General features: G+C 65.3%; 58 protein-coding genes (2 of these 58 running past the window's edge). 16 read left to right on the top strand and 42 right to left on the bottom strand.

From position 1 onward, the window contains the following. Positions 1-204, bottom strand: partial view of a DUF808 domain-containing protein gene (locus ACFOMH_RS11195; RefSeq protein WP_377744539.1) — the 5' portion only. It extends 765 nt beyond the left edge of the window; the window shows 204 of its 969 coding nt (coding positions 1-204); it begins with the start codon at positions 202-204; its stop codon lies off the left edge, out of view. 132 nt (positions 205-336) lie between these two features. Between ACFOMH_RS11195 and cobS the strand changes: the two genes are divergently transcribed. The 5 genes from cobS (at position 337) to ACFOMH_RS11170 (ending at position 7,044) form a co-directional block, all read left to right on the top strand. Beyond that, positions 337-1,308 (top strand): cobaltochelatase subunit CobS, encoded by a 972-nt coding sequence (gene cobS / locus ACFOMH_RS11190; RefSeq protein WP_374422979.1) that lies wholly within the window; start codon positions 337-339, stop codon positions 1,306-1,308. Positions 1,309-1,427: 119 nt separating this feature from the next. Continuing rightward, positions 1,428-1,955 carry a hypothetical protein gene (locus ACFOMH_RS11185; protein WP_377744538.1) on the top strand — a complete coding sequence of 176 codons (528 nt, stop codon included), beginning with the start codon at positions 1,428-1,430 and terminating at the stop codon, positions 1,953-1,955. 15 nt (positions 1,956-1,970) lie between these two features. Beyond that, positions 1,971-3,833, top strand: a complete 1,863-nt coding sequence (gene cobT / locus ACFOMH_RS11180) for a cobaltochelatase subunit CobT (protein WP_377744536.1) — start codon at positions 1,971-1,973, stop codon at positions 3,831-3,833. Between the two features lie 97 nt (positions 3,834-3,930). Beyond that, the gene (epsE, locus tag ACFOMH_RS11175) at positions 3,931-5,193 is read left to right on the top strand and encodes an exopolysaccharide biosynthesis GT4 family glycosyltransferase EpsE (RefSeq protein WP_377744534.1); all 1,263 of its coding nucleotides are present in this window, start codon (positions 3,931-3,933) and stop codon (positions 5,191-5,193) included. Between the two features lie 33 nt (positions 5,194-5,226). After that, positions 5,227-7,044, top strand: a complete 1,818-nt coding sequence (locus ACFOMH_RS11170) for an aminopeptidase P family protein (protein ID WP_377744533.1) — start codon at positions 5,227-5,229, stop codon at positions 7,042-7,044. Positions 7,045-7,119: 75 nt separating this feature from the next. On the opposite strand, the gene ACFOMH_RS11165 is transcribed toward ACFOMH_RS11170, so the two are convergent. Beyond that, positions 7,120-8,169: a DUF475 domain-containing protein gene (locus tag ACFOMH_RS11165; protein ID WP_377744531.1), complete on the bottom strand. Its 1,050-nt coding sequence runs from the start codon at positions 8,167-8,169 to the stop codon at positions 7,120-7,122. Between the two features lie 103 nt (positions 8,170-8,272). Between ACFOMH_RS11165 and ACFOMH_RS11160 the strand changes: the two genes are divergently transcribed. Then, positions 8,273-8,947, top strand: a complete 675-nt coding sequence (locus ACFOMH_RS11160) for a DUF1045 domain-containing protein (RefSeq protein ID WP_377744529.1) — start codon at positions 8,273-8,275, stop codon at positions 8,945-8,947. On the opposite strand, the gene ACFOMH_RS11155 is transcribed toward ACFOMH_RS11160, so the two are convergent. The 7 genes from ACFOMH_RS11155 to ACFOMH_RS11125 form a co-directional block, all read right to left on the bottom strand. Beyond that, positions 8,944-9,903, bottom strand: coding sequence for a CorA family divalent cation transporter (locus ACFOMH_RS11155; RefSeq protein WP_377744528.1), 960 nt, complete (start codon positions 9,901-9,903; stop codon positions 8,944-8,946). The genes ACFOMH_RS11160 and ACFOMH_RS11155 overlap by 4 nt on opposite strands. 135 nt (positions 9,904-10,038) lie before the next feature. Continuing rightward, the gene (locus ACFOMH_RS11150; RefSeq protein WP_377744526.1) at positions 10,039-11,265 is read right to left on the bottom strand and encodes a glycerate kinase type-2 family protein; all 1,227 of its coding nucleotides are present in this window, start codon (positions 11,263-11,265) and stop codon (positions 10,039-10,041) included. Next, positions 11,265-12,215, bottom strand: a complete 951-nt coding sequence (locus ACFOMH_RS11145; protein WP_377744525.1) for a 2-hydroxyacid dehydrogenase — start codon at positions 12,213-12,215, stop codon at positions 11,265-11,267. The genes ACFOMH_RS11150 and ACFOMH_RS11145 overlap by 1 nt, the downstream gene beginning before the upstream one ends. Continuing rightward, the gene (locus ACFOMH_RS11140; protein ID WP_377744523.1) at positions 12,215-12,577 is read right to left on the bottom strand and encodes a tRNA-binding protein; all 363 of its coding nucleotides are present in this window, start codon (positions 12,575-12,577) and stop codon (positions 12,215-12,217) included. Before ACFOMH_RS11140 ends, ACFOMH_RS11145 begins: the two co-directional genes overlap by 1 nt. Continuing rightward, positions 12,574-13,380 (bottom strand): pyrroline-5-carboxylate reductase, encoded by an 807-nt coding sequence (gene proC / locus ACFOMH_RS11135; protein WP_377744521.1) that lies wholly within the window; start codon positions 13,378-13,380, stop codon positions 12,574-12,576. The genes ACFOMH_RS11140 and proC overlap by 4 nt, the downstream gene beginning before the upstream one ends. Next, positions 13,377-13,532, bottom strand: coding sequence for a hypothetical protein (locus ACFOMH_RS11130; RefSeq protein ID WP_377744519.1), 156 nt, complete (start codon positions 13,530-13,532; stop codon positions 13,377-13,379). The genes proC and ACFOMH_RS11130 overlap by 4 nt, the downstream gene beginning before the upstream one ends. A gap of 120 nt (positions 13,533-13,652) precedes the next feature. Then, positions 13,653-14,156, bottom strand: coding sequence for a type III secretion system chaperone family protein (locus ACFOMH_RS11125; RefSeq protein ID WP_377744517.1), 504 nt, complete (start codon positions 14,154-14,156; stop codon positions 13,653-13,655). Between the two features lie 264 nt (positions 14,157-14,420). Here ACFOMH_RS11125 and cobD point away from each other — a divergent pair, with 264 nt between their 5' ends. Continuing rightward, entirely contained in the window at positions 14,421-15,386 is a 966-nt protein-coding gene (gene cobD / locus ACFOMH_RS11120; protein ID WP_377744516.1) for a threonine-phosphate decarboxylase CobD, read from the top strand. Here cobD and ACFOMH_RS11115 read toward each other — a convergent pair. The 3 genes from ACFOMH_RS11115 to ACFOMH_RS11105 form a co-directional block, all read right to left on the bottom strand. Beyond that, positions 15,370-16,413, bottom strand: a complete 1,044-nt coding sequence (locus ACFOMH_RS11115; RefSeq protein WP_377744515.1) for a 5-(carboxyamino)imidazole ribonucleotide synthase — start codon at positions 16,411-16,413, stop codon at positions 15,370-15,372. The genes cobD and ACFOMH_RS11115 overlap by 17 nt on opposite strands. Next, on the bottom strand, positions 16,406-16,891 hold the full coding sequence (gene purE / locus ACFOMH_RS11110; RefSeq protein WP_374422951.1) for a 5-(carboxyamino)imidazole ribonucleotide mutase: 486 nt from the start codon (positions 16,889-16,891) through the stop codon (positions 16,406-16,408). The genes ACFOMH_RS11115 and purE overlap by 8 nt, the downstream gene beginning before the upstream one ends. A gap of 66 nt (positions 16,892-16,957) precedes the next feature. After that, complete coding sequence (locus ACFOMH_RS11105) at positions 16,958-17,176, bottom strand: YdcH family protein (RefSeq protein WP_374422949.1); 219 nt, start codon at positions 17,174-17,176, stop codon at positions 16,958-16,960. 188 nt (positions 17,177-17,364) lie between these two features. Here ACFOMH_RS11105 and ACFOMH_RS11100 point away from each other — a divergent pair, with 188 nt between their 5' ends. Continuing rightward, entirely contained in the window at positions 17,365-17,775 is a 411-nt protein-coding gene (locus tag ACFOMH_RS11100; protein WP_377744513.1) for an Hsp20 family protein, read from the top strand. 13 nt (positions 17,776-17,788) lie between these two features. Then, positions 17,789-18,013 (top strand): DUF1150 family protein, encoded by a 225-nt coding sequence (locus ACFOMH_RS11095; protein ID WP_377744512.1) that lies wholly within the window; start codon positions 17,789-17,791, stop codon positions 18,011-18,013. 229 nt (positions 18,014-18,242) lie between these two features. Here ACFOMH_RS11095 and ACFOMH_RS11090 read toward each other — a convergent pair whose 3' ends face one another. The 5 genes from ACFOMH_RS11090 to trxB all read right to left on the bottom strand — a co-directional run bounded on the left by ACFOMH_RS11090 (position 18,243) and on the right by trxB (position 23,630). Then, positions 18,243-18,749, bottom strand: a complete 507-nt coding sequence (locus tag ACFOMH_RS11090; protein WP_377744510.1) for a hypothetical protein — start codon at positions 18,747-18,749, stop codon at positions 18,243-18,245. 180 nt (positions 18,750-18,929) lie between these two features. Continuing rightward, entirely contained in the window at positions 18,930-19,739 is an 810-nt protein-coding gene (locus ACFOMH_RS11085) for a glycosyltransferase family 2 protein (protein WP_377744509.1), read from the bottom strand. Continuing rightward, complete coding sequence (locus ACFOMH_RS11080; RefSeq protein WP_377744508.1) at positions 19,736-20,518, bottom strand: hypothetical protein; 783 nt, start codon at positions 20,516-20,518, stop codon at positions 19,736-19,738. The genes ACFOMH_RS11085 and ACFOMH_RS11080 overlap by 4 nt, the downstream gene beginning before the upstream one ends. 90 nt (positions 20,519-20,608) lie before the next feature. Next, complete coding sequence (locus ACFOMH_RS11075) at positions 20,609-22,318, bottom strand: bifunctional sulfate adenylyltransferase/adenylylsulfate kinase (RefSeq protein WP_377744506.1); 1,710 nt, start codon at positions 22,316-22,318, stop codon at positions 20,609-20,611. Positions 22,319-22,604: 286 nt separating this feature from the next. Beyond that, the gene (trxB, locus tag ACFOMH_RS11070) at positions 22,605-23,630 is read right to left on the bottom strand and encodes a thioredoxin-disulfide reductase (RefSeq protein WP_374422937.1); all 1,026 of its coding nucleotides are present in this window, start codon (positions 23,628-23,630) and stop codon (positions 22,605-22,607) included. A gap of 163 nt (positions 23,631-23,793) precedes the next feature. On the opposite strand from trxB, the gene ACFOMH_RS11065 reads away from it, so the two are divergent. Then, positions 23,794-24,294, top strand: coding sequence for an Lrp/AsnC family transcriptional regulator (locus tag ACFOMH_RS11065; RefSeq protein WP_374422935.1), 501 nt, complete (start codon positions 23,794-23,796; stop codon positions 24,292-24,294). On the opposite strand, the gene ACFOMH_RS11060 is transcribed toward ACFOMH_RS11065, so the two are convergent. The 4 genes from ACFOMH_RS11060 to lgt are packed head-to-tail and all read right to left on the bottom strand — an operon-like array spanning position 24,291 to position 27,469. Next, entirely contained in the window at positions 24,291-24,764 is a 474-nt protein-coding gene (locus ACFOMH_RS11060; protein ID WP_377744504.1) for a DUF6314 family protein, read from the bottom strand. The genes ACFOMH_RS11065 and ACFOMH_RS11060 overlap by 4 nt on opposite strands. 2 nt (positions 24,765-24,766) lie before the next feature. After that, positions 24,767-25,531: a peptidoglycan editing factor PgeF gene (gene pgeF, locus ACFOMH_RS11055; RefSeq protein WP_377744502.1), complete on the bottom strand. Its 765-nt coding sequence runs from the start codon at positions 25,529-25,531 to the stop codon at positions 24,767-24,769. Then, positions 25,515-26,585 carry a class I SAM-dependent methyltransferase gene (locus tag ACFOMH_RS11050; protein ID WP_377744500.1) on the bottom strand — a complete coding sequence of 357 codons (1,071 nt, stop codon included), beginning with the start codon at positions 26,583-26,585 and terminating at the stop codon, positions 25,515-25,517. Before ACFOMH_RS11050 ends, pgeF begins: the two co-directional genes overlap by 17 nt. Next, complete coding sequence (gene lgt / locus ACFOMH_RS11045) at positions 26,582-27,469, bottom strand: prolipoprotein diacylglyceryl transferase (RefSeq protein ID WP_377744498.1); 888 nt, start codon at positions 27,467-27,469, stop codon at positions 26,582-26,584. Before lgt ends, ACFOMH_RS11050 begins: the two co-directional genes overlap by 4 nt. A 122-nt stretch (positions 27,470-27,591) precedes the next feature. Here lgt and ACFOMH_RS11040 point away from each other — a divergent pair, with 122 nt between their 5' ends. Beyond that, positions 27,592-27,849: an accessory factor UbiK family protein gene (locus ACFOMH_RS11040; protein ID WP_377744497.1), complete on the top strand. Its 258-nt coding sequence runs from the start codon at positions 27,592-27,594 to the stop codon at positions 27,847-27,849. Here the strand turns inward: ACFOMH_RS11040 and ACFOMH_RS11035 are convergent. After that, positions 27,840-28,145 carry a DUF6476 family protein gene (locus tag ACFOMH_RS11035; protein WP_374422926.1) on the bottom strand — a complete coding sequence of 102 codons (306 nt, stop codon included), beginning with the start codon at positions 28,143-28,145 and terminating at the stop codon, positions 27,840-27,842. The genes ACFOMH_RS11040 and ACFOMH_RS11035 overlap by 10 nt on opposite strands. Between ACFOMH_RS11035 and ACFOMH_RS11030 the strand changes: the two genes are divergently transcribed. The 3 genes from ACFOMH_RS11030 to ACFOMH_RS11020 all read left to right on the top strand — a co-directional run bounded on the left by ACFOMH_RS11030 (position 28,144) and on the right by ACFOMH_RS11020 (position 31,444). Next, positions 28,144-29,181, top strand: a complete 1,038-nt coding sequence (locus ACFOMH_RS11030; protein WP_377744495.1) for an RluA family pseudouridine synthase — start codon at positions 28,144-28,146, stop codon at positions 29,179-29,181. The genes ACFOMH_RS11035 and ACFOMH_RS11030 overlap by 2 nt on opposite strands. A 58-nt stretch (positions 29,182-29,239) precedes the next feature. Continuing rightward, positions 29,240-30,145 carry an RNA polymerase sigma factor RpoH gene (rpoH, locus tag ACFOMH_RS11025; RefSeq protein WP_374422922.1) on the top strand — a complete coding sequence of 302 codons (906 nt, stop codon included), beginning with the start codon at positions 29,240-29,242 and terminating at the stop codon, positions 30,143-30,145. A 279-nt stretch (positions 30,146-30,424) separates the two neighbouring features. Further along, positions 30,425-31,444, top strand: a complete 1,020-nt coding sequence (locus ACFOMH_RS11020) for a hypothetical protein (protein ID WP_377744492.1) — start codon at positions 30,425-30,427, stop codon at positions 31,442-31,444. 452 nt (positions 31,445-31,896) lie between these two features. Here ACFOMH_RS11020 and ACFOMH_RS11015 read toward each other — a convergent pair whose 3' ends face one another. From ACFOMH_RS11015 to ACFOMH_RS10990, 6 genes are all read right to left on the bottom strand, one after another. Further along, positions 31,897-33,147 carry an SPOR domain-containing protein gene (locus tag ACFOMH_RS11015; RefSeq protein ID WP_377744491.1) on the bottom strand — a complete coding sequence of 417 codons (1,251 nt, stop codon included), beginning with the start codon at positions 33,145-33,147 and terminating at the stop codon, positions 31,897-31,899. 71 nt (positions 33,148-33,218) lie between these two features. Beyond that, on the bottom strand, positions 33,219-33,854 hold the full coding sequence (gene upp / locus ACFOMH_RS11010) for a uracil phosphoribosyltransferase (protein WP_374422918.1): 636 nt from the start codon (positions 33,852-33,854) through the stop codon (positions 33,219-33,221). Next, entirely contained in the window at positions 33,851-34,819 is a 969-nt protein-coding gene (locus ACFOMH_RS11005; protein ID WP_377744489.1) for an adenosine deaminase, read from the bottom strand. Before ACFOMH_RS11005 ends, upp begins: the two co-directional genes overlap by 4 nt. Continuing rightward, entirely contained in the window at positions 34,816-36,045 is a 1,230-nt protein-coding gene (locus ACFOMH_RS11000; RefSeq protein ID WP_377744487.1) for a phosphopentomutase, read from the bottom strand. The genes ACFOMH_RS11005 and ACFOMH_RS11000 overlap by 4 nt, the downstream gene beginning before the upstream one ends. Continuing rightward, entirely contained in the window at positions 36,035-37,327 is a 1,293-nt protein-coding gene (locus tag ACFOMH_RS10995; RefSeq protein ID WP_374422913.1) for a thymidine phosphorylase, read from the bottom strand. The genes ACFOMH_RS11000 and ACFOMH_RS10995 overlap by 11 nt, the downstream gene beginning before the upstream one ends. Continuing rightward, positions 37,324-37,719: a cytidine deaminase gene (locus ACFOMH_RS10990; RefSeq protein WP_374422911.1), complete on the bottom strand. Its 396-nt coding sequence runs from the start codon at positions 37,717-37,719 to the stop codon at positions 37,324-37,326. Before ACFOMH_RS10990 ends, ACFOMH_RS10995 begins: the two co-directional genes overlap by 4 nt. Positions 37,720-37,904: 185 nt before the next feature. Between ACFOMH_RS10990 and ACFOMH_RS10985 the strand changes: the two genes are divergently transcribed. Continuing rightward, a complete protein-coding gene (locus ACFOMH_RS10985) occupies positions 37,905-40,184 on the top strand; it encodes an NADP-dependent malic enzyme (RefSeq protein ID WP_374422909.1) in 2,280 nt (759 codons plus the stop codon). A gap of 249 nt (positions 40,185-40,433) precedes the next feature. Next, positions 40,434-42,329, top strand: a complete 1,896-nt coding sequence (locus ACFOMH_RS10980) for a propionyl-CoA synthetase (protein ID WP_374422907.1) — start codon at positions 40,434-40,436, stop codon at positions 42,327-42,329. Positions 42,330-42,445: 116 nt separating this feature from the next. Here the strand turns inward: ACFOMH_RS10980 and aroA are convergent, their stop codons facing one another. From aroA to ACFOMH_RS10910, 14 genes are all read right to left on the bottom strand, one after another. After that, positions 42,446-43,780, bottom strand: a complete 1,335-nt coding sequence (gene aroA / locus ACFOMH_RS10975; RefSeq protein ID WP_377744485.1) for a 3-phosphoshikimate 1-carboxyvinyltransferase — start codon at positions 43,778-43,780, stop codon at positions 42,446-42,448. Positions 43,781-43,846: 66 nt separating this feature from the next. Further along, a complete protein-coding gene (gene trmB / locus ACFOMH_RS10970; protein ID WP_377744483.1) occupies positions 43,847-44,548 on the bottom strand; it encodes a tRNA (guanosine(46)-N7)-methyltransferase TrmB in 702 nt (233 codons plus the stop codon). A gap of 38 nt (positions 44,549-44,586) precedes the next feature. Continuing rightward, positions 44,587-46,263: a ribonuclease J gene (locus ACFOMH_RS10965; RefSeq protein WP_374422902.1), complete on the bottom strand. Its 1,677-nt coding sequence runs from the start codon at positions 46,261-46,263 to the stop codon at positions 44,587-44,589. Then, positions 46,256-47,038 (bottom strand): type III pantothenate kinase, encoded by a 783-nt coding sequence (locus tag ACFOMH_RS10960; RefSeq protein ID WP_374422901.1) that lies wholly within the window; start codon positions 47,036-47,038, stop codon positions 46,256-46,258. Before ACFOMH_RS10960 ends, ACFOMH_RS10965 begins: the two co-directional genes overlap by 8 nt. Positions 47,039-47,043: 5 nt before the next feature. Continuing rightward, entirely contained in the window at positions 47,044-47,802 is a 759-nt protein-coding gene (locus ACFOMH_RS10955; RefSeq protein WP_377744481.1) for a biotin--[acetyl-CoA-carboxylase] ligase, read from the bottom strand. Continuing rightward, positions 47,795-49,297, bottom strand: a complete 1,503-nt coding sequence (gene nuoN, locus ACFOMH_RS10950; protein WP_377744479.1) for an NADH-quinone oxidoreductase subunit NuoN — start codon at positions 49,295-49,297, stop codon at positions 47,795-47,797. The genes ACFOMH_RS10955 and nuoN overlap by 8 nt, the downstream gene beginning before the upstream one ends. Positions 49,298-49,306: 9 nt before the next feature. Further along, the gene (locus ACFOMH_RS10945; RefSeq protein ID WP_374422895.1) at positions 49,307-50,857 is read right to left on the bottom strand and encodes an NADH-quinone oxidoreductase subunit M; all 1,551 of its coding nucleotides are present in this window, start codon (positions 50,855-50,857) and stop codon (positions 49,307-49,309) included. Between the two features lies 1 nt (position 50,858). Beyond that, positions 50,859-53,018 (bottom strand): NADH-quinone oxidoreductase subunit L, encoded by a 2,160-nt coding sequence (gene nuoL / locus ACFOMH_RS10940; RefSeq protein ID WP_377744477.1) that lies wholly within the window; start codon positions 53,016-53,018, stop codon positions 50,859-50,861. Positions 53,019-53,024: 6 nt separating this feature from the next. Beyond that, positions 53,025-53,330 (bottom strand): NADH-quinone oxidoreductase subunit NuoK, encoded by a 306-nt coding sequence (gene nuoK / locus ACFOMH_RS10935; RefSeq protein WP_374422890.1) that lies wholly within the window; start codon positions 53,328-53,330, stop codon positions 53,025-53,027. A gap of 62 nt (positions 53,331-53,392) precedes the next feature. Next, the gene (locus ACFOMH_RS10930) at positions 53,393-53,902 is read right to left on the bottom strand and encodes a hypothetical protein (RefSeq protein WP_377744476.1); all 510 of its coding nucleotides are present in this window, start codon (positions 53,900-53,902) and stop codon (positions 53,393-53,395) included. Next, a complete protein-coding gene (locus tag ACFOMH_RS10925; protein ID WP_374423391.1) occupies positions 53,899-54,501 on the bottom strand; it encodes an NADH-quinone oxidoreductase subunit J in 603 nt (200 codons plus the stop codon). The genes ACFOMH_RS10930 and ACFOMH_RS10925 overlap by 4 nt, the downstream gene beginning before the upstream one ends. Continuing rightward, positions 54,498-54,902 (bottom strand): carboxymuconolactone decarboxylase family protein, encoded by a 405-nt coding sequence (locus tag ACFOMH_RS10920; RefSeq protein ID WP_374422884.1) that lies wholly within the window; start codon positions 54,900-54,902, stop codon positions 54,498-54,500. Before ACFOMH_RS10920 ends, ACFOMH_RS10925 begins: the two co-directional genes overlap by 4 nt. Continuing rightward, positions 54,899-55,390, bottom strand: a complete 492-nt coding sequence (nuoI, locus tag ACFOMH_RS10915; protein WP_374422883.1) for an NADH-quinone oxidoreductase subunit NuoI — start codon at positions 55,388-55,390, stop codon at positions 54,899-54,901. The genes ACFOMH_RS10920 and nuoI overlap by 4 nt, the downstream gene beginning before the upstream one ends. Then, a protein-coding gene (locus tag ACFOMH_RS10910) for a hypothetical protein (RefSeq protein ID WP_374422882.1) crosses the window boundary here: on the bottom strand, positions 55,390-55,516 show its 3' portion. 56 nt of this gene lie beyond the right edge of the window; 127 of the gene's 183 nt are visible here — the last part of the coding sequence; the start codon falls outside the window, past its right edge; it ends in the stop codon at positions 55,390-55,392. The genes nuoI and ACFOMH_RS10910 overlap by 1 nt, the downstream gene beginning before the upstream one ends.

The following is a 55,516-nucleotide window of genomic DNA, read 5'->3' as shown; positions in this document are numbered from 1 at the left end:
GCGCGCGATCTTCATCACGATGGGCACTTCGCGCGCCGCCGAAAAGCCGTGGACATATTTCGGCGTCACCGCCGCGTCGTCGATCACCGCGCCGGCGGCCTTGGCGCTGGCCTTGACCGCCTGTCCGGCCACATCGTCGACCGAGGCGGCCGCCACCTTGGCAATCCCCGCCACGTCGTCCAGCAGCGCCAGCAATCCGCTCATCTCATCGTCCCTTACCGTTTCGCAATCCTCGTTGCCTCAATTCCCTTTCCCGGACAAGGGTTCCCGCGCCCCGCGCTTGCACCCGGCCCCCGAATCATCCATCAAGCACAGGACAATCGAAAGGGCCGCCCGATGCTGGATCAGAACGCGAAACCGACCGAGGAAATCGACCTGCGCGAGGTCTTTGGCCTAGACAGCGACATGAAGGTCAAGGGCTTTGCCGAAAAGACCGACCGCGTGCCGGAAATCGACAGCACCTACAAGTTCGATCCCGACACCACGATGGCGATCCTTGCGGGCTTTGCATATAACCGCCGGGTGATGATCCAGGGCTATCACGGCACCGGCAAATCGACCCATATCGAGCAGATCGCGGCGCGGCTGAACTGGCCCTGCGTGCGGGTCAACCTCGACAGCCACGTTTCGCGGATCGACCTGATCGGCAAGGACGCGATCAAGCTGGTCGATGGCAAGCAGGTCACGGTCTTTCACGAAGGCATCCTGCCCTGGGCGCTGCGCAACCCGACCGCCATCGTCTTCGACGAATATGACGCCGGCCGCGCCGACGTGATGTTCGTGATCCAGCGCGTGCTTGAGGCCGACGGCAAGCTGACGCTTCTGGACCAGAACGAGGTGATCACCCCGAACCCCTATTTCCGGCTGTTCGCGACCGCCAACACCGTGGGTCTGGGCGACACAACCGGGCTTTACCACGGCACCCAACAGATCAACCAGGGCCAGATGGACCGCTGGTCGCTGGTCGCCACGCTGAACTATCTGTCGCATGACGCCGAAACCAATATCGTGCTGGCGAAGAACCCGACCTATAACACCGAAAAGGGCCGCAAGATCATCAGCCAGATGGTGACGCTGGCCGACCTGACCCGCACCGCCTTCATGCAGGGCGATCTGTCCACGGTGATGAGCCCGCGCACGGTGATCAGCTGGGCCCAGAACGCGCGCATCTTCGACAATGTCGGCTATGCGTTCCGCCTGACCTTCCTGAACAAATGCGACGAGCTGGAGCGCCAGACCGTCGCCGAGTTCTATCAGCGCCTGTTCGACGAGGAACTGCCCGAAAGCGCGGCGGTCAAGGCGGGGTGATGGACGCAGCCATCGCGAGATGGCGGACTGAATTTCAATTGCTTATGGCGTTCATCTAAAGGAAACCTCTTACAATGTCTCGTTTCAGACACGTTCTGGCCGGTCTTGTGGCGGCCCATATGGCGCTGGTGGGCTTTGAAGCGGCCGCAGCGCCGGCCGACTGTCGCCTGCCGAAAGCGCAGTATCGTGCAAAGCTGCCCGGGGGTGAAACCGTCTCGATAGTTGCGCTGGCAGGGCAACAGATGCTTGGGCTTCTGGCTGCCGAGAAAATCGGCGCGACGGGCAAGAGTGGCTACAGCATGAAGATGTTGCCGCTGCTGCCGAATGGTGGAATCCGGGGCGAGCACATCTGCGACAAGACATTGGTCCTGGGTTCGGATTTGGCGGATGTGGTTGTGGCGCTTCAACTTGCGCCGTCGCTCGATATCAAGAAATCCTATCCTGCGGCTTTCAAGGCCGCATCAAGACGGGATCAGCTTATTTTCCTTCCTGCGGGAAGTTATGCCGTCTTTTCGGTGCCCAAGGGTGGCGACGCCCGCAAGGTTCTGGCCGATCATTGGGACGACAAGGTCATGAGCCGCGACGTGCCCGCCTTTGAAATCGGGGGACGCCTCTATGTCCATCTGCGGATCAAGCCTGTGTCATGATAATCTAGCCTCGCCATGAAACCCTCCGACAACCCCGCCGATCCCTTCAAAAAGGCCCTGACCGAGGCCACCCGCGCGCTGGCCGAGGATCACGAGCTGAACGTGACCTTCACCGCCGACCCTTCGGGGGTTTCGGGCGACACCATGCGCCTGCCGCAGGTCAGCCGGCGCATGACCCGCGACGAGGTGCTTTTGGCGCGGGGCACGGCGGATGCTTTGGCGATGAAGCTGCGGCATCACGATGCCGGGACGCATGCGAAATACGCCCCCGCCGGCCCCATGGCCCGCGACCTTTACGAGGCGATGGAGACCGCGCGCTGCGAGGCGCTGGGCGCGCGCGACATGCCCGGGGCACTGTCGAATATCGACGTCAAGATCGGCCACGAGGCCGAGCGCAAGGGCTATGGCCAGATCAAATCCCCCGCCGACGCCCCCTTGGCGGTCGCGGCCGGCTATATCATGCGGCAGATGGCCACCGGCCGCGCCCTGCCCCCCGCGGCGCAGCATGTCGCCGATCTGTGGCGCCCCTTTGTCGAGGAACAGGCCGGTTCCGACCTTGAACGGGTGAACGAGGTTCTGGCCGATCAGGCCGCCTTTGCGCGGCTGGCGCGCCGGGTCATCGCCGATCTGGGTTACGGCGACCAGCTGGGCGAAGACCCCGACGAGCCGCAGGAAGACGAGGCCGAAGAGAACGCCGAACAGGACGAAGAGGCCGGCGACAACCAGTCCCGCGATCAGGAACAGGACGAGGATGCCGAGGCATCCCCCGAGCGCAGCCAGGACCAGACCCAGGAAGAACGTCAGGCCCAGGTCAGCATGGACGACCAGTCCGACGAGGAACTGGCCGACGAGGCCGAGATGACCGAGGCGGAATCCCCGCCCGACCTGCCGCCCCCGGTCAGCGATGCCAGCGCCGATTACAAGGTCTATACCCAGGAATTCGACGAGGAAATCCGCGCCGAGGATCTGGCCGATATCGCCGAACTGGAACGGCTGCGCGCCTATCTGGACAAACAGCTTGAGCCGCTGCGCGGCGCCGTAAGCCGGCTGGCCAACAAATTGCAGCGCCGGCTTCAGGCGCAACAGAACCGCAGCTGGGAATTCGACAAGGAAGAGGGGGTGCTGGACGCCGGGCGGCTGGCCCGCGTGGTGGCGAACCCGACGACGCCGCTCAGCTTCAAGGTCGAAAAGGACACCGAATTCCGCGACACCGTGGTGACGCTGCTTCTGGACAATTCGGGATCCATGCGTGGCCGCCCGATTTCCATCGCCGCGATCTGCGCCGATGTGCTGGCGCGCACGCTGGAACGCTCGCAGGTCAAGGTCGAGATCCTGGGCTTTACCACCCGCGCATGGAAGGGCGGGCAGGCACGCGAGAAATGGCTGGCCAATGGCCGCCCCGCCACCCCCGGCCGCCTGAACGACCTGCGACACATCATCTATAAGGGGGCGGATGCGCCCTGGCGGCGGGTGCGCCCGAACCTTGGCCTGATGATGAAAGAGGGCCTGCTCAAGGAAAATATCGACGGTGAGGCGCTGGAATGGGCGCATCGGCGTCTGACGCGGCGCCCCGAGGCGCGGCGCATCCTGATGGTGATTTCGGACGGGGCGCCGGTCGATGACAGCACGCTGTCGGTCAATCCGGCGAACTTTCTGGAAAAGCATCTGCGCGACGTGATCGCCATGATCGAACGCAAGAAACAGGTCGAGCTGCTGGCCATCGGCATCGGCCATGACGTGACCCGCTATTACCAGCGCGCGGTGACGATCACCGATGCCGAACAGCTGGCCGGCGCGATCACCGAACAACTGGCGGCGCTGTTCGAATCCGATCCCCGCAAACGCGCCCGCGCCATGCAGATACGGCGCATGGCTTAAGGCATTTCGCTCGGGATCGCTTGATTTCCGGCCCCGGTCCATGCGACCAGTTTGCGCGCGGGCCGGGGTCACGGACACCCCGCGAAAAGGGGGCATCTTGCTGCGTATCGGTTTTTTCATCCCCGAATTTCCGGGCCAGACCCATATCTTTCTGTGGCGCGAGCGACAGGCGCTGGCCGAGCTTGGGGTCGAGGCCGATCTGATTTCGACCCGGCCGCCACCCCGGGCCGTCGCCTCGCACAGCTGGGCGGCCGAGGCACAGGCCCAGACCCGCTATCTGTTGCCCCTGCGCGGCGAGGGACTGGGCATGGTCACCGAATTTCTGCGCGCCGGTCCGACCGGCTGGGCGCGGGGTCTGGGCGCGGCCTTCAGCGCGGAAACCTCGGGCGGGTTGCGCGGGCGGGCGCGGATGCTGGCGCTTCTGGGCATGGGGGCGCGGCTGAAACGCATCGCGCGCGAACAGGGGTGGCACCATGTCCATGTCCATTCCTGCGCCGACAGCGCCAATATCGCCATGTTCGCCGAGCGGCTGGGCGGACCCGGTTACAGCCTGACCCTGCATGGCCCGACGCTGGAAGGTTATGGCCCGAACCAGCCGCAGAAATGGCGCCATGCGCGGTTCGCCACCATCATCTCGCGGCTGTTGGCGGGGGTGGTCGATCGCGAACTGGCCGGCAGCAAGCCCCGGATCATCAACATTGCCCCGATGGGGGTCGATCTGGACCAGATCCGCCGCGCCGCGCCCTGGCAGCCGCCGGCCCCCGGCGCGCCCCTGCGCATCTTTTCCTGTGGCCGGCTGAACGCGGTCAAGGGCCATGACCATCTGATCGAAACCGTTCGCCTGCTGCGCGAACAAGGCATCGACGCCCGGCTTGAGATCGCCGGCGAGGACGAACAGGGCGGCTCGGGCTATCACCGCTATCTGGCGGCGCTGATCGCCGAAAAGGGGCTGGGCGATGCGGTCACCCTTTTGGGCGCGGTCAGCGAGGATCGCGTCCGCGAGGGGCTGGAACACGCCCATGTCTTTGCCCTGGCCAGCCTGAACGAAGGCATTTCCGTCGCCATCATGGAAGCCATGGCCATGGAAATGCCGGTGGTCGTGACCGATGTCGGCGGCAATCACGAGCTAATCACCTCGGGGCGGGACGCCATTCTGGTGCCGCCGGAAGCGCCCGGGGTGATGGCCGATGAGATCGCCCGCCTCGTCGCCGATCCCGATCACGCGCGGGCATTGGCCCAGGCGTCGCGCGCGCGTGTCGCGGCCGATTTCCACCACCGCCGCAGCGCCGAGGCCGTGGCCGACGGGCTTGCGCAAAGCGTGCCCGGCGCCGCCGAGGCCCTTGGCCGCGCCCCCGTCTGAAGCATTTTCCATTCCCAAGCCGGTGATCCGACCATGTATCAAAGCTATGACAGCAAATCCGATCCTGCCCGCCATCCGCCCCGGCTGGCGGCGCTGCGCAAGGTGCTGGCGGCGCGCGATCTGGACGGGTTCATCGTGCCGCGCGCCGATGCCCATCAGGGCGAATATGTCGCCGCCCGCGACGCCCGGCTGGCCTGGCTGACCGGCTTTACCGGCAGTGCCGGGTTCTGCATCGTCACCCCGGATCAGGCCGGGGTGTTTGTCGATGGCCGCTATCGGGTGCAGGTGAAATCCGAGGTCGATCCCTCGGCCTTTGCCCCGGTTCCGTGGCCGGAAACCAAGCCCGCCGAATGGCTGGCCCGCGCCCTGCCCGAGGGGGGGCGCATCGGCTATGACCCCTGGCTGCACAGCCGCCGCGAGATCCGCGAGCTTGAGGCCGCGCTGAGCGGATCGGGGATCGCGCTAATCGCCGAGGCCACGAACCCGGTCGATGCGATCTGGACCGACCAGCCCGAGGCACCGGCCGGTCAGGTCCGGCTTTGGCCCGGCGAGACGGCCGGCGAAAGCGCCGCCGACAAGCGCGCGCGCATCGCCGGGGAATTGCACAAGACCGGCCAGCATGCCGCCGTGCTGACCCTGCCGGATTCGATTTCATGGCTTTTGAACATCCGCGGCGCCGATGTGCCCCGCAACCCGGTCGTGCAAGCCTTTGCCATCATCGAGGGGAACGGCCATGTCGCCGTTTTTACCAATCCGGCCAAATTCCCCGATGAGATCCGCGCCGCACTTGGCAATGCGGTGCAGATCCTGCCGGTGGATGCGCTGACCCCGGCGCTGACGAATCTGTCGGGACCGGTGCGTGTCGATCCCGCCAGCGCGCCCGAGCAGATATTTGCCCTGATCGAAAGCATGGGCACCGATATCGCCGAGGCGCCCGATCCGGTGATCATGCCCAAGGCCTGCAAGAACCCGGCCGAGATCGCCGGCATGCGCGCCGCCCATCGTCGCGACGGCGCCGCGATCAGCGAGCTTTTGTGCTGGCTGGACGCGCAGGCCGGTCAGCTGGCCGAACGCCCCCTGACCGAGATCGCGATTTCGCGCAAGCTCGAGGAATTGCGCGCCGCGCGCGGCATCGTCGATATCAGCTTTGACACCATTCTGGGGTCGGGTCCGAATGGCGCCATCGTGCATTATCGCGTGACCGAGGCCACCGACCGCCGCGTGCTGCCCGGCGATATCCTGTTGGTCGATTCCGGCGGGCAATACCCCGACGGCACCACCGACATCACCCGCACCCTGCCCATGGGCCGCTTTGATCCGGCGGTACGGCGCCCCTATACCCGGGTCCTGCAAGGCATGATCGCGCTGTCGAGGGTCGAGTTTCCGCGCGGGGTCGCGGGCGCGCATCTGGACGCGCTGGCGCGCGCGCCGCTGTGGTCCGAGGGCATGGATTACGATCACGGCACCGGCCACGGCGTCGGCGCGGGCCTGTCGGTCCATGAGGGGCCGGTGCGCATCTCGCGCATTTCGGACATCCCGTTGCGGCCGGGGATGATCCTGTCGAACGAACCGGGCTATTACCGTGAGGGCGCCTTTGGCATCCGCATCGAGAACCTGATCGTGGTCCATGAGGTCGAAAGCCGCGATGGCCGCGACATGCTGGGATTCGAGACGCTGACGCTGGCGCCGATCGACCGCCGGCTGATCGATCCGGCCTTGATGTCGGCGGCCGAAATCGCATGGCTCGACGATTATCACGCCCGGGTCTGGCACGAGATTTCGCCGCTGGTCGACGATCGGGTGCGCGAATGGCTGTTTCTGGCGACGCGGCCTTTGGACAGCCAGGGCTGACATCCGCGCCCGCGCCGCCTGTGGCGCGGGAGGCATGGATATTTGGATGAAGAAGAAAGCGGCGACGCGCCCGGCCTAATCCGCCGCGTCGCCGTTTTTGCGCCGCCATGTCAGCGAGTTCAGAAAAGCCACGCCAATGAAGCCCGCGCCCAGAAGCCCGGTGACCACTTCCGGGATCGGGCGCAGGGTCTGGGCGAACATCAGCAGGGAGAGGATCAGGATCGACCAGAAGGCGCCGTTTTCGAGATAGCGGAATTCGGCCAGCGTGCCGCGTTCCACAAGCATCACCGTCATGGCGCGCACATACATCGCCCCGATGCCCAGCCCGATGGCGATCAGAAACAGGTTCTGGGTCAGCGCAAAGGCGCCGATCACCCCGTCAAAGCTGAATGAGGCATCGAGCACCTCGAGATAGAGAAATGCCCCAAGGCCGCCCCGCGCCAGATCGGCATGGCCGGGCCCGGCATTCCAGTTGTCCAGCACATGGCCCAGCATATCGACCGCAAGATAGGTCAGCACCCCCCAGGTCGCCGCGATGATGAAGGCATGTTCGCTTTCATCCGGCAGCTGACCCACGATCACCAGCATGCAGATCAGCACAAGGCCGATTTCCATCCCGCGGATTTCCCCAAGCCGGCGCAGAAAGCGTTCGATGCCGGCGATCCAGTCGACATCCTTGCTTTGATCGAAAAAGTAGTTCAGCGCCACCAGCATCAGAAAGCTGCCGCCAAAGGCCGCGATGGGCAGATGCGCGTCATGGATGATGCTGGCATATTCCTGGGGCTGGGTGGCGGCGAGGCGCAGCGCCTCCCACGGGGCGAGGCGGGCGGCCACGACCACGATCAAAAGCGGAAACACCACCCGCATCCCGAAAACGGCGATGATGATGCCCCAGGTCAGGAACCGCCTTTGCCAAAGCGGCGTCATCTGTTTGAGCTTGTTGGCATTCACGATCGCATTGTCGAAGCTGAGCGAGATTTCCAGCACCGCCAGCACCCCCGCGATCAGAAAGAAGGACAGCGCCCCCGCGCTGCCGCCATAGCGCCATCCGATCAGCGCCGCCAGGATCAGGCCAAGCCCCGTGACGATAAAGGGCCATGTCATGTAGCGGATTGTCTGACGCATGGGCTTTTCCCTGTTATGCGGCTGTCGGTCCTGCATAGGCTTTGCTATGGAATGGAACAAGGCAATGCGACGCAAGCCCGCCTTGCGGTGAATGGGGGTCCAGATGCAGTTCCGACGCTTTGCGGTCTATCACCTTCCCGATGGGGAGTTGGGCGATTTCGGGGCCGCGTGGCTGGGCTGGGATCTGCGCAGCGGCACGGCCGTCGCCCATCCCGATGGGTTGGACGAGGCGGCCCGCGACGCGACCGCGACGCCGCGGCGCTATGGATTTCACGCCACGCTCAAGGCGCCCTTCCGGCTCGCGCAGGGGCGCGAGCTGTCAGAGCTGGCGCTGGCGCTGCGCATGATCTGTGACCGGCTGGCGCCCTTTGCGCTGGATCTGGTGCCTAGCCGGGACTGGGGTTTCGCCGCCCTGCGCCCCGGCCAGCAGCCGCCCGAACTGGTGGCGCTGGAATCCTCGGTGGTGACGCGGCTGGACGAATTTCGCGCCCCCCTGACACCACAGGAATATGATCGCCGCCGGCCCGAGGCCCTGCCTGCGCAGGCGCGCAAGCATCTGGATCATTGGGGTTATCCCTTTGTGCTGGACCTGTTCAGCTATCACCTGACGCTGAGCGACGGGATGGATGCGCGCGCCGCCGGGGCCGTGCTGGATCTGTTGTCGCCCCGGCTGTCGCCGTTGATCGCCCCCCCCATGCGGGTCAACGCGGCGGCGCTTGTCGGCGAGGATGAGGCCGGGTTTTTCCATCTGATCGAGGAATTTCCGCTGCGCGGCTAATACCACTTCATCCATTTCAGGACGAGGAAGGTCGCGACCACCGACACCACCATCATCCCCAGCGCCATGTGAAAGCCCCATTCCAGTTCCAGCACCGGCATGTTTCGGAAATTCATGCCATAGATGCTGGCGATCAGCGTCGGCGGCAGGAACAGCGCCGCCACCACCGACAGGCTGCGCACACGGTCGTTCTGCAACAGCCCGATCATGCCCATGGTGGCGTCGACGGTCATGCCGATGCGCGAGCCCTGAAAATCGGCATGCACCTCAAGCGCCTGGATATCGCGCTGCAGGGCGGCGTGAAACGGCCGCAGCCTGGCGCTGTCGGGGCCATGGACGGAATTGGCGGCGTGATAGACCAGAATGCGGTCCAGCCACAAAAGCCCCATGCGCACGCGGTTGATCAGCTCGGATTGCCGGCCCACCGTCACCAACGCGTCCTGCAACTTGGCGGCATCGCGCGCCGAGCCCATTTGCAGGACATGCGTAACCTCGATGTCGAGCACCTTCGAGACCCCTTCGGACAGATCCGCCATCCGGCCGATGATTTCCTCGATCAGGCCCAGAAAGATCCGCTCGGGCGAGGTGGCCCCACAGCTTGAGCGGCCGGCGCGGGTCGGAAAGGTCTCGAACGGGCGCGGGGCGTGGTGGCGCACGGTGACCAGCCGCTTGTCGTCCAGAATGAAGGTCACCGGCATCGCGACATTGGCGCCATCGGGCAGCTGGCCGGGCAGCACCCCGGTCATGTAGGTGACGCAGTTTTCGGTATAGAGACGGTTCGAGACCTCGATCTCTTCCATATCGGCAAGGGTCGGGATGTCATATCCCAGCGCCGCGACGGCGCTGACCTGTTCGGGCATCGGGCGATAAAGGTCGATCCAGATGGCCTTGGCCAGATCCGTGTCCTTTGGCAGCGGTGCGATACCCTGTCCCGCGTTGATATAGCTGTAAAGCATGCAATCCCGCCTGCGCTGGTCCGCCGACAACCTGCGCGGGCCGCAAGGGGCGGTCAAGCCCCGTCTTTGGCCCCGTCTTTGGCCCCCATCCCGCCACGTCCGGGCGCGGCCCCGCGCCCGCGATGCCGCCCGCGATCAGGCGCGCAGCAGCACCGCCAGATCGGCGACATTGGTGCCGGTGGCGCCGGTCATGACCAGCGCGCCCCCCGCCGCCAGCGCCGGGGTGGAATCGTTGCGCGACAGCGCCTCGGCCGGATCGATGCCGCCCGCGCGGATCGCCGCGACGGTGCCCGGACCGACCAGCCCGCCCGCCGCCTCGCCCGGGCCATCGCGCCCGTCGCTGCCGACCGAGGCGAAGGCCCAGTCGAAACCGACCGGCTGCGTTTCGGCCAGCATGGCCAGCCGCAGCGCCAGTTCCTGATTGCGCCCGCCCATGCCGTCGCCGACCAGCCTGACGGTGGTTTCGCCGCCAAAGACCAGCGCCTCACCGGGGGCGAGAGCCGGGGCCAGCGCCCAGATCGCCCGGGCGCAATCCTCGACATCGCCGTCCAGCGGGATCGGCCCCGCCGCGGCACCCGCATCGACCATGGCCTGAACCGATATCGCGTTCGAGCCGACAAGGATATTGCGGCCCGGCGGCAAGGCGCGGCGATCCTCGGGGCGGCTGAGCGCCGCGCGCGCAGCCTCGGGCATCCGGTCCCAGATGCCGAGTTCCCGCGCCAGATCGGCGGCCTGCGCGCGGCTGCCCACCGGCGCCACCGTCGGCCCCGAGGCGATCACCCGCAGGTCATCGCCCGGCACATCCGACAGGATCAACGCCGTTACCGGCGCCCGCGACAGCCGCAGCCAGCCGCCGCCCTTTAGCCGCGACAGGCCCTGACGGATCAGGTTGACCTGCGAAATATCCGCCCCCGAGGCCAGCAGCAGCCGGTTCACCGCCTGCTTGTCGGCAAGCGTCATCCCCTCGGCCGGGGCGGGCAGCATGGCCGAGCCGCCGCCCGAAATCAGCGCAAGGACCCGATCCTGTGGTCCGGTGGCGGTGAGCCGGGCGATGACCTCGGCGGCGGCAAGCGCGCCATCGTCATCGGGTTGGGGATGGCCCGCGCGCATGACCCGCGCGCCGGCAAGCGGCGTGTCATTGCCGGCATTAGTGACCACCAGCGCCTGCGCATCCGGCAGCGCCTGCAAGGCCGCCTCGGCCATGGCGCGCGCGGCCTTGCCCAAGGCAATGACCTGCCAGTGGCCGCCCGGACCCGGCGGATTTTCCAGCACCGCCGCCATGCCGCGCCGAACAGCCGCGCCCGGATCGGCGGCGGCAATACCGGCACGGATCAGTGCCATCGCGCGTTCCGGCGCTGTCATCAATTCACCCGATCCGGCAGGGGCCGGCCCTCGTCAAAAGCCAGCAGGTTGTTCATCGCCCGCATCGCCATGGCGGTGCGCACCTCTTCGGCGGCGGTGCCCAGATGCGGCAACAGCGTGACGTTTTCCATCGCCATCAGTTCCGGCGCGACGCGGGGTTCGTGTTCATAGACATCAAGCCCCGCCCCGGCGATGCGCCCCCGCGCCAAGGCGTCGATCAGGGCCGCTTCCTGAACGATGTCGCCGCGCGCGATATTGATCAGAAAGGATCGCGGCCCCAGCCGGTCCAGCTCGGCCGCGCCGATCAGGTGCCGGGTGCCCGCGCCGCCGGGCACCGCGACCACGGCGAAATCCGACTGGGTCAGCAATTCGTCCAGCCCCGCGACCTGACGCGCCGGAAAATCCAGCGACGACACCGTCGAGCGGTTGTGAAACAGCACATCCATGCCAAAGCCGAAATGACAGCGCCGGGCGATGGCCTTGCCGATCCGGCCCATGCCGATGATGCCCACGGTGGCGCCGCTGACATGGCGACCCAGAAGCTGCGTCGGCTGCCAGCCGGTCCATTCGCCCCGGCGCAGCACACGCTCGCCCTCGCCGGCGCGGCGCGCGGTCATCAGGATCAGCGTCAGCGCGATATCGGCGGTGGCCTCGGTCACGGCATCGGGGGTATTGGTCACCGCGACCCCGGCATTCGCGGCGGCGGCGATATCGATGTGATTAAAGCCGGCGCCGAAATTGGCCAGAAGCCGGCAGCGCAGATCGCCGCCAAAGGCCCCGGCCGAAAAGCGGTCGCCCAGGGTCGGCATCACCGCGTCATATTCGGCCATGGCGCGGGCGGCCTCGGCCTCGGAAAAGCCGTCCTCGCGGTCCAGAAACTCGGCCTCGAAGCGCGCGGCCAATGCGTGTTCCGCGGCCGGCGTCATGCGACGCGTCACCAGAAGCTTCATCAAAACATCCTCCCTCCGAGGGGCACGGGTTTGTCCGGGCCGATCAGCACGACCTGATTGTCCTCATCCGGCAGGCCAAGCACAAGCACCTCGGACCTGACCGGACCAATCTGGCGCGGCGGGAAATTCACCACCGCCAGCACCTGCTTGCCGATCAGCTCTTCGGGCCGGTAATGGCGGGTGATCTGGGCCGAGGACTTGCGCTCGCCGATTTCGGGGCCGAAATCCAGCCACAGCTTGATCGCGGGCTTTTTCGCCTCGGGGAAAGGTTCGGCGCGGATGATGCGGCCGACGCGGATATCGACGGCGGCGAAATCGTCCCAGCCGATCTGTGGCGCGGGGGCCGTGCCGTCACCGCTCATTTCCCCAGCTCCCGCCCGCGCGCGGCGGCAGCGGCAATAGTGCGCCGCATCAGGGGTGGCAGCCCGGTTTCGGGATCCATCAGCTGCGCCAACCCCGCCGCCGTGGTGCCGCCCGGCGAGGTCACGTTCTCGCGCAGCTTTGCCGGATCCTCGTCTGCAGCCACGGCCAGCGCGCCGGCCCCGGCCACGGTCGCCCGCGCCAGTTCCAGCGCCAGCGCCGGGGACAGCCCCTCGGCCTCGCCCGCCGCCGCCATCGCCTCGATCAGGTGAAAGACATAGGCGGGGCCGGATCCCGAAAGCGCGGTCACGGCGTCCATCTGTCCCTCGTCCTGCAAGCGCACGGTGCGCCCAACGGCGGACATGAGCGCGCCGGCAAGCGCCAGTTCCCCTTCGCCCGCGCGCGCATTCCCGACAATGGCGGTGATCCCCTGCCCGATCGCGGCCGGGGTATTGGGCATGGTGCGCACGATGGCCGCGCCCGGAAACGCCGCCTCATAGGCCGCGATGGTCACCCCCGCCGCGACCGAGATGACCAGCGTATCGGCCCCCACATTCAGCCGGGGCAGCACATCCGCCATCATCTGCGGCTTGACCGCGATGACCAGAACCGCCGGACTTGGCGGCAATGCGCCATTGACCGCCACCCCCAAAGCCGAAAGATCGGGGCGCGGATTGGGGTCGACGACATGCACCGCCCCCGGCCGCAGCCCGTTTTTCAGCCAGCCATCCAGCAGCGCGCCGCCCATCCGGCCGCAGCCGATAAGCACCAGCCCGCGCCCGTTCAGTTCCGAAATATCCGTCATTGCCAGCCGTCGCCTTCCCTGTCCCTTTGCGCACGGTCTTCGGGCGTCAGGCCATCGCGGTCAATCCCTCCGGCCCACGCCCAGAGTTTTATAAACAGATAGACCGCGGCGAAATGCACCGGAAAGCCGAAAATCCAGCGCCAGTCCTGCATGAAGGCGCGGCATAGCATGAAGAATGTCACAATGAGCGCGACCGCGACCCAGAGCAAACTGTGCTGAGACTGATCCCTCATAACCACAGAGAGGTGAAACGGGTCTCTCTTCATACCGGCTCAGGCGCGACCATAGGCCTCGGACATCGCGATATTCATCGCAGCCTCGGGGGTGGTATCGCCCCAGCAGGTCAGCTGGAAACAGGGGTAAAAGCGTTCCGCCGCCATGATCGCATTGCCGATCATCTGGTCGATCTGTTCGGGGCTGGCCATGGCATCGCCCGACAGCACCAGCCCATAGCGCCACACCATAAGCTTTTGCGGCGCCCAGAAGGTGAAGCCGCCATCCCAGACCTGATCATTGGCCAGGTTCAGCACCTCATAAAGCTGGGGCAGGCGGTCGCGGGGCGGATCCATGTCAAAGGTACAGATCAGGCGCAGCACCTCGTCGCGCGGCGACCAGGCCAGGGTGATGGAATAGGTTCGCCATTGCCCCTCGACCGCCATGGCGATCTGATCCTCGGCCAGCCGGTCGAAATCCCATTCGTGATGGGTCGCCACGGTCTCGACAATGTCGATGGGATGGATGTCATCGCTGTGGATGAAGTCACCGATCTGCGTCATGTCCTGCCCCTGCCTGTTTGGCCCCTGCCCGGTGCAGTCCTGCCCGTCCCGAATGGGTCAAGGTTGCCTCAACCCTTGGCCCTGCGGACTACACCCGGCGTAGTTCCCGAAATGTGCCTACAACATATCGTGGTGCGGTTCGATAGGGGTGTAAAGTGAAAATTGGGTTACCAGAGGTTTTTCGCCATTGGAGCGCGGGCTTGACCCAAGCCGCGCAAGACCAGAGAAGACGGGGGCATGACAGGCCGCAACAGGGGGAAACCGATGCGCGATCACGGCGGCGATATCGACAGCGCGGCGCGGCGTTTCGGGCGCGGTGACTGGATCGACCTGTCGACCGGGATCAACCGCCGCCCCTATCCGGCCGCGGCACCCGGCCCGCATGCGATGACGGCATTGCCGACCGGGGCGGATATGGCGCGGCTGCTCGCCGCCGCCAGCGACCGATTCGGCTGTCCCCGCCACGATCTGCTGGCGCTGGCCGGGGCGTCGGCCGCGATCCAGATCCTGCCGCGCGTGTTGAACGGGCAAAGGGCGGCAGTACTGTCGCCCAGCTATAACGAACATGCCGCCAGCCTGCGCGCCGCCGGCTGGCAGGTCGCCGAGCCGCATGATCCAGACGCCCTGAGCGGCGCCGATCTGGCGGTGATCGTGAACCCCAACAACCCCGATGGCCGCGAATACGCCCCCGCGCAGATCGCCCGCATCGCGGCCGGTGTCGGCCATCTTCTGGTCGATGAAAGCTTTGCCGATCCGCGTCCCGATCTGTCGGTGGCACGCGCGCGGCCCGCCAATGTCACGGTGCTGCGCAGTTTCGGCAAGTTCTGGGGGCTGGCCGGGTTGCGGCTGGGCTTTGCCATCGCCGCGCCCGATCTGCTGGCGCGCATGGCCGAACATGCCGGCCCCTGGGCGGTCAGCGGGCCGGCGCTGGAAATCGGGGCGGCGGCGCTGGCCGATGGCGCCTGGGCCGCGAATACCGTCATCTGGCTGGCCGAGGCCGCGCTGCATCTGGATCAGATCGTCACCGCGCAAGGTTGGCGGCTAGAGGGCGGCACGCATCTGTTCCGCCTCTATCATACCCCGGATGCCGGGGCGGCCCAGGACATGCTGGCCCGCGCCGGCATCTGGAGCCGGCGCTTTCCATGGCATCCGCATTGGCTGCGCCTTGGCATTCCCGGCAACCGCGACGAATTCCAGCGCGTCGAGGCCGCCTTTACAGCAGCCGGTTGACATGGCCCATCTTGCGGCCGGGGCGGGCCTCGCCCTTGCCGTAAAGATGGATCTGGGCGCGCGGCTGGCGCAGCAATTCGGGCAGCCGGGCCATATCCTCGCCGATCAGGTTTTCCATCTCGACATCGGCATAGCGCTGACCATCGCCCAAAGGCAGGCCGGCCACGGCGCGGATATGCTGTTCGAACTGGTCGACGGCGCATCCGGCCTGTGTCCAATGCCCGGAATTATGGACGCGGGGGGCGATTTCATTGACCACCAGCCCCTGCGGGGTCACGAAAAGCTCGACCCCCATGACGCCGACATAATCCAGCGCATTCACGATCCGCGCCGCGATCAGCACCGCATCGGTCAACAGCGACTGCGGCAACCCGCAGGGCACGGTCGTGCGCCGCAAAATGCCGTCGCGATGCAGGTTCAGGCCCGGATCATAGGCCGCGACCTGTCCATCCGCGCCCCGCGCGACGATGACACTGATCTCGGCCGAGAAATCGACGAACCCCTCAAGCACCGAAGGGGCGCCGGTCCAGTCGCGCCCGCCCGCATCGTTGAAACGGATCTGGCCCTTGCCGTCATAGCCCATGCGCCGCGTCTTGAGGATCGCGGGCACGCCCAGATCGGCCAGCGCGGCGGGCAGGTCGGCCTCGGTTTCCACGTTGCGATAGGGCGCGGTCCGCAGCCCGATCCCGGCCAGAAAATCCTTTTCCGTCAGCCGGTCCTGCGACACGGCCAGCGTGCGCCGGTTGGGCCGGATCGGACGGATCGATTCCAGCAGATCCAGCGCCGAGGTCGGCACATTCTCGAATTCATAGGTGATGACATCGACCGATTCGGCGAAAGCGCGCAACGCGGCCGCGTCCTCATAGGGGGCGTTCGTCACCGCATAGGCCACATCGCCGGCCGGCGCCGCGGCCGGTTCATAGATATGGCTGCGATAGCCCAGCCGGCTGGCGGCAACCGCCAGCATCCGGCCCAGCTGGCCGCCGCCCAGAATGCCGATGGTCGATCCGGGGGGTAGTTCAGTCATCCTTGGGCTCCTGCGGGATGGAATCGGACAGCGCCTGACGCCAGGCATCCAGCCGCTGGGCCAGCGCGGGATCCCCGATCGCCAGAATGCCCGCCGCCATCAGCCCGGCATTGGCCGCGCCGGCCGCGCCGATGGCCATGGTGGCGACCGGATAGCCCTTGGGCATCTGAACGATGGAATAAAGCGAATCGACCCCCGACAGCGCCTTGGTCTGGACCGGCACCCCGATCACCGGCACCCGCGTCTTGGAAGCCATCATGCCGGGCAGATGCGCCGCGCCGCCGGCACCGGCGATGATCACCCGCAGGCCCCGCGCCACCGCCGTCTTGCCATAATCCCACAGCCGGTCCGGCGTGCGATGGGCGCTGACGATCCGCGCCTCATAGCCCACGCCCAACTCATCAAGGATCGCGGCGGCCTCGCGCATGGTGGGCCAGTCCGACTGACTGCCCATGATGATTCCGACGGGTTTTTCCATGGCAAAGCCCCCTTTTTGTCCCGCCCTAGCGCGCGACGGCCCGTCTTGCAATCGCGGGATCGGCAATCAGGCGATGATGTCGGGGGTCAATTCGTCCTCAAGCCGGGCGATGCGGTCCTTAAGCGCAAGCTTTTGCTTTTTCAGCCGCTGCAAGGTCAGCGAATGGGTCAGGCTTTGGCTGACCAGTGCCTCGATGGCCTCGTCCAGGTCCCGGTGTTCGCGGCGCAGCACCTCCAGCCGGGTGCGGGCGATTTCCTCATGGGACATTTCGTGATGGGCGTTCATGTCGGGCCTCGGGCTGGACTTGCATGCTTATACATGACCACCCCGGCGCTGTTAATGGCTTTGCGCAAATGGGTTAACGATGTTGCCGCATCTTGCGCAATCATCCCGGCGTTCACATATTGTCCCTGTCGGGTCGCCATTCCGGGGTCCGGCCGACAGTCGCTTTGCTGAAAAAGGGCTTGGGAAGAATGACCAAGATCAGTCTGGCCACACATCCGTTCCTTCTGGGCTTTGACCAGCTGGAGCGGCTGGCCGAAAGGGCCGCCAAAGGGGCCGAGGGCTATCCGCCCTATAATATTGAGCATCAGGGCCAGAACGGGTTCCGCATCACCCTGGCCGTGGCCGGGTTTTCCGATGACGATCTGTCGATCACGCTTGAGGATCGCCAACTGGTGATTCGCGGCCGTCAGACCGAACCGGACGAGGACCGCGTGTTCCTGCATCGCGGCATCGCGGCCCGCGCATTCCAGCGCAGTTTCGTGCTGGCCGATGGCGTCGAGGTGGTCAATGCCGGGCTTGAGAATGGGCTTTTGAACATTGATCTGCGCCGCTCGGTGCCCAACTGCATCGTGCAAACCATACCGATCAGCCGCAAATGAAAGGGGATCGAACATGAACGAGAGATTCGAATTCGGCCCGGAAACGGGCAATACCGTCTATATCCGTCGCGTGGCGCTGGACAGCCTGCCCGACGAGATCCGCCAGCAAGTGCCTGATGTGGACGCGCTTTACGCCGTCCATGGCATCGACGGCGAACGTCTGGCGCTGGTCAAGGACCGCAGCCTGGCTTTCATGCTGGCGCGCCAGAACGAGTTGACCCCGGTCAGCGTACACTAAGGCCCCAAGGCTGGCGCTGGCAAAGACCAGCGTTCACACGGGCCTGCGCCGCAGATCGCCCCGCTTTTCGGGACGAGATCACCACGCGGACAGCATGGATGCACCGCCCTTCCCCAGTGGAATGGCGGTGCTGTTTTTTTTCGCGAGGGGCTTTGCGGATCTGCCCTGGGGCGCAATCCTGTCCGGATCGGGCGTCAGGTCGGACCGGACGGCCCGGCCCGGAGCGGGGTCACGGCGCCCAGTCGGAATAGCTGGTCAGGGCATTCAGCAGGCAATGCCGACAGACCTTGCCGCCATACCATTCCGCGAACAGGTCGCGCCGCGCGGGGGGCTTTTCCCCCGGCGCCGTCAGCAGGCCGCCATCGCGGTACGGCACCTCTTTGCCGGTCACCTTATGCCCGCACATCGTCAGATCGCTTTCGGGCAATCGCAGATGCAGCTTGCCCCTTTGCGAGATCAGCGCCAGCCGGCGCTGCATGTCGCCGATGACCATGCCGTTCAAAGGCCCGATCAGCTGGTTCTGCGACGGGCAAAACAGCGCACCCCAGTTTTCACCATCCGGATCGACGTCGATCCGCACCGGCAACAGGTCGTTCACATCCGACAGTTCCCTGTCGGGATAGCGCGGCTCTGCCAGCCCCGCGACCCCCGCCTTGCGGACAACGACGCCATCGGGATCAGCCTCGCTGATGGTGGTGCAGTGATCGTAAAGATCGTCCAGCACACTGCAAAGCACAGCGCAATAAGTTGCATATTGTATATGACCATCCGGAAACCGGACATTTGCCATCCAGGTTGACTCAACCGCCTCCTTTCGACGGAAACGCTACCACGACAGCAATTTAAGACCGCCATCGGGGCCGCACAACGGAATGACTAAAAAGCGAAATTTCCAGGCGCCCGCGCCCGGGTACGATCAGCCGGGCCAGCCGTAACGGGCCAGCATGGCCCTGACCGCCTGATCGTTGCCATCGCCCGCCAGATTGGTCGCGCGCAGGTTCTGCGCCTGCGTTCCCGGCCATTCGGTGATGCGAAAACGGCCGCCGATCTTTTCGGGGCGCGACCCGGCCAGCCGGTGCATCCAGTATAGCCAGACGTCATCGGCCATGGGCGCCAGCGCGCCAAACAGCGCCGCATCGGTCACATCGGGATGGAACACGCCCGGCGCATACAGCACGCCGCCAACCCCAGTCGGAAAGATCAGCGGGCCGGCATCGGGCGCGTCGATATTGCGCTGCCAGTCGTCATAGCGGCGCGGCCGCCCGCCGCCGTCCAGCGTGACGCGATGGGCCCGATGCGCGACGACACCGGCCCCAGCACGGGCGACCAGCGCCGCCAGCCAGTCGGGGCGGTAATAGACGTCGTCATCGGCGGTGGCGATATAGGCATCGGGCGCCTCAAGCAGCGCGGGCACGATCTTTTTATAGCTGCGCCAGTCCGGGCAGGTGCGGATCTCGAGCCCCCGCAGGCGCGCGGCCATGGGCAGCGCGTCCTCATCCCCCTTGGCCAGCCACAGGATCACCCGATCGGCCGCGACCGTTTGCGACATGAGCGCGCGCAGCACCAGATGCAGGCTGCCAAACCGCGCCGGATAGCTGGTCAGGCTGACGATCAGCGGCGCGGGCAGGCCGTGGGGCTGCGACCGGATGTCGCGGGCCATGATCTCGGCCTCGGCGGCGCGGATGCGGCGGGCCTGCTTCCAGCGCCGGAAAGCATCGGCGATCATCCCGCCCAGGCCTTGCGCAGCCAGTCGATATTGCCGATGCGGCGATACCATTTGCTGCCCCGCCCGGCAAAGACGTCCTCCATCTTGGGGGCGCCGGCGAACAGCACGATCCTTGCCCCTTGGGGCAAGACCGGCTCGGAAAGATAGCTCAGCAGATTGCGCGGCACGCAGTCGTTCTTGAAGCTGACGCACCAGCCGCGCGGCCAGTAATGCAGATGTCCGTGCGCGGCCAGCTGCGCCGACTGGAACTGCTGGCTGATCTCGTAATTCGCGGTGGCGGCAGCCGGATCGGCCAGATAGGCGTCCAGAATATAGCTGTGCGCGCCCACCACATAGCGAAAGACCGAGGAATTGCCGACCGAATGCAGGAAACGGTCGCGTTCGGGATTGATCCGGCGCAGGGGCTTGGGCCGGAACAGGTCGTCGTCGCGGATGATGAAATAATCGCCCGGCAGGTCGAAGAACGGCGACAGGTCGTCCACGACCACCAGATCCAGATCCAGAAACAGCGCCGTCATGCCGGCAAACCCGCCCAGATCGGGCCGGAACAGCGCCAGCTTGCGCCAGCGGGTATCGCCATGACCCTTGGGCAGGCCCAGTTCGGGCAGCGGCAGCGCCTCGACCCCCGGATCGATGCCGGCGGTGTCGTCGGTAAAGCAGATGAAGCGATGCGGCCGCGCCAGATGGCGGCCGACCTGCCGGTAAAGGCGGTTCACATCCTCGGCGCCGTAAAGCGCGCCCCATTTCATGGTCAGGATCAGAACGGGCTCGTCGGTCATCGGGCCTCCTTGGGCGTGCATCTTCCGCGATATGCCAAGGGGCCGCGCCGGTCAACGCCGGCGCGGCCCCCTGTTTTCCGTTCGACCGGCTTATTTCAGGCCGATCAGCCCCATCTGCTCCAGCTTGAGCAGCACCTGATGGGCGCAGTGATCGACATCGACGCTTTCGGTGTCGACGCGCAGTTCGGGGTTCTGCGGCTCTTCATAGGGGTCCGAAATGCCGGTGAATTCCTTGATCTTGCCTTCGCGCGCCAGTTTGTACAGGCCCTTGCGGTCGCGGCGTTCGCATTCCTCAAGGCTGGTGGCGACATGCACCTCGATAAAGGCACCGCCGGCCTCGACCATCTCGCGCACGGCGCGGCGGGTTGCGGTATAGGGCGCGATCGGGGCGCAGATGGCGATGCCGCCGTTCTTGGTGATCTCGGACGCGACATAGCCGATGCGCTTGATGTTGATGTCGCGGTGCTCTTTGGAAAAGCCCAGCTCGCTGGACAGATGCTTGCGCACCACATCGCCGTCCAGCAGCGTGACCGGACGCCCGCCCATTTCCATCAGCTTGACCATCAGCGCGTTGGCGATGGTGGACTTGCCCGAACCCGACAGGCCGGTGAAGAACACGGTAAAGCCCTGACGGTTGCGCGGCGGCGAGGTGCGGCGCAGCTGCGTCACCACCTCGGGGAAGCTGAACCATTCCGGAATTTCCAGACCTTCGCGCAGACGGCGGCGCAGTTCGGTGCCGGAAATGTCAAGGATGGTCGCGCCCTCTTCGACTTCGTCGCGGGGCTCATATTGCGCGCGTTCCTGGACATAGACCATCTGTTTGAAATCGACCATTTCGATGCCGATTTCGGACTGGTATTTGCGGAACAGTTCCTGCGCGGCATAGGGATCGTAGAAATCCTGCCCCTGGCTGTTCTTGCCCGGGCCGGCATGGTCGCGGCCGACGATCATATGGGTCAGGCCGTGGTTGCGGCGGATGATGCCGTGCCAGACCGCCTCGCGCGGGCCGCCCATGCGCATGGCAAGGTTCAGCAGCGACAGATGCGTGGTCGCGGCCGGATATTTGTCCAGAACAGCCTCATAGCAGCGCACGCGGGTGAAGTGATCGACATCGCCGGGCTTGGTCATGCCGACGACCGGATGGATCAGCAGGTTCGCCTCGGCCTCGCGCGCGGCGCGGAAGGTCAGTTCCTGATGCGCGCGGTGCAGCGGGTTGCGGGTCTGGAAGGCGACGATGCGGCGCCAGCCCAGCTTGCGGAAATGGGCGCGCAACTCGTTCGGGGTGTCGCGGCGGCCGCGGAAATCGTAATGCGTCGGCTGCTGGATGCCGGTGATCGGGCCGCCCAGATAGACGGGGCCGGCGGTGTTGTGCAGATAGTTCACGGCCGGGTGGGCCACGTCATCGGCGCCGAACACCTTTTCGGCCTCGTTCGATTTGTTCGGGGTCCACTTGTCGGTGACCGACAGAATGGCAAGGATGACGCCTTCCTGATCGCGCAGCGCGATGTCCTGGCCCGGCTCGACCTTGTCGGCGAAGTCCTGGCTGACATCCAGGTTGACCGGCATCGGCCAGATATCGCCGGTGGTCAGATGCATGTCATCCAGCACCGAATTGTAATCGGCTTCGGTCAGAAAGCCTTTCAGCGGGTAGAAACCGCCATTCATCAACAGTTCAAGATCGCAGATCTGGCGCGGGGTCAGATCCCAGGACGGCATGTTGCCGGCCTCGACCTTCAGCTTCTGCGCCGATTCGGCACTGACATAAAGTTCGGGGATCGGGGCGAGGTTTGGCTGGGTCATCGGATACTCGGCGTTATGGGCAGGGCCGGAACAGCTGGCCCTCAAGCGAATAAAAGGAAGGAACGCGTTGTTCGCGCCCTGATTTCGGGCAACGCATTAGCGGTCAAATTTACCGGTTTCAACACATGGCTTTGCCGATTCCGTGCATTCTGTCGCATATCGGCCATGTGTCGCGCATATGGCGTCGAAACGCGTCAAAAGCATGATTTTCCGACCGTCAAGGCGATCCGCGCAGGCATTTTCCGCCCCGGCCGGTCCGGCCGGGACGTTCTTCCATCAGGCCGGCTCAGGCCGGAATTTCGGCCGCATGGCGGTCGGGCGCGCCGGCCATGTCGTGATCGGCAAGCCAGCGTTCGGCATCCAGCGCCGCCATGCAGCCCATGCCCGCGCTGGTCACCGCCTGACGATAGATGTGGTCGGTCAGGTCGCCCGCCGCGAACACCCCCGGGATCGAGGTGCGGGTGCTGCCCGGTTCGACCTTCACATAGCCGCCGTGATGCAGTTCCAGCTGTCCCGCGACCAGCTCGGATGCCGGGGCATGGCCGATGGCCACGAACACGCCATCCGCCGGCACCGTCTGTTCCGCCCCGGTCTTGGTCGAGCGCAGCAGGACCTGGGTCACGCCCAGAGGCGCCTCGTCCCCCTGAACCTCGACCACCTCATGGTCCCAGATCACGCTGACCTTGGGGTTCTTGAACAGCCGCTCTTGCAGGATCTTTTCGGCGCGCAGGCTGTCGCGGCGATGGACCAGCGTCACCTTGCTGGCGAAATTAGTCAGAAACAGCGCCTCTTCCACGGCGGTATTGCCGCCGCCGATCACCATGACCTCGCGGCCGCGATAGAAAAACCCGTCGCAGGTCGCACAGGCCGAAACGCCAAAGCCCTTGAACTTTTCCTCGCTGGGCAGTTCCAGCCAGCGCGCCTGGGCGCCGGTCGCCAGAATGACGGCATCGGCGGTGATGCGGGCGCCCGAATCCAGATGGGCGACAAAAGGCCGCGCTTTCAGGTCCAGTTTCGTGACCGTGTCGATAAAGATGCGCGCGCCCATGGCGCGGGCATGGGCCTCCATCTTGACCATAAGGTCGGGGCCCTGGATCTCGGTCTCGCCGGGCCAGTTCTCGACCTCGGTGGTGATGGTCAGCTGGCCGCCCGGCTGCATGCCCTGGATCAGCACCGGCGACAGCATGGCACGCGAGGCATAGACGGCGGCGGTATAGCCCGCCGGCCCCGACCCCACGATCAGCACGCGGCTATGGGCAGGCAGGGCGGCGGGGGTGGTCTCGGACGCATTCTCGGGCGCGGGCTGGGACATCTGGCAGAACCTTTCACTTTGCCCGGACTAGGTAATCACCCGCGCCCCGTCATGCAATCCGGGCGGAAGCAGCGGTCCATTTCTGAAATATTATTGCGCAAACTGCATCGGCAATGTAGTTTCCGCGAAAAATTCAGGCCACAACCGGCCCGCGAGGAAACGTATGAGCACGACCCGACTGGACGATATCGACCGCAAGATTCTGGCAGAATTGCAAGCCGATGGCCGGATGACCAATGTCGAACTGGCCCGCCGCGTCGGCATTTCCGCGCCCCCCTGCCTGCGCCGCGTCCGCGCATTGGAAGAGATGGGCTATATTCGCGGCTATCACGCCGATATCGACGCCCGCGAAATGGGCTTCGAGGTACAGGTCTTTGCCATGGTGCGCCTGCTCAGCCAGTCCGAAAAGGATCTGGCCGCCTTCGAGGCGCTGGCCCAGGGCTGGCCGCTTGTGCGCGAATGCCACATGCTGAACGGCGAGATCGACTTCATCCTGAAATGCGTCTCGCCCGATCTGTCGAGTTTTCAGCGTTTTCTGACCGAAAGCCTGACCTCGGCCCCCAATGTCGCCTCGGTCAAGACCTCGCTGGTGATCCGCTGTGCCAAGGACGAACCCGGCGTGCCGTTTTCGGTGGTCGAGGAACGCGCCGCCGCCCTGGGCTAGGGCGCGGGGCTGTCGTCGCGCCGATAGGCGGTGTCCAGCAGATAGTCCTTTTTCGGCCCGGTGACGCGGTGGCGGATCGTCAGCCCCGGCTGCGATCCCGGCTGCGATCCCGGCTGCGATCCCGGCGCGATGCGATAGTCCGAACGATAGATATCCTGTCCACAGGGATGGTGCCCCTGTCCGACCCAAGCCCCGTCCGCCCAGCTCAGCGCGACGCGCTGGAACAGCCCCTGCGTCGGGCCGTCGAACAGGATCGTCATCACCGCCCCCTCGATCCGATAGAGGTAATTGCGAAAAAAGCTGAGCTCGCGCCCATCGGGCAGGATCGCCCGCCCCTCTTCGCGATAGCGCAGGCTGTCGGGGGCCAGCGGCTGGAACAGGGCCTCGCCCTGCATGCGCTCGCCGGTCGAGGCATGGCGCTGAAAGCGCCAGCCCCCGGCCAGCGTGTCGTAAAGCCCCTCCGCATCCATGCCTAAAGCACGATCACGCTGATCAACCGCCCGTAATCGGCCTGATGCTGATGGGTGCTGCGCCGGTACGAGAAAAAGCGGTCCGGGTCGGAATAGGTGCAATGGCGGATCCATTCCGCCTCGACCCCGGCATCGCGCAGCCGCATCAGGCCAAAGGCGGGCAGATCGAACATCGGCCGCCCGTTGGGACCTGCGGCGAAAAAGCGCTGGTGGCCGGGATCCTCGGCCAGAAATTCGTCCATGAAATCCTCGCCGACCTCATAGGCGCGCTGGCTGATCGCGGGGCCGATCACTGCCGCGATCCGTGTCGCGCCCAGATCCATCATCGCGCCCACCGTGGCCTCGATCACCCCCGACAAGGCACCGCGCCAGCCGGCATGGACCGCGCCGATCACCCCTGCCTGCGGATCGGCCAAAAGGATCGGCTGGCAATCGGCGGTCAGCACCGCAAGCGCGACCCCCGGCTGATCGGTGACCAGCCCGTCGGCGCGGATTTTCGCGATATCTGCCGGCTGATCGCCCGGCCGGACGGTCACGACATCGGCGGAATGGACCTGATGCACGGTGGTCAGCGCGGCGGGCCCGACCCCCATGGCCACCGCGACGCGGCCGCGATTGATCGTCACCATCTCGGCCTGATCGCTTGAGCCGTAACCACAGTTCAGCCCCGCGAACAGCCCCGAGGACGCCCCGCCGCGACGGGTAAAGAACCCGTGCCGGGCCGGATCAAGCAGCGGGTGGGTCAGAATCTCAAGCGTGGTCTGCATCGTCATCCAAAGGTTCGAAACCAGGGGGTAGCGGCGCCTGCGGCGCCCAGATCGCCAGCGCCTTGAACAGGTGACCCATTTCCCCCGGCGCGGTCAAGCGATGAAGCGCCTGCGCCGCCCCCGCATCGCCCGCCGCCTGCAATCGCCGGGCGCGCTCGGCGATTCCCAGCCGCATCAGCCAGTCGCCCTGTGTCACCATGCGCGAGACACGCGCACCCGCCGCCTGCGCGACCCGGGCCAGCGGCTCGAAATCGACATGCGCGGTCAGATCGGCCTCGCCGGGATGGGCCAGGATATCCTCGGGGCGGTGCCGGCGCAGCGCCTGCAAGGTATCGCCCTGACCGTACCAATTGCCGTAATCGACCCAGATCGCACAGCCGCCGTGACGCGCGACATGGCGCGCGACCCCCGCCACCAGCGGCCCGGCGGCGGGGCAAAGCTCGCGGATCTGGCCAAGGGGGGCGTGGGCGTCCAGATCCAGCCCCGGCTCGGGCGCGCTTAGCGCCAGCCGCAGCCCGCCCGCATCGTCCAGCGCGACGACACGTTCGGCCCAACCGTCGCGCTGGCGCTGGAACTGCCGGATCGGCAAGGCGTCGATCAGTTCATTTGCGATCAGAAACAAGGGGATACGGTCGAAATCCGAGGTGTTTTCGACATGCCGGACATCGCCCAACTTCTGGCGCTGGATCTGGCGCAGATGGGGCGAGGCCTCGACCAGCACGGTCCGGGCCGCATCGGCCATGCCGGGCACCGTGGCGATGACGCGGCGCATATCGGCCATCAGCGTGCCCCGGCCCGGGCCGATCTCGGCCAATGTAAAGGGCGCGGGCCGGCCCTGATCCAGCCAGGATTGCGCCAGCGCCAGCCCCGCCATTTCGCCGAACATCTGGCTGATTTCCGGCGCGGTGGTGAAATCGCCCGCCGCGCCAAAGGGGTCGCGGGTGGCGTAATAGCCATGCTGCGGATGCAACAGGCACAGCCGCATGTATTCGTCCAGCCGCATCGGCCCCGCGGCCGCGATCTGCGCCGCGATCAGCCGCCCCAGCGGCGTCACGGCGCGGCCGGCACCGGCGCGCGCATCCGCGCCCGGATCACAAAGGCCAGCCCGACCACCACCATCGGCAGCGACAGAAGCTGTCCCATGGTCACGCCCCAGACCGGCCCGCCCAGCACATGGCCCAGCGGGTTGTCGGGGGTGATGAACTGGGCATCGGCCTGACGAAAGAATTCGACCACAAACCGCGCCAGCCCATAGCCGATCAGAAAGAGCCCAAGCGCCTGTCCCGGACGGCGCAAGCCCCCCAGCCGGACCAGCGCGAAAAGCGCCAGCGCCAGCACGACCCCCTCAAGCCCGGCCTCATAAAGCTGGCTGGGGTGGCGGGCGCAAAGCCCCTCGACGCCCGGGCAATTCTGTGCCGCCACGCCGGGAAAGATCACCCCCCAGGGCGCATCGGTCGGCCGGCCCCACAGCTCGGCATTGATGAAATTCGCGGCCCGGCCCAGCCCCAGCCCGATGGGCGTCGCCACCGCCAGCGCATCGGCCAGCCGCAGCGCGGGAATGCCGTTTCGGCGACAGAACCACCACGAGGCCAGCACGACCCCCAGAAACCCGCCATGAAAGGACATGCCCCCGCGCCAGATCACCGGAATCTGTGACGGATTCGCCAGATAATAGCCCGGCTCATAAAACAGCACAAAGCCCAGACGCCCGCCCACGACCACGCCCAGAATGACCCAGGTCAGCAATTCCTCGACCTGCTCGGGGCGCATCGGCGCCGCGTCCCCCCACAGCGCCGGTCGGCGCATCAGCATCACCATGATCCGCCACCCGATCAGCAACCCGACCAGATAGGCCAGCGCATACCAGCGCAGCGCAAGCTCGATGCCGAACAGGTTGATGGTGAAAATCTCGGGCGAGATCTGGGGAAAGGGGATCATGGGTTCCTCGTGTCGCGGCGCAGGCTAAGCGGGCGGGCCACAGTGTCAACCGGATGGCAACCGATTGAATAAACGCCCGCGCAAGGCCATATAGACCGCAAACCCGATCCGAAAGGCCCGCCATGAACGCGAATAACCGTTTCTTCGACGATCTCTCGAAATTGATGACCAATGCGATGGGCGTGGCCCAGGGCGCCAAGGACGAGGCCCAGACCGCCTTTAACGGCTGGATCGACCGCTGGCTGGCCGAGCGCGATTTCGTCACCCGCGAGGAATTCGAGGCGGTGCGCGAAATGGCCATCAAGGCACGCACCGAAAACGCCGAACTGCGCGCCCGGCTGGACGTACTGGACGGCAAGTCCGGCGCCGATCAGGGCTGAACCCGGTCCTTGAGCCTGCCCTGCCGGTCGTAAAGCAGCACCTCGCCGGCCTCTGTCACCACGACGACCCAATCACGGGCAAAGGTGACGGCGGCGGGGCGCGCCCCTTCGGGCAGCGCGATCTGATCGGGCAGCTTGGGCAGGGGCGCCTCGGACAGGCGCAGCCACAAAAGCCCCGCGATCACCAGAACGCCCACCCCCATCACCGCCGCAAGCGAGGTCACAAGGATGCGCAGCCAGCGCAGCATCGGCAGCGCTTCCTCTGGCCCCGCTTCACGCTTATCATCCGCAGCCATGGCCGAAATCCTCATCACCATTCCCGAAGGTCCTTCCGAACGGCTTGATAAGGCGCTTGCCGCCGCGGCGCCAGAGCAGGCGGCATTGTCGCGCTCGCGCCTGACCCGGCTTATCGCCGAGGGGGCGGTCACCGGCCCCTCGGGTCCGGTGCGCGACGGCAAGGCGCGGGCCGAGCCGGGCGACTATCTTGTCGTCATCGGCGAGCCGGTACCGCTGGACGCCCAGCCCGAGGCGATCCCCCTCGACATCGCCTATGAGGATGACGAGCTGATCGTGATCGACAAGCCCGCCGGCATGGTCGTCCACCCCGCCCCGGGCGCCAGTTCCGGCACGCTGGTCAACGCGCTTCTGGCGCATTGCGCCGGCAGCCTGTCGGGCATTGGCGGCGCGGCGCGCCCCGGCATCGTGCATCGGATCGACAAGGATACGTCGGGCCTTTTGGTGGTGGCGAAAACCGACCGCGCCCATCAGGGGCTGGCCAGCCAGTTCGCCGATCACAGCGCCAGCCGGCGCTATCTGGCCATCGCGCATGGCGTGATCGACCCCGCCGACGCCCGGCTGCGCGGCCTGCCCGGCCTGAGCTTCGAGGCCGGCGGCACGCTGCGCATAGCCACCATGCTGGGCCGGCATCCGACCGACCGCCAGCGACAGGCGGTCAGCTTTGAACGCGGGCGCGCCGCCGTGACCCGGGCGCGGCTTCTGGAACGTTTTGGCACGCCGCCCGCCGCCATGCTGGTCGAATGCCGGCTGGAAACCGGTCGCACGCATCAAATCCGCGTGCATATGGCCCATGCGGGATTGGGACTGGTCGGCGACCCCGTCTATGGTGGGGCAAGACGCCCCTCGCCCAAGGCGCTGGGGGCGGATGCGGCGGCCGCGATTGCCGATTTTCCGCGTCAGGCCCTGCATGCGGCCGAGCTGGGCTTTGAACATCCGGTCAGCGGCCGGACACTGTCCTTTACCAGCCCGCTGCCATCCGACATGGCGGGGCTTCTTGACAAACTGCGCGACGGCCCGACAAGCGGAGGAACTTGAACCGGACTGATTGCGTTAACAATTACCCACTATAATACGTGGGACAGGGATATGAGACATGGCGAATTACACCAACCTTCCGGCCCCCAGCCCCGAACAGGGGCTGAACCGCTATTTGCAGGAAATCCGTAAATTCCCCCTGCTGGAACCGGAAGAGGAATATATGTTGGCCAAGGCCTGGGTTGATCATGAGGATCCCGAGGCCGCGCAGAAGCTGGTGACCAGCCACCTGCGCCTGGCCGCCAAGATCGCCATGGGCTATCGCGGTTACGGCCTGCCCCAGGCCGAAGTCATATCCGAGGCCAATGTCGGCCTGATGCAGGCGGTCAAGCGGTTCGATCCCGAAAAGGGCTTTCGCCTTGCGACCTATGCCATGTGGTGGATCCGCGCCTCGATCCAGGAATATATCCTGCGGTCGTGGTCGCTGGTGAAAATGGGTACGACCTCGGCGCAGAAAAAGCTGTTTTTCAACCTGCGCAAGGCCAAGTCCAAGCTGGGCGCGCTGGAAGAGGGCGATCTGCGGCCCGAAAACGTCGCCCAGATCGCCAATGACCTGAATGTCAGCGAGCAAGAGGTCATCGACATGAACCGCCGGCTTTCGGGGGGCGATGCCTCGCTGAATGCCACGGTCGGGTCGGGCGACGGCGAATCCACCGCGCAATGGCAGGACTGGTTGGAAGACGAGGACGCGAACCAGGCCGAGGCCTTTGCCGAAGCCGATGAAATGTCGGCGCGGCGCGCGATGCTGATCGCCGCCATGGACGTGCTGAACGACCGCGAAAAGGACATCCTGATGGAGCGGCGGCTGCGCGACGATCCGATGACGCTTGAGGATCTTTCGGCCCGCTATGACGTCTCGCGCGAACGGATCCGCCAGATCGAGGTGCGCGCCTTTGAAAAGCTGCAAAAGCGGATCCGTGACCTTGCGCGCGAGCGCGGCATGGCGGTCCCCGAAACCGTCTGACCGCAAATTGCGGCAGCCCCTGACCCCGCACATGATCGCACCGCCCTGCCCCGACGACGGGGTGGGGCGGACAGCTTTTGGACGCGGTGCCGGTCTTTCGGGACCGGAATCGCACCGGGGCGCGAACACCGCCGCCCCTGCCCCCCAGCGGATCGAAGTTCGGCGCCGGACGCGGCACATATCGGGGATTGCCCTGCGCAAACAGATCGCTGGCCTTGTTGACCATGGCCGAGCGTGGCTTAAGCTTGGCGCGGGGCAGCAGGAATCGATGGCCCGGTCATGACGGCGCTGAATCAATATCAACGGCTGGAGGCGGCAGGGATCTGGCGCGAGACGCCGCAATCCAAGGCGCGCGATGTCATCGTCTCGTTCGGCGATGCGACATTGGTGCTGACGGATCCGCGCTCGGAAACGCCGCTGGCGCATTGGTCGCTGCCTGCCGTGACCCGCAGCAATCCCGGCAAGATGCCCGCGCGCTATGTCCCGGGCGGCATCGACGCGGATGAGCAGCTCGATATCGAAGACGAGCTGATGATCACCGCGATTGAGCGCGTTCATCGCGCGATCGAGGCCAGCAAGCCCCATCCCGGACGTCTGCGCGGCGGGTTGATGCTGGGGGCTGCCGCGATCATGGCGGTGCTTGCGATATTCTGGGTGCCGCCGGCGCTGGTCCGGCACGCGGCCAATGTGGCCCCACCGGCGCAACGGGCCGAAATCGGCCGGATGATCCTCTCGGAGATCGCCAAGACCACCGGAAATCCCTGTGCCCGCCCGGCCGGCGATATGGTGCGCAACAAGCTGGCGGCGCGGCTGATCGGCCCCGATGCCCGGATCGAGATCGTGCCGGCCACCCTGCGCGGTGCCTTGCAATTGCCGGGTTCGATCATCGTCATCGGTGAGGATCTGGTGGCGGGTCAGGTCACCCCCGAGGCCGCAGCCGGCCATATTCTGGCCGCGCGCGCAGCGGCGGTGCAAAGCGACCCGCTGCTTGCCGCGCTGCGCTATGCCGGCCCGCGCGCGACGTTCCAGTTGCTGACCAACGGCACCCTGCCCGAGAAATCGCTGGCGGGATATGGCGAAAAGCTGTTGGCCGATCCCGTTCCCCGGCCGGCGGATGAATTGCTGTTGAGCTATTTCACCCGCGCGGGCCTGCCAAGCGAACCCTATGCCCGTTCGCTGGATCCCACGGGCGAGGCGACGCTGGGCCTGATCGAGGCGGATCCCTTTCGGACCACCACGCCCCGGCCGGTGCTCAGTGATCGCGAATGGATCGCCTTGCAGGAAATCTGCGCGCAATAGGCCGGTCGCAGTTTTCGCATCAACAGCCAGATGGCCCGGCGAAGTCCCGGACGCGGCCTGCTTTGCATTTAAGGCCCTATATCTCGGGCCCATCTTGACCTAATCCGGTATGCTGTCCGGATTTTTCTGTCCGGTGCGACCTGTCCGGTTTCACCTATCCTGCCGGCGCCGTCTGACATAATCTGTCAGATACGCGCCCGTCCAGCACTGGCATGTCTGGTTTGCGCCCTGCAAACATCCAACCAGCGCGGTCCGCAGTCCAGCCATTGGATGGAAATCACAGGCCTGCTTGATCCCCGACCGCCCCAACCCACGACCGTCCGATCCGCTGGGCTTGCGCGCGCCAGCCGCAGGCATCGGCCCCAAGCGGACCCGCACGCCATATTATCAGACACCGCGATATCGCCCCACGACCCTCCTGTGCGGTACGTAGTCATGAGGCGAAAACACCGCTAACGCGGATAGGCGTCGCGGAATCCGGCGCGGCGGATCGAGTCCAGCGCTCTGACAATCGTCTCGCGGTCGGAAAAGGGGCCGGCCAGGATGAACTGCACGTTGCGGCCGCCAACCTTGCCCTGTCCGCGCATGACCGGATAGCCCATACGCGCGACCACCTGCGCGGCACGATCCGCATTGGTCATATCCGCATAGGTGCCGAACTGGACATAGCGTGCGCCCGGCGGAATCAGCCCGGGACTGGCGGGCGCTGTGGGTTTCGATGCGGTGGCGGCCGGGGCCTTTGGTGCTGCTAGGGTTTTCGCAGCATTGACTGCTTTCGGCGTCTGGGGCGTCGCAGGCCCGGGATGCGCTGCTTTCGGCGTGTTGACGACAGGCTTGGCCGGCTGTTTGGTCGCTTTCGCCGTGGATTTAGCCGTGGACTTATCCGGGGATTTGGCCTGCTGCGCCTTAGCAGAGGTCGGGCGCGATCTATCGGCCGCAGCCACGGTATCCGCCTTTTTCGGCACCGGCACGGATGCGACGGGCGGCTTGGCCTCTGTCCCGGTTTTCGCGGGGGCGGCGACTTTTTCGGCGGTCTCGGAAGCATCGCGTGCGACGGCGGATTTCGCATCGGCCTTTCGCACCTCGCCTAGCGGGCGCACGAAGCTCAGGCGCGACAGGTCCGACTCTGGCAGGGTGCTGCAATAGCCCTGGCTTGGATCGCTGCCGAGAGCCGAGGCCCCGGCCTTGTCGTCATAGCCCAGAAGCTGGCAAAGCCTGCGATTGGGCTGCAACGCCTCGCCCATATTGTTGCGCACGGTCGGAGCGGCAGCCAGCGCGGCCTTTAGCGCATCGACCGGCGCGGTCGAGGTGGGCTCTGGTCCAAAATCGGGCAGCGTTTCCATCGGCGTGGGATCGTTCGCCAATTCACCGGGGCGCAGATTGGTCAGCACGGTTTCCGACAACGCCTGTTCCAAGAGCTCGGCACGGCTGCGGCCCGCATTCGGATCCAAAGCCCTGAGACGCGGTTTTCCATCAAGGCCGCGCGCCGACAATGTCGGGGGATAGCCGCAGATCGGCGAGCCATCGCGTGACAGGCGCGGCAGCCAGCCGCCCGCCTCGTCCCGCAGAAAGACGCAACCGCTGCTGTCGATATACTGTCGCGCGACAAGATCGGCCGGAGGATCCTCGGCCGGGCGCAGATCCGAGGCCAGAGCCAGCCCTGGCCCCAGCACCAGAAAGATCACCCAGCGCATCAGTCGCATCACCCAATCCCCGATTCGGTCCTTTCGACCGGTGATAGGGCACAAGCTCTGAAGACCCGGTTAACGCGGCATTATTTCGTCCCGAACATACGGTCGCCCGCATCGCCCAGACCGGGCACGATATAGCCATGCTCATCCAGACGCTCGTCCAGCGCGGCGGTGACGATCGGCACATCGGGATGGGCATCGCGCATCCGCGCCACCCCTTCGGGCGTGGCCAGAAGGCACAGAAAACGCAGGTTTTTCGCCCCCGCCTTTTTCAACAGATCAATGGCCGCGACCGAGGAATTTCCAGTGGCCAGCATAGGATCGACGACGATGGTCATGCGGGCATCCAGCTCATTCGGGACCTTGGAATAGTATTGCACGGGCTGCAAGGTTTCGGGGTCGCGATAAAGGCCGACAAAACCCACGCGCGCCGCCGGGATCAGTTCCAGAATCCCGTCCATCAGACCATTACCGGCCCGCAGGATCGAGATCAGCGCCAGCTTCTTGCCCTCAAGCATGGGGGCGTCCATTTCGGCCAGCGGAGTCTCGATGCGGACCGTGGTCATTTCCAGCTCGCGCGTGATCTCATAAGCCAAAAGCAGGCTGATTTCGCGCAAAAGCCTGCGGAAACTGGCGGTCGAGGTGGTTTTCTCGCGCATCAGGGTCAGCTTGTGCTGCACCAGCGGGTGATCGACGATGGTCAGATGCGGTTGCGTCATGTCAGGTCCTTTCGCAGGCGTGTCTTGGTGTCTTCGTCGCAGAATGCCGCATCGACCGCCCAGAGATTCATCTGGCGGAAGTCATCCCCGGACCAGCCGAAATTGTCAGCAAGCATCTGATATTCATTGGAAAGATTGGTATGGAAAAACGGCGGATCGTCGGTCGAAACGGTCACCCGCACGCCGGCATCGAGAATGCGCGCGATGGGATGTGCGGCCCAGCCCGCAACCGCGCCCAGCGCCACGTTCGATCCGGGACAAACCTCAAGCGTGACCTGACGCGCGGCCAGTTCGCGCAACAGCCCGGCATCCTCGGCGGCGCGGATGCCGTGGCCGATACGGGTCACACCCAAAGACAGCGCGTCGCGGATCGTGTCGGGGCCGCCCCATTCGCCGGCATGCGCGGTCAGGCCCAGCCCTGCCTCGCGCGCGCAATCATAGGACCAGGCGAAATCGCGCAGGTTCCCCGCATCCTCGGCACCACCGATCCCCAGCCCGGTCACCCAGCCCCCGGCGGTTTCCGCCGCGCAGATCGCGGTCTTGCGGGCGCGTTCGGGGCCGAAATGGCGGATCGCGGTCAGAATGGCGCGGCTGTCGATGCCGTCGCGACGGGCGGCCTGCGCGGCCTCGTCCATGGCGGCCAGATAGTCGCGCCAGGCGGACAGATCGCCGCCGCCGCAAAACTCGGGCGAGACGAAAAGCTCGGCATAGATCGCGCCATGTTCGGCGGCCTGGGCCAGCACCTCGGACAAGAGCCGGGCATAGTCGCGCGGGCTGGTCAGGACCGAGGTCGCGGCCTCATAAACCCGCAAGAAATCGTGGAAGCCTTTGTAATCATAGGCGCCTCTGGCATCAAAGATGCCGTTCAGATCCTGTCTTTTTTCCGCCGCAAGCGCCCGGATAAAGGCAGGCGGCGCGGCGCCTTCGATGTGCAGATGCAGCTCGACGTTCTTTTGCGCGGTCATAGAAAGGACTTTCCGGGGCCGACGGGCGGCAGGTCAAGATGCGCCGCGACCGAGGCGGCGATATCGGCAAAGCCGACCTGCCCGACGGGGCGCAGGCCAAGGCCCCAGCCCAGAACCGGCACGCGTTCACGGGTGTGATCGGTGCCCGACCAGCTGGGATCATTGCCGTGATCGGCGGTAAAGATCGCCAGATCGCCGGGCCGCAGCCGGGCCAGAAAGGCGCCGGCCACGCCATCGAACCATTCCAGCGCCGAGGCATAGCCCGCCACATCGCGGCGATGGCCATAAAGGCTGTCGAATTCGACGAAATTGGCAAAGATCAGGCTGCCGGGACCCGCCTCATCGGCAAGCGCCAGAAGCTGGCCCGCCAGATCGGCATCCGATGCCCCCTTGTGCAGTTGCGAGATGCCGCGATGGCTGAAGATATCGCCGATCTTGCCCACGGCATGGGTTCGGTGCCCGGCGCCCTGTGCCACGTCCAGAAGCGTCGGCGCGGGCGGCGCGATGGCATAGTCGCGCCGGTTCGGGGTGCGGGCGAAACTGCCCTCGGCCCCCAGAAAGGGCCGCGCGATGACCCGGCCCACGCGCAGCGGATGCACCATCGCCGCGACCTCCTGGCACAGGCGATAAAGCCGGTCGAGGCCAAAGGCCTGTTCATGCGCTGCGATCTGCAACACGCTGTCGGCCGAGGTGTAACAGATCGGCCAGCCGGTCCGCAGATGCTCGGCCCCCAGCCGGGCGATAATCTCTGTCCCCGAGGCATGTTCGTCGCCCAAGATCCCCCCGGTTCCGGCGGCGGCGGCGATGCGGGCGCTTAGATCGGGCGGAAAGGCCGGATGCGCATCGGGAAAATAATGCCAGTCCCAGGGCACCGGCACACCGGCGATTTCCCAATGCCCCGAGGGGGTGTCCTTGCCACGCGATATCTCGGTCGCGCAACCCCAAAGGCCCTGCGGGCTGGCGTCCAGACCCGGCGCATCCGCGCCACTGGCCAGACGGATCGCGGCGCCAAGGCCCAGAGCATCCAGATGCGGCAGATGCAGCGGATGGCCCGCCGCCGCCCGCGCCTGCGCGATATGGGCCAGCGTATTGGCGCCGGTATCGGGGCGGGCATCGTTGAAATATTCGGCCGCATCGGGGGCGCCGCCAATGCCCACGGAATCCATCACGATCAAAAAGGCCCGGCGCGAAGCGTCGGCGCGGGGCGCATGGGGATCAGTCGTCATGCGATACCTCGCTGCGGATCAAGGGGCCGGAAACCGGGCCTTCGCCCAGCAGATAGGCCGACTGGACCGAGGCCACGGCAGCCTCGGCCGCCGGCAGGGTCGCGGCATGCACAAAGCCCAGCGGCCGCCCCTCGCCGGCCTCTTCGCCGATGCGCAGCAAATCCGCAAGCCCCACACGCGGGTCGATGCGGTCGCCGGCATAGAGCCGCCCGCCCCCAAGCGCCACCACCGCATGCCCCAGCGCCTCGGTGTCGATGGCGGCGACGCGGCCACGGCCCGGCACCGGCAGGATCACCGGCGCCGCCGGCAGATAGCGGTCGGGATGTTCCAAAAGATCCGCGGGACCGCCCTGCGCCGCGATCATGCGGGCGAAACGCTCGGCCGCCGCGCCGCTCTCCAGCGCCCGTTCGGCGCCATCCGCCAATCCCGCAAGCCGCAGACAGGCCGAGGATAGCGACAGCGACAGATCGCGCAGCGCCCCCCGCCCGGTCCCGTTCAGCACGGCGATCGCCTCGCGCAGTTCCAGCGCATTGCCGGCGGCCCGCGCCAGCGGCTGATCCATATCGGTGATATAGGCGCGGGCGCGGCAACCGGCACCCTCGGCGGTAGAGACCAGCGCCCGGGCCAGCGCCTGCGCCGCATCCATGCCGCGCAGAAACGCCCCGCTGCCCTGTTTGACGTCCAGCACCAGCGCGTCGAGCCCCGCCGCCAGCTTTTTGGACAGGATCGAGGCGGTGATCAGGTCGATGGATCCCACGGTCGCGGTTTCGTCCCGGATCGCGTAAAGACGCGCATCGGCAGGGGCCAGATCGCGCCCGGCGGCGACGATGGCGCAGCCCTGATCGGCGACGATGCGGCGAAATTCATCCTCGGGCAAGGCGGCGCGAAAGCCGGGCGCGGCCTCAAGCTTGTCCAGCGTGCCGCCGGTATGGCCCAGTCCCCGCCCCGAAATCATCGGCACATAGCCGCCGCAAGCCGCAACCAGGGGCGCAAGGATCAGGCTTACGGTATCGCCGATGCCGCCGGTCGAATGCTTGTCGACAACCGGCCCCGGCAGATCCCAGCGCATGACATGCCCGCTGTCGCGCATCGCCCGCGTCAGCGCCACCCGCCCCCCCGCATCCAGCCCGCGCGTCAGCACCGCCATGGCGAATGCACCGGCCTGCGCATCGCTGACCGATCCGTCGGCCAGACCGCCCGCGATCATCCGCGCACCATCCCCGTCAAGCCCGCGCCCGTCGCGGATCCCGGCGATCACGGGGCGCGGATCGGCCTGGCTCATTCCACGCCCGACATATGGGAAATGTCGAACCGGCCCGGCAGCAATTCACCAATGGTCGTGGCAAGCGTCACGCCCCCCGTCGTCGCCAACAGCACCGGCGTGTCGGCACGGCCGAATTCGGCCAGCTTCTGGCGGCATCCGCCGCAGGGGGGGACGGGGCTGGGGCTGTCGGCAATGACGGCGACCTCGATCAGCTCGGTCTCGCCGCTGGCAACCATAAGCGCGATGGCCCCGGCCTCGGCGCAGGTGCCCTCGGGATAGGCGACATTCTCGACATTGCAGCCCTGATAGATCCGGCCCGAGGCACCGCGCACCGCCGCGCCCACCTTGAACCGGGAATATGGCGCATAGGCGCATTCACGCACTTCGCGCGCGGCATCCACAAGCGGCATTCCGACCCCTTTTTCGTTTCGGCCCGGCCGGCCATGGCGCGGGGCGATCATTCCTTGCATCCGATTTTGCGCCCGCGCCCGATCCGATGCAAGTGCGCAGCAAACCGCAAACCGGCCGCAGCCCCTGTTCCCCACCGGAGAATTAGTTTAACGCTGAACCATCTAAAGCCGAGAGGGGGCAGGCCATGGAAGAACGCCGTCAGGACAGCGCGCGGCAAGCGGCACTGGATTATCACGAATTCCCGCGTCCGGGTAAGCTGGAGGTTCGTGCCACCAAACCGCTGGCCAATGGCCGCGACCTGGCGCGCGCCTATTCCCCCGGCGTCGCCGAAGCCTGTCTGGAAATCAAGGCCGATCCCGCGACGGCAGCCCGCTATACCGCGCGCGGCAATCTGGTCGCGGTGGTCTCGAACGGCACGGCGGTGCTGGGGCTTGGCAATATCGGCGCGCTGGCATCCAAGCCGGTGATGGAGGGCAAGGCGGTGCTCTTCAAGAAATTCGCCAATATCGACTGTTTCGACATCGAGGTGAACGAGGCCGATCCCCACAAGCTGGCCGATATCGTGACCGCGCTGGAACCCAGCTTTGGCGCCATCAACCTTGAGGATATCAAGGCCCCGGAATGTTTCATCGTCGAACGGCTGTGCCGCGAACGTATGAACATCCCGGTCTTTCACGACGATCAGCACGGCACCGCCATCGTGGTGGGGGCTGCGGCAACCAATGCCCTGCATGTCGCGAAAAAGCGGTTCGAGGACATCAAGGTCGTCTCGACCGGCGGCGGGGCGGCCGGCATCGCCTGCCTGAACATGCTGCTGAAACTGGGCGTAAAGCGCGAAAACGTCTGGCTTTGCGACATCGCCGGCCTGGTCTATGAGGGTCGGACCGAGGAAATGACCCCGCAAAAGGCCGATTTCGCCCAGAAATCCGACCTGCGCACGCTGGATCAGGTAATCGAGGGCGCGGATCTGTTTCTGGGCCTTTCCGGTCCCGGCGTGCTCAAGCCCGAGATGGTCAAACGGATGGCGCCCCGCCCGATCGTCTTTGCGCTGGCCAATCCGACGCCCGAGATCCTGCCCGAAGAGGTGCGCGAGGTTGCCCCCGACGCCATCATCGCCACCGGGCGCAGCGATTACCCCAATCAGGTCAATAACGTCCTGTGCTTTCCCTTCATCTTCCGGGGGGCGCTGGATGTCGGCGCGACCACGATCAATGACGAGATGGAGCTGGCCTGCGTCGAGGGTATCGCCGCGCTCGCCCGCGCCACCACCAGCGCCGAGGCGGCGATGGCCTATCGCGGCGAGACGCTGACCTTTGGCGCCGATTATCTGATCCCCAAGCCCTTTGATCCGCGTCTGATCGGTGTGGTTTCGACCGCCGTCGCCAAGGCGGCGATGGAGACCGGCGTCGCCACCCGCCCGCTTTCCGACATTCAGGCCTATAAGCGCAAGCTCGACGGCTCGGTCTTCCGCTCGGCGATGATCATGCGCCCGGTCTTTGAGGCCGCCGCCACCGCCAAGCGCCGCATCGTCTTTGCCGAGGGCGAGGATGAGCGCGTGCTGCGCGCCGCCAATGCCATGCTTGAGGAAACCACCGACACGCCGATTCTGATCGGCCGCCCCGAGGTGATCGAGCGCCGCGCCGAACGCGCCGGCCTGCCGATCCGCCCCGGCCGCGATTTTGAAATCGTGAACCCCGAAAACGACCCGCGCTATCGCGACTATTGGGGCACCTATCACGAGTTGATGGCCCGGCAGGGCGTCACCCCCGATATCGCCCGCGCCATCATGCGCACCAACACCACCGCCATCGGTGCGGTCATGGTCCATCGCGACGAAGCCGACAGCGTGATCTGCGGCACCTTCGGGCAATACAGCTGGCACCTGAACTATGTCACCCAGATCCTGGCCCGCGACGGGCTGCGCCCGCATGGCGCGCTGTCGCTGATGATCCTTGAGGACGGGCCACTTTTCGTCGCCGACACCCAGGTCCACCACGCCCCCACCCCCGAACAGGTGGCCGAGGCCGCCATCGGCGCCGCCCGCCATGTCCGCCGCTTTGGCGTGACCCCCAAGGTGGCGCTGTGCAGCCATTCGCAATTCGGCAATCTGGACACCGAATCCGGCCGCAAGATGCGGGCCGCGATGGAAATTCTGCGCGCCCGCGAGGTGGATTTCATCTTTGACGGCGAAATGCATGTCGATTCCGCGCTGGACCCGACGATCCGCGAACGGCTGCTGCCGCATTCGCGCATCGAAGGCGCGGCGAATGTGCTGGTCTTTTCGGGCACCGACTCGGCCTCGGGGGTCAGGAACGCATTGAAGCTCAAGGCCAACGGGCTTGAGGTCGGCCCGATCCTGATGGGCATGGGCAACCGCGCCCATATCGTCACCCCCTCGATCACCACGCGGGGCCTTTTGAACATGAGCGTGGTCGCCGGCACACCCGTCGGCCATTACAAATAAGGGCGGCTTGCACCCGGCCCCATTTGAACGATTCGTCCGTTTCGGATCATGAAAACCGCGCCAGTTTGCAAACTGGCGCGCGTTTTTATGACGGATGCAAAGATTTTCCGATTTTGCAAACGTGCCATCGGCATTTGGGCCAAATTCTGCAAAATTTTGTGATCACCCCCGGCTGTCGAGCGTTAACATCCTTGCGCGACGGCCTTTGGCGCGCCTAACTCTGCCCATCATCTCGGGGAGGAGTGAGTGATGGGTTACCGCGACACCTATGCCGCCTGGCAGGCCGATCCCGAAGGGTTCTGGATGCAGGCCGCCCGCGCCATCGACTGGCAGCAGGAACCGTCAAAGGCACTGTTCGACGAACGCGCGCCGATCTTCGAATGGTTTTCCGACGGCATGGTCAATACCTGCTGGAACGCGGTCGACCGCCATGTGCTGGCGGGTCGCGGCGATCAGGTCGCGATCATGCATGAAAGCCCGATCACGCTTTCGACCAAGGGCATCACCTACAAGCAATTGCAGGCCCGCGTCGCATCGCTGGCGGGTGCGCTGCGCATGCGCGGCGTCGAAAAGGGCGACCGCGTCATCATCTATATGCCGATGATCCCCGAGGCGATCGAGGCGATGCTGGCCTGTGCGCGGCTGGGGGCGATCCACTCGGTCGTGTTCGGGGGGTTTGCGGCCAGCGAACTGGCCGTGCGCATCGACGATTGCCAGCCCAAGGCGATCATCGCCGCCTCTTGCGGCTTGGAACCCAACCGCGTCGTGCATTACAAGCCGCTCTTGGATCAGGCCATCGAGATGGCCAGCCACAAGCCGGAATTCTGCGTCATCTTCCAGCGCGAGCAAGAGGTCGCAAAGCTGGTCGAGGGCCGCGATTTCAGCTGGCACGGATTTCAATACGGGGTGAAACCCGCCGAATGCGTCCCGGTCGAGGGCAATCACCCCGCCTATATCCTGTATACCTCGGGCACGACCGGCCAGCCCAAGGGCGTGGTGCGCCACACCGCCGGCCATCTGGTCGCGCTGCAATGGTCGATGGAAAACATCTATAATATCGGGCCGGGGGACCGGTTCTGGGCGGCATCCGATGTGGGCTGGGTCGTCGGGCACAGCTATATCTGCTATGGCCCGCTGATCGCCGGCGCGACCACCGTGGTCTATGAGGGCAAGCCGGTCGGCACGCCCCATGCCGGCACCTTCTGGCGCACGATCCAGAACAACCGCATCAAGAGCTTTTTCACCGCCCCCACCGCCCTGCGCGCCATCCGGCGCGAGGATCCGAACGGCGAATGGATCCGCCGCTATAAGCTGCATGATCTGCAAGCCCTGTTCCTGGCCGGCGAACGCGCCGATCCCGATACGGTGAAATGGGCGCAGGATCATCTGGGCGTGCCGGTGGTGGACCATTGGTGGCAGACCGAAACCGGCTGGGCTATCGCGGCCAATCCCATCGGTATCGAAACCCTGCCGACCAAGCTGGGCAGCCCCTCGGTGCCGATGCCGGGCTATGACGTCCAGATCCTCGATGACGAGGGCAACCCCGTGCCCCGGGGCACGTTGGGCGCCATCGCGATCAAACTGCCCCTGCCGCCCGGCACCTTGCCGACGCTCTGGAACGCCGAGGACCGGTTCCGCAAAAGTTATCTGGACCACTTCCCGGGCTATTACGAAACGGGTGACGCGGGCTATGTCGATGAGGACGGCTATCTTTACATCATGGCCCGCACCGATGACGTCATCAACGTCGCCGGCCACCGCCTGTCCACCGGCGCCATGGAAGAGGTGCTGGCCAGCCACCCGGATGTCGCCGAATGCGCGGTGATCGGCGTCGCCGACAGCCTCAAGGGGCAATCCCCACTTGGCTTTCTGTGTCTGAAATCGGGGGTAACGACACCGCATGATCGGGTCGTCGCGGATGTGGTGCGAATGGTGCGCGACCGCATCGGCCCGGTCGCGGCCTTCAAATCGGCCTGCGTCGTCGACCGCCTGCCCAAGACCCGCTCGGGCAAGATCCTGCGCGCGACCATGGCCAAGATCGCGGATGGCGAAAGCTACAAGATGCCGGCAACGATCGACGATCCCGCGGTTCTGGATGAAATCCGCACCGCCTTGCAGGGGCTGGGCTACGCCAAGGCCGGTTGACCGGCGCCTGTCCCACGAATGCAAAAGCCGCCGGTCCATCGCCCGGCGGCTTTCGCGTTTGACGCCTATTTCACCAGCATTGCGATGCCTTCAATTCGCCAAAGACGCCCGCCCCGTTAGTCGATCCGGGCGCCAAGCCCGCGCATCAGCGGCAGGAAATCCGGGAACGAGGTCGCAATGGGGCCGCCGTCATCGACGCTGATCGGTTGCGCAGATGCCAGCCCCGCCACCAGAAACGACATGGCGATGCGGTGATCCAGATGCGACACGGCGGTGGCGCCACCCGACAGGCCGCCGGTGCCATGGACGGTCATCGTATCCTCGGTATCCTCGACCTTGGCGCCATTCGCGCGCAGGCCGACGGCCATGGCGTCGATGCGGTCGCTTTCCTTGACCCGCAATTCATGGACGCCCTGCATGACGGTGGTGCCCTCGGCAAAGGCCGCGATCACCGACAGGATCGGGAATTCGTCGATCATGCTGGCCGCGCGTTCGGCGGGCACGGTCACGCCCCGCATCGCCGGACTGTGGCGGACCAAAAGGTCGGCAACCGGCTCGCCCCCCTCTTCGCGCGGGTTTTCAAAGGTGATGTCGGCGCCCATTTCCACAAGCGTGACATAGAGCCCGTCGCGGGTCGGGTTGTGGCTGACGCCGGGCACCCGGATTTCCGATCCCGGCACGATCAGCGCCGCCGCCACCGGGAATGCAGCACTTGAGGGGTCGCGCGGCACCGCGACCGGCTGCGGCCGCAGCTCGGGCCGGCCGGTCAGGGTGATCACGCGGCCTTCATCGGTGGTTTCCGTGGTGATGGTGGCGCCGAAACCGGCCAGCATGCGTTCGGTATGATCGCGCGTCGGCTCGGCCTCGATCACCACGGTCTGTCCGGGCGCGTTCAGCCCGGCCAGCAGCACGGCGGATTTGATCTGGGCGCTGGCAACCGGGGTGCGGTAACGCACCGGCACCGGACCGGCCGCGCCCTTGATGGTGACCGGCAGGCGCTTGCCCTCGCGCGCGGTGATTTCGCAACCAAAGAGTTCAAGCGGGTCGGTGACGCGGCCCATGGGGCGGCGCGACAGGCTGGCATCGCCGGTAAAGGTCGCGGTGACCGGCGTCGTCGCCATCGCCCCCATGATCAGCCGCACACCGGTGCCGGAATTGCCGCAATCGATCACGCCCTCGGGTTCGGTGAAACCGCCGACACCGACGCCGTTCACCCGCCACTCCCCCTCGCCCAGACGTTCGACGCGGGCACCAAAGGCCTGCATCGCCTTGGCGGTGTCCAGCACGTCCTGCCCCTCCAAAAGGCCGGTGATGCGGGTTTCACCCACCGACAGCGCGCCAAGGATCAGCGCGCGATGGCTGATCGACTTGTCGCCGGGAACGCGGGCCTCGCCCTTAAGCGCCCCCGAACGGTGGGCGGTCATCGGAAGCGGTTCGGCGGAATGCGACATGGGACACCTTTGGCTGCTCGCGAAAGGTGATAGCGGTCACGGGACCGGCTTGCAATCAGCCCCGCGCTAGCCCTGGCGGCGGAAGGTCACATAATGGGGCACGCGCCCCTCGCGCAGGGCCTTTTGCTCATAGCGCGTGGAAAGCCAGTCGTCCCACGCCTCTGGCCCCTCGGCCACCAGATCGAACCCGGCTGGCGGCACCTCTTCCAGGGTCTGGCGGACGTAATCGGGAATGTCGGTGGCGACGCGGAACTCGGCGCCGGGCTTCATCACGCGCGCCAGCGGGATCAGATGCTCGGGCGTGACAAAGCGGCGGCGATGATGGCGCGCCTTGGGCCATGGGTCGGGATAATTGAGGAACGCCTTGCTGACCGAGGCATCGGGAAAGACATCCATCAGGTCGCGCGCATCGCCGGGATGGACGCTGACATTTTCGACGCCGGCGGCGCGGATCTTGCCCAAAAGCATGGCCACGCCGTTGATAAAGGGCTCACAGCCGATGATGCCGATTTCGGGATAGCGGGCGGCCATATGGACCATATGCTCGCCCCCGCCAAAGCCGATCTCAAGCCAGATCGGGCGATCGTCGCCAAAGATCCGCGCCGGGTCGATGCGCCCGCGTTCGGGGTTGTCCTGAACGGAAATGCCGCGCGGACGCAGGCTGCCCAGATCCTCGGACAGATAGCCCTTCTGGCTTTGACGCAGGGTCTTGCCATGACGGCGGCCATAGAAATTGCGGCGCGGTGGGTTCGGGTCGAATTCGCTCATGGGCCGGCGCTTTGCCCGGCCCACGGCAAAAGGTCAAGTCATTCCGCCGCCAGCCGCGAAATCACCACCGTGACCTCGGGCTTTTTGCCGATTTCCTCCATGGCGACCTGGCGGGTGATCTTGCGGATCCCGTCCTCCAGCTTGTCGTCATCCATGACGATCTTGTCGTCGGCACGTTCCAGAAACTCGGCCAATTCGCTTTCCAGATTGCTGGCCAGCGGCACACCGGCGCGCCCCTTTTCGGGCAGGCCCGACAGCTCGACCCAGGCATCGGGCAGCGGGTTGTCATCCTCATCGATGATGACCGACACCATGGCATGACCGTTCAGCGCCATGCGGATACGGTCGCGCACGACCCCGTCCATGGCCCCGATCAGCACGCTGCCATCCAGATAGGTGCGACCGGTTTCGATCTGATCGACGACGCGCGGCGCATCGCCCGACAGATCCAGCATGGTGCCATTGGTGGCGATGGCCGAGGCGATGCCACGCTTTTCGGCCAGTTTCGCATGTTCGCGCAGATGCATGTGTTCGCCATGCATCGGTATCACCATCTTGGGCTTCAGCAGCTCGTGAACCGCCTCGATATCGGGGCGGTTCGCGTGGCCCGAAACGTGATAGATACCGTCATCGGCATCGTAAAGATCGACGCCCGACTCGCTCAGGGCATTCATGATGCGGATCACGCCGCGCTCATTGCCCGGAATGGTGCGCGAGGAAAACAGGAAGCTGTCCCCCTCTTTCAGCTGGATGCCCAGATAGCGGCCGCGCGACAGCTGCGCGCTGGCGGCGCGGCGTTCGCCCTGGGACCCGGTGACGATCAGCATGACCTTGTCGCGGGGCAGTTCGGCCGCCTCTTCGGGGCCGATCACGGCGGGGAAACGGTCAAGAATGCCGGTTTCGGTCGCGACCGTGATCATCCGCCGCATCGCCCGGCCCAAAAGACAGATCTTGCGCCCGGCGGCGACGCCCGCCTCGGCCAGCGTGCGCAGGCGGGCGATATTGCTGGCGAATGTCGTGGCGACCACCATCTGCCTTTGCGAGGTGACGAAATCCAGAAGCGGATTGGCCAGGATCGCCTCGGACCGGCCGGGCTGGGGCGAAAACACATTGGTGGAATCACAGGTCAGCACCTTGATCCCATCCCCTTCATGGGCAATTTCGTGCCACATCATCGGGTCGAAGGGTTCGCCCACCACGGGCGTTCCGTCCAGCTTGAAATCGCCGGTATGCACGATCCGGCCCGCAGGCGTGTCGATGATCAGCGCCGAGCTTTCGGGGATCGAATGGCTGATCGGCACGAATTGCACGCGGAAGGGGCCGGCCTCGACCACGGCGGGGCGCGGGGCGTGGATATGCAGCTGATCGGTGGGCTGGCCCGCCTCTTCCATCTTGAGCCGCGCCAGCGCGCCGGTAAAGCGGCGGCAATGGATCGGCTTTTGCAGACGCGGCCACAACAGGCCAAGGGCGCCGACGTGATCCTCGTGACCATGGGTGATGAAAATGGCGTCGATGCGGTCGCGGTTCGCCTCAAGCCAGGCGACATCGGCCATGATCAGGTCGATCCCCGGCGCGCTGTCCATATCGCCGAAGGTCACGCCCAGATCGACCACGATCAGCCGTTCGCGCCCCGGCTCGCCATAGCCATAGACATAGGCGTTCATGCCGATTTCGCCCGCGCCGCCCAGCGGCAGATAGATCAGGCGTTCAGCCATGAACCGTCTCCTTGTTATTATAGTCATAGATCAGACGCAGACCGTGCACGGTCAGATCATCCTCGATCGCGTCAAACAGATCAAAGCCCTGATCGAACAGCGGCGCAAGTCCGCCGGTGGCGATCACCTTCATCGGCCGGCCGCGTTCCAGGCGGATCTTGTCGACGATGCCCTGCACCAGACCGATATAGCCCCAATAGATGCCCGACTGGATACAGGCAACCGTATTCGTGCCGATCACCTTTTCGGGCATGGTCACATCCACATGCGGCAGCGCGGCGGCCGCCATATGCAGCGCCTCAAGCGACAGATTGACCCCCGGCGCGATCACGCCGCCAACATAGGCGCCATCGGTATCGACCACGTCAAAGGTGGTGGCGGTGCCGAAATCGACCACGATCAGGTCCGGCCCGTGGCGGTCAAAGGCCCCGACCGTATTGACCAGCCGGTCCGGCCCGACCACGGTGCCGATATCCACGCGCGGCGGCACCGGCAGCCGGGTTTCGGGCTTGCCCACCACCAGCGGGCGGGTGTTGAAATAGCGGCTGCACAGCACACGCAGGTTGAACACGACACGCGGCGCGGTCGAGCTGATGATGCAGGCGTCGATGTCCAGATCGAAATGCCGCAGCCCGATCAGCGTCTGCAACCAGACGAAATATTCATCCGCCGTGCGCCGGTGATCGGTCGAGATGCGCCAATGCGACAGGAATTTCTCGCCGTCCCAGATCGAAAAGACGGTATTGGTGTTGCCGGTGTCGATGCACAGCAGCATGGCGCCTAGCCCCCGAAATAGACATCGGCGGCGGGAATGACCTGCCGCCCGGCCGCCGTTTTCAGAACCAGCGAGCCGCTGTCGTCGACGCCTTCGAATATGCCGTGATGTTCGCTGCCGCCGGTGCGGGCGATGATCGGCTCGCCCAGCCGGGCGGCGCGCGCAAGCCAGGCGTTGCGGATCGGGGCAAAACCAAAGGTTTCGAACTGCGCCTGCCAGCGGGCAAAGGCCACCGCCAGCAGATCCAGAAAATCCTCGGGCGGGACGGCATGGCCGGTCTCGCCCTTGACCGAAACCGGGGTGACCGCCTGCGGCTCGACCGCCGAGACATCCGGCGCGGCGGCGAGATTGACCCCGATCCCCACGGCCACGGATTGCACCGCGCCCCCCGACCCCGCGCTTTCCAGCAGGATCCCGGCGACCTTGCCGCCATTCAAGAGCACGTCATTGGGCCATTTGATCGCCAGCCGCACGGCCGGGCCACAGGCATCGGTCAGGGCATCGTAAAGCGCCAGCGCCGCGACAAAGGACAGCTGCGCCGCAGCCAGCGCGCCACCTTGGGGACGCAAAACCAGCGTGCCGGCAAAGTTTCCCGCCGGCATCGCCCAGCCGCGACCGCGCCGCCCCCGCGCCGCCGTCTGTTCGCGCGCCATGATCCAGGCCGGGCCGCTCAGGCCGGGCGCCAGTCGCAACGCCTCGGCATTGGTGCTGTCGGTGCGGGCCAGCACATGGCGGGCCACGCCCTCGGGCCAGGCCTCACTCAAGGCGTTCAGGCTCGGCCGGCAGGATCGCCGCCTCGGCCGGGGCCGGGGTCGCCTCGTTCGAAACCAGCGTTTCGGCGGCACGACCCGCGGCGGCATCGACGCCGAACATGTTCACCGCGCCCACCAGCATGATCAGCGCCGGCACGATCAGCCCCATATACTGGACCGCCCCCATGCGCGACACCACGCCTTCGGTCTCGGCCCCGAAATACATGTAATAGACGATACGCAGGTAATAGAACGCCCCGATGACCGAGGCGATCACGCCCAGTGCCGCAAGCCAGGTCATGCCCGCATCGACCGCCGCCGTCAGCACGCCCAGTTTGGCAAAGAAGCCCAGCGTCGGCGGCACCCCGGCCAGGCTGAACATCAGGATCAGCATGGCCATCCCCTTGATCGGGTCGGTCCAGGCGAAACGATTGAGCGAGGCCAGATCGGTGACCGGCACGCCGTCACGCTCCATCGACAGGATAAAGGCGAAGGTGCCCACGTTCATCACCGCATAGATGGTCATGTACATCAGCATCGCCTGCACGCCCAGCGTGCTGCCGGCGGCCAGACCGACCAGCGCAAAACCCATATGCGCGATCGAGGAATAGGCCATCAGACGCTTGATATTGGTCTGTCCGATCCCGGCGATCGAGCCAAGGAACATGGACATCACCGCAAGCGCCGCGACGATCTGGGTCCAGTCGCCGATGACATGGCCAAAGGCGTCAAAGACCAGCCGCGCGATCAGCGCCATCGCCGCGACCTTGGGCGCGGTCGCGAAAAAGGCGGTCACCGGCGTGGGCGAACCCTCATAGACATCGGGCGTCCACATGTGGAAGGGCACGGCCGAAACCTTGAAAGCCAGACCGACCAGCATGAAGACCAGCCCGAACAGCACGCCAAGGGACAGATGCCCGGCCTCGATGGTGGTGATGATGCCGGCAAATCCGGTGGTTCCGGCAAAGCCGTAAACCAGCGAGGCCCCATAGAGCAAAAGCCCCGAGCTGAGCGAGCCCAGCACGAAATATTTCAGCCCCGCCTCGGAGGAACGCACCGAGTCGCGGCGCATCGCGGCAACGACGTAAAGCGCCAGCGATTGCAGCTCGAGCCCCATATAGAGCGTCAGAAGATCGCCGGCCGAGACCATGAACATCATCCCCAGCACCGCCAACGCGACGAGAATGGGGAATTCGAACCGCAGCATGCCGCGCCGCAGCAGGTAATCGGCGCTGGTGGCCAGCACCGCAGCCGCGGCGATCAGCGTCACCACCTTGGCAAAGCGCGAAAAGCCGTCATCGATGAACATGCCGTAAAAGGCCGTCCCGGCAGCCTTGTCGCCCAGCCCGATCAGGGCGGCCACGATCAGAAACACCGCGACCGTGGCCCAAAGCAGGCTGGGGGCCAGCCTGTCCTTGCCGAAATAGGCCCCCGCCAGCAGGGCGATCAGGGCATATGCGGCCAGGACCACCTCGGGCAGAATGGTCGAAAAATCGAGCGAGGTCATATCTGCCCCCTAGTGGCTGGCTTCAGCCGTGGCGACGGGCGCCTCGGGCTGGCTTTGGTTATAGTGGTCAAGCAGGGCGGCAACGGACGGTCCGGTCACATCGGTGACCAGTCGCGGATACACCCCCAGGATCAGCGTCATCGCGATCAGCGGCATGAAAACCCATTTCTCGCGCGGGGTCATGTCGGTGATCGACTTCAGGCTTTCCTTGATCAGCTGGCCCAGCGTGACCCGGCGATAGAGCCACAGCGCATAAGCCGCCGACAGGATCACCCCGGTCGCGGCGACCGTGGCCACCCAAGTATTGGCGCGGAACGTGCCCAGCAGCGTCAGGAACTCACCCACGAAACCCGAGGTGCCGGGCAGGCCGACATTGGCCATGGTGAAGAACATGAACACCGCCGCATAGGCCGGCATCCGGTTCACCAGCCCGCCATAGGCGTCGATGTCGCGGGTATGCATGCGGTCATAGATCACGCCAACGCAAAGAAACAGCGCCCCCGAGATGAAACCATGCGACAGCATCTGGAAGATGGCGCCATCGACGCCCGGCTGATTGCCGGCGAAAATCCCCATGGTCACATAACCCATATGGGCGACCGAGGAATAGGCGATAACCTTTTTCATATCGGTCTGCGCCAGCGCCACCAGCGAGGTATAGACGATGGCGATGGCCGACAGCCAGAAGATGAAATCCTGGGCCAGATGGCTGGCCACCGGGAACATCGGCAGCGAAAAGCGCAGGAAGCCATAGCCGCCCATCTTCAAGAGCACCGCGGCCAGCAGGACCGAACCGGCGGTCGGCGCCTGAACGTGGGCGTCGGGCAACCAGGTATGGACCGGCCACATCGGCATCTTGACCGCGAAGCTGGCAAAGAACGCCACGAAGAGCAGCATCTGCACGCCGCCCACGACCGAAATGCCCAGCACGCGGATGGTCTCGGACGGGAAAGGCGTCCGCGCCGGATCGAGAAGCGCCACGATATCCGTGGTCCCGGCCATGCGGTACATGGCGATCATCGCCACCAGCATCAGCACCGAACCAAGGAAGGTATAGAGGAAGAACTTGAAGGCCGCATAGATGCGGTCCTTGCCCCCCCAGATGCCGATGATCAGGAACATCGGGATCAGGCCGGCCTCGAAGAACAGATAGAACAGGATCAGATCCAGCGCCGTGAAGACGCCGATCATCAGCCCTTCCAGCACGAGAAAGGCGATCATGTACTCCTTGACCTTCACCTCGACATTCCAGGCCGACAGGATGGTCAGCGGCATCATGAAGGTGGTCAGCATGACGAACAGGACCGAAATCCCGTCCACGCCCATCTTGTAGCGCAGCCCCATGACCCAGGCATGGTCTTCGACGAACTGAAAGCCGGTATTGGCCGGATCGAACCGGAACAACACGAAAAGCGAGATCAGGAAGGTCGCGGTGGTGCCCAGAAGCGCCACCCATTTCGCATTGCGCGCCGCCGCCTCGTCATTGCTGCGCAGAAACAAGGCCATGATCGCCGCGATGACGATCGGCAGGAAGGTGATAATGGAAAGAAAGCTCGTCATATCAGTGCGTGCCCCGCATCATCACCCAGATCAGCAAGCCCACGATGCCCAGCACCATGGCAAAGGCATAATGGAACAGATAGCCCGACTGCACGCGGACCGCCGCGCGCGTCAACCGCGGGATCAGCCCCATGGCGACCCCGTTGATGGCGCCGTCGATGACCGCGCCATCCCCCTCTTTCCACAGGAAGCGGCCCAGCCACAGCGTCGGCCGCACGAAAAGGAAATTGTAGATTTCGTCGAAATACCACTTGTTCAGCAGGAACTGATAAAGCCCCCGCTGCTGCGCGGCCAGACGGCCCGGCAGGCTTGGATCGGCGATATAGAAGAAGAAGGCCGTGATCAGCCCCACCAGCATGGCGATGAAGGGCGAAACCTTGACCCATTTCGGGGCATGGTGCGCCTCGTCCATGATGTGATTGTCGGGGGCCATATAGATCGCGCCTCCGACCGGGGCGGCGATGGCTTCGCCGGCGGGATGCTCGCCCGTCGCGGGGGTCGCCGCATGTTCGCCATCGGCGGCCGGGGTTGCCTCGGCGACAGTCTCGGCTGCGGTCTCGGTCGCGGCGGCATGTTCGACCGGCGCCTCGCCGGTTGCCGGGGCGGCTTCTTCGCCGCCTTCGGCGGTCGTATGCGCGCCGGGGATGTGGAAGAAGTTGACCACCTTGTCATGGCTGCCGAAGAACGGACCATACCAGACCATGCCGGCAAAGATCGCGCCAACCGCCAGCACGCCCAGCGGAATGGTCATCACCGGCGGGCTTTCATGGGCATGATCATGGGCGTGATGATCGCCCCTCGGCTTGCCATAGAAGGTCAGGAAGATCAGCCGCCAAGAATAGAAGCTGGTGAAACAGGCCGCGATGACCAGCATCCAGAAGGCATAGGAATTGCCGGCCCAGGCGCTTTCGATGATCGCGTCCTTGGACAGGAAGCCCGCAAAACCAATGGTGGTCAGCGGGATGCCGACGCCGGTAATCGCAAAGGTGCCGATCATCATCGCCCAATAGGTCAGTGGGATCTTTTTGCGCAGCCCGCCATAATTCCGCATGTCCTGTTCATGATGCATGGCATGGATGACCGAGCCGGCGCCCAGAAACAGCATCGCCTTGAAAAACGCATGCGTCAGCAGGTGGAACATCGCCGCCGAATAGACGCCGACGCCGGCGGCCACGAACATATAGCCGAGCTGCGAACAGGTCGAATAGGCGATGACGCGCTTGATGTCGTTCTGAACCAGACCCACGGTCGCGGCAAAGAACGCGGTGGTGGCCCCCACGATGACGATGAAGTTCTTGGCATCCGGCGCGAATTCATAAAGCGGCGACATGCGGCAGACCAGGAACACGCCCGCAGTCACCATGGTCGCGGCATGGATCAGCGCCGAAACCGGGGTCGGACCCTCCATCGCGTCGGGAAGCCAGGTGTGCAGGAAGAGCTGCGCCGATTTGCCCATGGCGCCCACGAACAACAGGAAACCCAGAAGGTTCGCCGCGTTCCATTCGCGCCACAGGAAATGCACGTTGGTCTCGGCGATCTGCGGGACCTGGGCAAAGATCTCGTCAAAGCGGATGCTGCCGGTCAGCCAGTAAAGGCCAAAGATCCCCAGCAGGAAGCCGAAGTCACCGACGCGGTTGACGATAAAGGCCTTCATCGCCGCCGCGCCCGCCGACTGTTTCTTGTAGTAGAAACCGATCAGCAGATAGGAGGCGACGCCCACCCCTTCCCAGCCGAAGAACATCTGCAAGAGGTTGTCGGCCGTCACCAGCATCAGCATAGCAAAGGTAAAGAACGACAGATAGGCGAAGAAACGCGCCTTGTAATGTTCGTCATGGGTGAAGTTGTCGTCATGGGCCATGTAGCCCAGCGAATACATATGCACCAGCGCCGAAACCGTGTTCACCACGATCAGCATGATCGCGGTCAGCCGGTCGATGCGGATCGACCATTCGGCATGGAAATCGCCCGCGACCACCCAGTCCATGACCGGGATATGCTGGGTGACGCCGTCAAAGGTCAGGAACACGATCCAGCTGAGCGCGCAGCACAGAAACAGGATGCCTGTGGTCAGGTATTGCGCGGCCTTTTCGCCGATCACGCGCCAGCCAAAGCCGGCGATGATCGACCCGATCAGGGGCGCAAACAGGATGATCTTTTCCATATTCGCTTACCCCTTCATCACGTTGACGTCTTCCACGGCGATGGTGCCGCGGTTGCGGAAGAAGACCACAAGGATCGCAAGACCGATGGCAGCCTCGGCGGCGGCGACGGTCAGGATGAACATGGTGAACACCTGCCCCGCCAGATCGCCCAGATGCGTCGAGAAGGCGACGAAATTGATGTTCACCGCCAGCAGCATCAGCTCGATCGACATCAGGATGACGATGACGTTCTTTCGGTTCACGAAGATACCGAACACGCCGGTGACGAACAGGATCGCCCCCACAACAAGGTAATGTGTCAAGCTTATCATCGTCTCATGTCCCTCCGGGCTATTGCCGGTTTCGTCGTTCGGTCCAGACCGGTTCTGGCCGGTCAACTCTTCAAGTTACTTGCCTCTGGCGCCCAAGCGCGTTCGGTCTGGGGATAATAAAGCTCGCAGCCACAAATCGCGGTTTCCGACTCGGCATTTGCGCGTGTCTGACGAACTGTCAGACCCAAACGCCGTCCTTCAGACACCATCGCTTCAGGGTCTCCGGCCTTCTTAGCCTTACGCATTCGGTCGATAAAGTCGTGCGCCGAGACAGAGGCCCTGGGCGACCAGCCAAATCGCATCCCTTCGCCGGACGCGCAATTGAAAAGCCGGGCGCTGGGACCATCCGAGCCTGCGCCGCCCAGACTGTCCGACCATTGCGCATGGGTGTTCGAGATATAACCGCCGCCCTCATCGACCCAGCCGGAGCGCATCGAGCCCCCCGCGATGCCGTAAGAGGTTTCGCGCCCACATCCGGGCAGATCGCGCGTGCCGATATGCTCGCCCGATGAGCGGTCGCAGGCCGCGACCGCCATCAGGAATGCAACCGAACTGATCGCGCGTTTTCTCACAGCCCCTGCCCCGGTTTCACGTCTTTCAGTTCCAGCTGCTTGGCCGGATCGCGCCACATCTGTTCCAGCACGTTCTGACGCTTGACGTCCTTGCGGTGTCGCATGGTCAGCACGATGGCGCCGATCATCGCGACCAGCAGCACCAGCCCCGACATCTGGAACATCAGCGCATAGCGGTCGTAAAGCACAGCCCCCAGACCGCGCGTGTTCTGCACGCCCTCGACGATCGGGGCCGCGCGCAGCCCGTCGGCCGCCTCGGATGCGGTCCAGCCCGACAGCGCCATGCCAAGCTGCGCCAGCATCACCAGACCGATCAGCAGCCCCAGCGGCAGATAGCGCGCCAGCTCGCCCTTGAGCTCGGCGAAATCGACGTCGAGCATCATCACGACGAACAGGAAAAGCACCGCGACCGCGCCGACATAGACCACGATCAGCAGCATGGCGACGAATTCCGCGCCTTGCAGCACAAAGAGTCCGGCGGCCGAGAAAAAGGCAAGGATCAGCCAAAGCACCGAATGCACCGGATTGCGGCCGATCACGACCATGAAGCCCGCAACGCAGGCACAGATCGCGAACAGGTAGAATGCAAAGATCATCAGTCCTCGTCCTCCTCGGCATAGACGCTCTGGGCGATTTCCAGCGCCTTCTGCATCGCGGGCAACCCGCCGAACATGCTCATCTGAAAGATCGTCTCGGCGATCTCGCGCTGGGTGGCGCCGGCGGCCAGCGCCTGACGGATGGTCAGACGCAGCTGCGGCTCGGCCAGCGCGCCCTGCACGGTGATCGCGCCGATGGTCAGCAGCAGCCGGGTCTTGGCGTCCAGCCCCTCGCGGTTGAACGTCTTGCCGAACCACATTTCCAGCATGTCGGCCGGTATCGTCGGCACCAGCTTTTCCATGGCGCGCATGTCGACATGTTCAAGCGCCGGGTTGAAGGCGCGCGCCATTTCCTGACCCGAGGCCAGCATCTGGGCGAAAAGTCTGGTGAACGCGTCGGTCATCTGTAGGGCGCATCCATCTGAAGGTTGCGGGCGATCTCGGCCTCCCAGCGCGCGCCGTTATCCAGCAGCTTCTGCTTGTCGTAAAACAGCTCTTCGCGGGTCTCGGTCGCGTATTCGAAATTCGGCCCCTCGACGATGGCGTCGACCGGGCAGGCCTCCTGACAGAAACCGCAATAGATGCATTTGGTCATGTCGATGTCATAGCGCGTGGTCCGGCGCGAGCCGTCCTCACGCGGTTCGGCATCGATGGTGATCGCCTGCGCGGGACAGACCGCCTCGCAGAGTTTGCAGGCGATGCAGCGTTCCTCGCCATTGGGATAGCGGCGCAGCGCGTGTTCGCCCCGGAAACGCGGCGAAAGCGGGCCTTTTTCATGCGGATAGTTCAGGGTCGGCTTGGGCGACACGAAATAACGCATGCCCAGGGCGAAACCCTTGATGAAATCCCACATCAGGAAATATTTGGTCGCCCGCGCGAAATCGAAGGCCATCAGAAATGCTCTCCCTTGCGCGGGGCCGCGAAACGGTCAAAGGCGGCGACGATGCTGCGGACAAAGGCGCTGTCATGACCATGTTCGCCATTGTCGACATTATTGGCGAGGAAATGCGCCAGTTCC

This window comes from Paracoccus mangrovi, assembly GCF_042648425.1.
GTDB classification, from domain to species: Bacteria; Pseudomonadota; Alphaproteobacteria; order Rhodobacterales; family Rhodobacteraceae; genus Paracoccus; species Paracoccus mangrovi.
The sequence above is the reverse complement of the archived record's forward strand: the minus strand, read 5'-3'. Positions and strand labels throughout refer to the sequence as shown.

Coding starts and splice junctions, on each gene's coding strand:
- cobS (WP_374422979.1), top strand. CDS start 337: ATGCTGGATCAGAACGCGAAACCGACCGAGGAAATCGACCTGCGCGAG.
- ACFOMH_RS11185 (WP_377744538.1), top strand. CDS start 1,428: ATGGCGCTGGTGGGCTTTGAAGCGGCCGCAGCGCCGGCCGACTGTCGC.
- cobT (WP_377744536.1), top strand. CDS start 1,971: ATGAAACCCTCCGACAACCCCGCCGATCCCTTCAAAAAGGCCCTGACC.
- ACFOMH_RS11170 (WP_377744533.1), top strand. CDS start 5,227: ATGTATCAAAGCTATGACAGCAAATCCGATCCTGCCCGCCATCCGCCC.
- ACFOMH_RS11165 (WP_377744531.1), bottom strand. CDS start 8,169: ATGCGTCAGACAATCCGCTACATGACATGGCCCTTTATCGTCACGGGG.
- ACFOMH_RS11160 (WP_377744529.1), top strand. CDS start 8,273: ATGCAGTTCCGACGCTTTGCGGTCTATCACCTTCCCGATGGGGAGTTG.
- ACFOMH_RS11155 (WP_377744528.1), bottom strand. CDS start 9,903: ATGCTTTACAGCTATATCAACGCGGGACAGGGTATCGCACCGCTGCCA.
- ACFOMH_RS11150 (WP_377744526.1), bottom strand. CDS start 11,265: ATGACAGCGCCGGAACGCGCGATGGCACTGATCCGTGCCGGTATTGCC.
- ACFOMH_RS11145 (WP_377744525.1), bottom strand. CDS start 12,215: ATGAAGCTTCTGGTGACGCGTCGCATGACGCCGGCCGCGGAACACGCA.
- ACFOMH_RS11140 (WP_377744523.1), bottom strand. CDS start 12,577: ATGAGCGGTGACGGCACGGCCCCCGCGCCACAGATCGGCTGGGACGAT.
- proC (WP_377744521.1), bottom strand. CDS start 13,380: ATGACGGATATTTCGGAACTGAACGGGCGCGGGCTGGTGCTTATCGGC.
- ACFOMH_RS11130 (WP_377744519.1), bottom strand. CDS start 13,532: ATGCAGGACTGGCGCTGGATTTTCGGCTTTCCGGTGCATTTCGCCGCG.
- ACFOMH_RS11125 (WP_377744517.1), bottom strand. CDS start 14,156: ATGACGCAGATCGGTGACTTCATCCACAGCGATGACATCCATCCCATC.
- cobD (WP_377744516.1), top strand. CDS start 14,421: ATGCGCGATCACGGCGGCGATATCGACAGCGCGGCGCGGCGTTTCGGG.
- ACFOMH_RS11115 (WP_377744515.1), bottom strand. CDS start 16,413: ATGACTGAACTACCCCCCGGATCGACCATCGGCATTCTGGGCGGCGGC.
- purE (WP_374422951.1), bottom strand. CDS start 16,891: ATGGAAAAACCCGTCGGAATCATCATGGGCAGTCAGTCGGACTGGCCC.
- ACFOMH_RS11105 (WP_374422949.1), bottom strand. CDS start 17,176: ATGAACGCCCATCACGAAATGTCCCATGAGGAAATCGCCCGCACCCGG.
- ACFOMH_RS11100 (WP_377744513.1), top strand. CDS start 17,365: ATGACCAAGATCAGTCTGGCCACACATCCGTTCCTTCTGGGCTTTGAC.
- ACFOMH_RS11095 (WP_377744512.1), top strand. CDS start 17,789: ATGAACGAGAGATTCGAATTCGGCCCGGAAACGGGCAATACCGTCTAT.
- ACFOMH_RS11085 (WP_377744509.1), bottom strand. CDS start 19,739: ATGATCGCCGATGCTTTCCGGCGCTGGAAGCAGGCCCGCCGCATCCGC.
- ACFOMH_RS11080 (WP_377744508.1), bottom strand. CDS start 20,518: ATGACCGACGAGCCCGTTCTGATCCTGACCATGAAATGGGGCGCGCTT.
- ACFOMH_RS11075 (WP_377744506.1), bottom strand. CDS start 22,318: ATGACCCAGCCAAACCTCGCCCCGATCCCCGAACTTTATGTCAGTGCC.
- trxB (WP_374422937.1), bottom strand. CDS start 23,630: ATGTCCCAGCCCGCGCCCGAGAATGCGTCCGAGACCACCCCCGCCGCC.
- ACFOMH_RS11065 (WP_374422935.1), top strand. CDS start 23,794: ATGAGCACGACCCGACTGGACGATATCGACCGCAAGATTCTGGCAGAA.
- ACFOMH_RS11060 (WP_377744504.1), bottom strand. CDS start 24,764: ATGGATGCGGAGGGGCTTTACGACACGCTGGCCGGGGGCTGGCGCTTT.
- pgeF (WP_377744502.1), bottom strand. CDS start 25,531: ATGCAGACCACGCTTGAGATTCTGACCCACCCGCTGCTTGATCCGGCC.
- lgt (WP_377744498.1), bottom strand. CDS start 27,469: ATGATCCCCTTTCCCCAGATCTCGCCCGAGATTTTCACCATCAACCTG.
- ACFOMH_RS11040 (WP_377744497.1), top strand. CDS start 27,592: ATGAACGCGAATAACCGTTTCTTCGACGATCTCTCGAAATTGATGACC.
- ACFOMH_RS11030 (WP_377744495.1), top strand. CDS start 28,144: ATGGCCGAAATCCTCATCACCATTCCCGAAGGTCCTTCCGAACGGCTT.
- ACFOMH_RS11035 (WP_374422926.1), bottom strand. CDS start 28,145: ATGGCTGCGGATGATAAGCGTGAAGCGGGGCCAGAGGAAGCGCTGCCG.
- rpoH (WP_374422922.1), top strand. CDS start 29,240: ATGGCGAATTACACCAACCTTCCGGCCCCCAGCCCCGAACAGGGGCTG.
- ACFOMH_RS11020 (WP_377744492.1), top strand. CDS start 30,425: ATGACGGCGCTGAATCAATATCAACGGCTGGAGGCGGCAGGGATCTGG.
- ACFOMH_RS11015 (WP_377744491.1), bottom strand. CDS start 33,147: ATGCGACTGATGCGCTGGGTGATCTTTCTGGTGCTGGGGCCAGGGCTG.
- upp (WP_374422918.1), bottom strand. CDS start 33,854: ATGACGCAACCGCATCTGACCATCGTCGATCACCCGCTGGTGCAGCAC.
- ACFOMH_RS11005 (WP_377744489.1), bottom strand. CDS start 34,819: ATGACCGCGCAAAAGAACGTCGAGCTGCATCTGCACATCGAAGGCGCC.
- ACFOMH_RS11000 (WP_377744487.1), bottom strand. CDS start 36,045: ATGACGACTGATCCCCATGCGCCCCGCGCCGACGCTTCGCGCCGGGCC.
- ACFOMH_RS10995 (WP_374422913.1), bottom strand. CDS start 37,327: ATGAGCCAGGCCGATCCGCGCCCCGTGATCGCCGGGATCCGCGACGGG.
- ACFOMH_RS10990 (WP_374422911.1), bottom strand. CDS start 37,719: ATGCCGCTTGTGGATGCCGCGCGCGAAGTGCGTGAATGCGCCTATGCG.
- ACFOMH_RS10985 (WP_374422909.1), top strand. CDS start 37,905: ATGGAAGAACGCCGTCAGGACAGCGCGCGGCAAGCGGCACTGGATTAT.
- ACFOMH_RS10980 (WP_374422907.1), top strand. CDS start 40,434: ATGGGTTACCGCGACACCTATGCCGCCTGGCAGGCCGATCCCGAAGGG.
- aroA (WP_377744485.1), bottom strand. CDS start 43,780: ATGTCGCATTCCGCCGAACCGCTTCCGATGACCGCCCACCGTTCGGGG.
- trmB (WP_377744483.1), bottom strand. CDS start 44,548: ATGAGCGAATTCGACCCGAACCCACCGCGCCGCAATTTCTATGGCCGC.
- ACFOMH_RS10965 (WP_374422902.1), bottom strand. CDS start 46,263: ATGGCTGAACGCCTGATCTATCTGCCGCTGGGCGGCGCGGGCGAAATC.
- ACFOMH_RS10960 (WP_374422901.1), bottom strand. CDS start 47,038: ATGCTGCTGTGCATCGACACCGGCAACACCAATACCGTCTTTTCGATC.
- nuoN (WP_377744479.1), bottom strand. CDS start 49,297: ATGACCTCGCTCGATTTTTCGACCATTCTGCCCGAGGTGGTCCTGGCC.
- ACFOMH_RS10945 (WP_374422895.1), bottom strand. CDS start 50,857: ATGACGAGCTTTCTTTCCATTATCACCTTCCTGCCGATCGTCATCGCG.
- nuoL (WP_377744477.1), bottom strand. CDS start 53,018: ATGGAAAAGATCATCCTGTTTGCGCCCCTGATCGGGTCGATCATCGCC.
- nuoK (WP_374422890.1), bottom strand. CDS start 53,330: ATGATAAGCTTGACACATTACCTTGTTGTGGGGGCGATCCTGTTCGTC.
- ACFOMH_RS10920 (WP_374422884.1), bottom strand. CDS start 54,902: ATGACCGACGCGTTCACCAGACTTTTCGCCCAGATGCTGGCCTCGGGT.
- nuoI (WP_374422883.1), bottom strand. CDS start 55,390: ATGGCCTTCGATTTCGCGCGGGCGACCAAATATTTCCTGATGTGGGAT.